Consider the following 56,180-nt stretch of genomic DNA (forward strand, 5'->3'; position numbering starts at 1 on the left):
GCGGTTGCCATTCCTTGCCGCTGAGCAGCGACGCGCCGGCCGGTTCGGACACCGTCACGCGCACTTCCGGCCGCGCCAGTTTCAGCATCTCGCCGACGCCGGTCAGGGTGCCGCCGGTGCCCCAGCCGGTGACGAAGTGATCGAGCCGGCGGCCTGCGAAGTCCTGCAGGATTTCGGCCGCGGTGGTCTGGCGGTGATAGGCCGGATTGGCCGGGTTCTGGAATTGGCGGGCGAAGAACCAGCCGTGCTGCTTGGCCAGTTCTTCGGCGCGCCGGACCATGCCGCTGCCGCGCTCGGCGGCCGGGGTCAGGATCACCTTGGCCCCGTACGCGCGCATCAGCTTGCGACGCTCGATCGAGAAGGTTTCCGCCATCGTCGCCACGAACTTGTAGCCGCGCGCCGCGCACACCATCGCCAAGGCCACGCCGGTGTTGCCCGAGGTCGCTTCGACCACGGTGTCGCCGGGCTTGAGCAGGCCGCGCGCTTCGGCGTCGAGGATGATCGCGATCGCCAGGCGGTCCTTGACCGAGCCGCCGGGATTGAAGGATTCGACCTTGGCGTACAAGGTCACGTGCGAGGGCGCGATGCGGTGCAGGCGCACGATCGGCGTGCGGCCTATCGTGTCGAGAATGCTGTCGTGGATCATGGCGTACGGCTCCTGAGCGGGGGCGGGAGTAGGAGTGCAGGCGGGCGGGGCGGGCTAGCGCCGGCCCGAGGCGCGGTTGCGGGCGATCCGCCACATTCGGCAAACCTTACACGCGCCGAGCGGCTTCATCCGGCCACACGGGCATGTCGGGGCCCGCCAGGCGTCAACCAATGGCCCACGCGAACGTTAACGCAGGGCCGCTAGAATCGCCCGGCTGGGCCTACACGCGCCTGTTGCGGCCCTGCGTCCAGCCTCCCTCCCGTGTTCCCCGTTCAGAGAACCGCATGCGCCTTGCCCCCGGATTCCGTGCAGCTTGCTCCCGCGTCGGCTGCACGCTCGTTGTCGTACTGGCCTTGGCGGCCTGCAGCAAGGGCGAGGAACGCCAACCCGGTGGCGGCGGCGACCGGCCGGTGCCGGTGACCATCCAGGCCGCCGCGATGCGGCCCTGGAACGACACCGTGCAAGCGCTGGGCAACGTCAAGGCGCGCGAATCGGTGACCGTGACCGCCAAGGTCAGCGAGACCGTGCAGCGCGTGCATTTCGATAGCGGCGACGTGGTCGCCGCGGGCGCGCCGCTGATCACCCTGACCGGCCAGGCGCAGCAGGCCGCGTTGGAACAGGCCCAGGCCACCGCCAAGGAAGCCGACAGCCTGTACCAGCGTCAGACCGAACTGGCGGGGCAGCAGTTGATCGCGCGCTCGGCCCTGGATACCCAGCGCGCCACCCGCGACGCGGCGCGCGCGCGCGTGGCGCAGATGGCCGCCGATCTCGACAACCGGGTGATCCGCGCGCCGTTCGGCGGGGTGCTCGGCATCCGCCAGGTCAGTCCTGGTTCGCTGGTCACGCCGGGCACGCCGATCGCGACCCTGGACGACACCGCGCGCGTCTACGTCGATTTCCCGGTGCCGGAAACCCTGTTGGCCGACATCGCGCCGGGCCAGCACGTCAGCGGCACCAGCGCGGCCTATCCGGGCCGCGCCTTCGAAGGCCAGGTCAGCACCGTCGACGCGCGCGTCGATCCGACCACGCGCGCGATCACCGTGCGCGGCGACTTCGCCAACGACGACCGCGTGCTGCGTCCGGGCATGCTGGTCCAGATCACCCTGGAGCGTCCGCAGCGCCAGGCCCTGCTGATTCCGGAAATCGCGGTGGTCCAGGTCGGCAACGATTCCTTCGTGTATCGGGTCAAGCCCGACGGCGCGGTCGAGCGCGCCGACGTCAAGATCGGCACGCGCCGCGAAGGTCTGGCCGAGATCGTCGAAGGCCTCAAGGCCGGCGAGCGCGTGGTGGTGGACGGCACCGGCAAGCTGCGCGTGGGCAGCAAGGTGGTCGAGGGCGGCGCCAAGCCGGCCGCGGCCGCGAAGGGCGCCGGCAATGGTTGAGCGCCCGCGCATGGCTTGCCGCTTCAGCGCGTCGCGGGGCTGAGCGACGATGAACATCTCCGATCTCTCGATCCGCCGTCCGGTGTTCGCCACCGTGATGAGCCTGCTGCTGATCACCCTGGGCGTGATGGCGTTCTCGCGCCTGACCCTGCGCGAACTGCCGGCGATCGATCCGCCCATCGTCTCGGTCGACGTGACCTATCCGGGCGCCTCGGCGGCGGTGGTCGAAACCCGCATCACCCAGGTGCTGGAGGATGCGCTGGCCGGCATCGAAGGCATCGAAACCATCGAGTCGCGCAGCGTCAACGGACGCGCCTCGATCAGCATCGAGTTCACTCTGCAGCGCGAGATCGAAGCCGCCGCCAACGACGTGCGCGATGCGGTCAGCCGGGTCACCAACCGCCTGCCCGAGGAGGCCGACCCGCCGCAGATCGAGAAGGTCGAAAGCGACGCCGACCCCATCATCTGGCTCAACATGAGCTCCAAGCAGATGGACACGCTGCAGCTGTCCGACTACGCGGAGCGCTACGTGGTCGATCGCCTGTCGTCGGTGGACGGCGTGGCCCAGGTCCGCATCGGCGGCCAGCAGCGCTACGCGATGCGGATCTGGCTGGACCGCGACGCCCTGGCCGCGCGCGACATCACCGTCAACGAGGTCGAGGCCGCGCTGCGCGCCGAGAACGTCGAGCTGCCGGCCGGACGCATCGAATCGCAAACCCGCGACTTCACCCTGCGCGTGGCGCGCAGCTACCAGAAGCCCGAGGACTTCGCCCAGATTCCGCTGCGCAAGGGCGCCGACGGCTATGTGGTACGTCTGGGCGACGTCGCCAAGATCCAGCTGGATTCGGCCGAGCGCCGCGCCTACTACCGCAGCAACGGCGAGCCCAACATCGGCCTGGGCATCGTCAAGACCTCCACCGCCAACAGCCTCGACGTGGCCCTGGCGGTGCGCAAGGCCGCCGACACCATCCGGCCCTCGCTGCCGCAGGGCACCGACATCTTCGTCGCCTTCGACACCACGGTGTTCATCGAATCGGCGGTGGAGCGCGTGTACCACACCCTGGCCGAGGCGATCGTGCTGGTGCTGATCGTGATCTGGCTGTTCCTGGGCAGTTTCCGCGCCGCCCTGATTCCGGCGGTGACGGTGCCGGTGTGCCTGATCGCCGCCTTCATTCCGCTGTACCTGTTCGGCTTCTCGATCAACCTGTTGACCCTGCTCGCCCTGGTCTTGTGTATCGGCCTGGTGGTCGACGACGCCATCGTGGTGCTGGAGAACATCCAGCGCCGCGCCGACCTGGGCGAACCCAAACTGGTCGCCGCCGCGCGCGGCACCAAGCAGGTCGCGTTCGCGGTGATCGCGACCACCGCGGTGCTGGTGGCGGTGTTCCTGCCGGTGGGCTTCATGGAGGGCAATACCGGTCGCCTGTTCCGCGAGTTGTCGGTGGCCCTGGCCGGCGCGGTCGCGATCTCGGCGTTCGTGGCGCTAACCCTGACGCCGATGATGTCGTCCAAGCTGGTGCGTCCGCACAGCGAGGAAAAATCCAACCCGATCAATCGCTGGGTCAACGCGCGCCTGGACGGGGTGAGCCGCCGCTACCGGCGCTGGCTCGACCGCAGCGTCGAGCGGCCCTGGCTGTTCGGCATCCTGATGCTGGTCGCGATCGGGCTCAGCTACGGCCTGTTCCGCTACGTGCCCTCCGAGCTCGCGCCGCCGGAAGACCGCGGATCGTTCCAGATCTCCATCATCGGCCCGGAAGGCGCTGGCTTCGACTACACCGTCAAGCAGGTCCAGCAGGTCGAGAAGATCGTCGCCGCGCACGTCGGCCCGGACAAGACCATCCAGCGCTACAACCCGCGCGTGCCCGGCGGTTTCGGCGCCAGCGAGGAAATGCACACCGGCCGCATCGCGGTGTTCCTGCAGGACTGGGACAAGCGCGACGTCAGCACCGCCGACGTCGCCGACGGCCTGCGCGCCGAACTCGGCCAGCTCACCGGCGTGCGCGCGCTGCCGCAGGTCAGCGGCGGCCTGGTGCGCACGCGCGGCCAGCCGATCCAGATCGTGCTGGGCGGCCCCGAGTACGCCGAGCTCGCGCAGTGGCGCGACAAGCTGCTCGCGCGCATCGAGAAGAACCCCGGTTTCTTCTCCGCCGACTCCGACTACAAGGAAACCCGGCCGCAGATGCGGGTCGAGATCGACCGCCAGCGCGCCGCCGACCTGGGCGTGAGCGTGACCGACATCGGCCACGCCCTGGAAACCATGATGGGCTCGCGCCGCGTCACCACCTTCGTCCAGAACGGCGAGGAATACGACGTGGTGGTGCAGTCGGACAAGGCCCTGCGCGCCTCGCCGGCCGATCTGGCCGCGATCCAGGTGCGCGCGCGCGACGGCGCGCTGGTGCCGCTGTCCAACCTGGTGACCCTGCAGGAGTTGGCCGAGCCCGGCAGCCTCAACCGCTTCAACCGCCTGCGCTCGATCACCATCAGCGCCGGCCTGTCGCCGGGTTACCGCATGGGCGACGCGATTACCTGGCTCAATCAGGCCGTGCAAGAGGAACTGCCGGATCAGGCGCAGATCGACTGGAAGGGCGAGTCGCGCGAGTACCAGGCCGCCGGCGGCGCCGTGCTGCTGACCTTCGCGCTCGCCTTGCTGGTGGTGTACCTGGTGCTGGCGGCGCAGTTCGAAAGCTTCATCCACCCGTTCGTGATCATGCTGACGGTGCCGCTGGGCGTGCTCGGCGCGCTGATCGGCCTGGCCCTGACCGGCGGCACGCTCAACCTGTTCAGTCAGATCGGCATCGTCATGCTGGTCGGCCTGGCGGCCAAGAACGGCATCCTGATCGTCGAGTTCGCCAATCAGCTGCGCGACGAAGGCCGCGCCATCCACGAGGCCATCGTCGAGTCCTCGGCGGTGCGCCTGCGCCCGATCCTGATGACCTCGATCGCCACCGTGGTCGGCGCGATTCCGCTGGTGCTGGCCGGCGGCCCGGGCTCGGCCAGCCGCGCGACCATCGGCATAGTGGTGATCTTCGGCGTGTCGTTCTCGACCCTGCTGTCGCTGTTCATCGTGCCGGCGTTCTACGTGCTGCTCGCCAAGTACACCAAGTCGCCGGAAGCGGTGGCGCACGAGCTGGAGAAGCTGGAGCGCGAGACGCCGCAGGCCGGCGGCCACGCCTGAGCCGGCGCGCGGGGAGCGGTAGGCGCCGCTCCCGCGCTCAGGCCAGTTCGATCGCGCGACCGCTTTCGCACTCGCGCATGCGCCCCAGGATCCGCAGCGCTTCGGCCTTGCCCGCCAATTCGGCGGGCCAGAGCAGACACAGACTGTCCTCGAATTCGAGCAACGCGCGCCCGGCCTCGTTCAGTCGGACCTCGACCGCGCGTTCGTCGACGAGGATGCGCTGGGCGCCGCCGTAGCCGCCGCGGCTCTGGTCGTCGCGCTCCAGGTAGATCGCGTCCATGCCGTGTTCGCGGTCCTGCGGCTCCACCTCGTAGGCGCAGACGATATGGAGCACGTCCAAGGGATCGCTCTCGGAGACGAAGCCCAGGCTGACCCACAGGCAGCCGTCTTCGCCGGAATGGACTTCCTCGATCGGATAGGTCTTCATCGCCGCCTTTTCTTCCGCGCCCGCGCGCGCCGTTTGCAGCGCGACGGTCGCACATTTAGGCTACTTGCATGAACCCACCCGCCACCGTTGCCAGCCTGCCACCGGCGGGCGAGGGCTACGTCCTGCGCCCGTGGCGCGGCGACGACCTCGCCAGCCTGATCGCGCATGCCGACGACGCCCTGGTCGCGCGCGGCGTCAGCGACCGTTTCCCGCATCCGTATACGCGCGCCGACGGCGAGCGTTTCCTGGCCGGCGAGGTGGTGAACTTCGCCGATCCGGTCTACGCGATCGAAGTCGACGGCCAGGCCTGCGGCGGCATCGGCGCGCGTCCGGGCCAGGGCGAGCGCCGCCACGGCGCCGAGTTCGGTTACTGGCTGGGCCGCGCGCACTGGAACCGCGGCCTGATGACGCGCGTGGTCGGCGCGTTCGCGCCCTGGGTCATGCGCGAACTGGAATTGCACCGTTTGTACGCGACCGTGCTCGACAGCAATCCGGCCTCGGCGCAGGTGCTGTTGAAGAACGGTTTCATCGAAGAGGGCGCGCAACGCGGCGCCGTGGTCAAGTACGGCGAACTGCACGATCTGCGCGTGTTCGCCAAGGTAAGAAGGAGTCTGCAAGATGCGCCGTGATCCTCCCCGTGGTCCGCGCCCGCCTGGCGGCGGCGATCCCTGGCGCCGCGAGGGCGGCCGCGACGAGCGCGCGCCCGGCCGCGAACGGTCGGGACAAGAGCGTTCCGGCGCCGGACGCGGAAGCGCCGGCGGCCCCGAGCGTGCGAGTACCGAGCGTCCGCCACGTCCGGGCGGCCCTTGGGCCGGTCGTGGCGAGGACAAGCCGCGTGGTGGCGAGCGCGAACGCAGCGGCGATGCGCCGCGCGGCCGCGACACGCCCTGGCGCGAACGCGCGCCGCAGCCTGCGCGCGCTGGCGAGCGTCCCGCGCCGGCCTATGGCGAGCGCGCGCGCCCGCCGCGCGAACCCGCGCAGGGTTTCCAGGTCGGCGAGCGTCTGGACGAAGCGCAACTGCAGGGCGAGGCCGCGCCACGCCGCGCGCGCGATCTCGAGCTGCGTCTGTATGGCCTCAACGCGGTGCGCGCGGCCTTCGCGCGCCGGCCGCAGGCGATCCGCAAGCTGTATCTGAGCGAGGCGCGCATTCCGGCCCTGCAGCCCTTGCTGGCCTGGTGCGTGGCCCATCGCGTCGGCTATCGCGTGGTCGAGGACGCCGATCTGGACAAGCTGGCGGCCAGCAGCCACCACGAAGGCGTGGTCGCCGACGTGCTGCGCGAGGAAAGCGCGTCGCTGTCGACCTGGCTGCGCGATCTGCCGGCCGGCCCGCAGGCCGCGCTGTGGCTGGACGGCGTGGGCAATCCGCACAACCTGGGCGCGATCCTGCGCGCGGCCGCCCACTTCGGCGTATCCGCGGTGCTGCTGCCCAAGCATTCGACCCTGGCCTTGTCCGGCGCGGCCGCGCGCGTGGCCGAAGGCGGCGCCGAAGCGGTGCCGATGGTGCGCCTGGGCCGCGGCGACAACGCCATCGCGCAGTTGCACGGCGCCGGCTTCGCGTTGGCCGCGACCCTGGTGCGTGGCGGTTCCGACCTGTTCGCCACTGCCTTGCCCGAGCGCGTGGTCTATGTGATCGGCGCCGAAGGCGAGGGCATGGACCGCGAGCTCGCGGCCAGCTGCGATCTGCGCCTGTCCATTCCTGGCAGCGGCGCGGTCGAAAGCCTCAACGTGGCTTCGGCGACGGCGGTGTTTCTGGCGGCCTGGGCGTCGCGACAGCGCGCTTGAGCGGGCGCCGCTGCGCGTTAGAAGCAAATCCCCCCTAGCCCCCCTTTTTCAAAGGGGGGAATGCTTGCCGGCGAGTTGGCCGACGTGGGCACGCGGACACGAGGGCACGAGGGCTTCCAAGGGGCTTGCGGGCATTCTCGAAGCCGTGAGCCTCTGCCGGCGAATTCGATCCCACCGATCGCCCACTAGCCCCCTTTGAGGAGGGGGCGAACGCTCGCGCAGCGGGCGTTGGGGGATTTGCTGTTGTTCTGCTGTTACTGCTGCCGCGCTAAAACAGCCGCCGCCGCTCAGCACAGACGCCGGATCGTATCCAGCACGCCCGCGTAGGCGTCGGCCTTGTCCGGGGCGGCGATCATCGCGCGCAGGCAGGACGCGGTCGCGGCCAGCTGCAGCGTGCGCATGCCTTCGTGATGCGCGGTTTCGCCGATGTCGTCCAGCGCCGCCTGCATCGCCTCGGCCGTGCTGCGCACCGCGTAGGAAAAATCGCCGGCGCTGTCGAGCACGCTGTGCAGGCTCAGCTTCACCGCGTCGACGATCTGCGAACTCACGCCGGTGCTGGCGACTGCGTTCTTGAGCTTGGCCGCGCTTTCCTGGGTCGCCGACTGCAACTGCTCGGCTCCCGCCGCCGCCATCGTGTCCACCGAGTAGATTTGCATCACGCCCTGGGTGACCGCGGCCTGCATCAGGACGTTCTGCTGCTGCTGCGCGCTTACCGCGTTTTGAAACAACAGCCCGGTCGAATGGGCCATGCTCTGGTAGATCGAGCCCATCGCCAAGGCCGGCGCTTCGCCGATGACTTTGACGTTGCTCTGGGTGACGGCATCGGTGATCTGATCGTTGACGGCGGTCGGGAAGGACATGGCGGCGTTCCTGGTCGGTGGATGGGCATTCCTTGCGCGGCCAGTCTAAGGCCGCGCAACGACGCGCGGGGCCGGTTGTGAAGCCTTGCGACGATCGGCATCGGCGGAGGGCGCCGACGGTGCCGGCGCCCACGCGAGGCAGCCCACGCGTGGGGGCTGCGCTGCCTGCCTACTCTTCCGGGACCGGCGCCGCCTTGGGCTGGCTGCCGAAGTCGCCGTCGGCGGAGGCGGCCAGATAGGCGAACACCGCATAGGCGGCGACGTTCTGCGCCAGCGCCTTGGGATCGATCTTGTCGAAGGTGTCGTCGGGGGTGTGGTGCAGGTCGAAGTAATCGCTGCCGTCCTGGGCCAGGCGCGCCCAGGCCATGCCGCGCTCGGCGATCGGCCCGATGTCCGGGCCGGGGCCGCCCTTGCCCGGCGTGTACTCGATGCCCAGCGGCGCCAGCGCTTCGGCGATCTGCTTGTCGGCGGCCTGCGCGTGCGCGGGCGCCGAACTGGAGTAGGCGTAGATGCGGCCCGCGCCGAAGTCGCTCTCGGCGCCGATCTGGTGCTTGGCGACGGCGTTGGCGTGCGCGGCCGCGTAGGCCTTGCCGCCGTACAGACCCTGCTCTTCGTTGGCGTAGGCGATCACGCGCACGCTGCGCGCCGGGCGCTGCTTCATCTCGCCGATCAGCTTGGCGGCGGCCATGGTCAGGCCGACGCCGGCGCCGTCGTCGATCGCGCCGGTGCCCAGGTCCCAGGAATCCAGGTGGCCGCCGATGATCACGACCTCATCGGGCTTCTTGCTGCCGCGGATCTCGCCGATCACGTTGTGCGAGGTGGCGGTGCCGTCCCAGCCGCAATCCAGGGCCACGCGGACCTTGACCGGGCCCTTGGCGACCAGGCGCGCGAGCTGGTCGGCATCGGGGGCGGCCAGCGCGGCGGAGGGGATCGGGGTCAGGCCTTCGTCGAAGCGGGTGATGCCGGTGTGCGGGGCGCGGTGCGAGTCGGTGCCGGCCGAGCGCATCAGCATGGCCGCCGCGCCGGCGCGGATCGCCGCCGACGGCGCCCGGCTGCGCACGCGCGAGCCCGGGCCGTAGCCGGCGCCGTCGCGCGCGCGCTGCATGCGGTAGTCGACGAAGGCGATCTTGCCGGCCAGCGAGCCGGCCGGCGCGGCTTCCAGCGCGGCCAGGTCGGCGAAGCGCACGACCTCGGCCTCGACCGTGCCGCCCGGGCTGCCGCCCAGCGCGGTCAGGGTCAGCGGCTGACGGTGCGCGCCCAGCACTTCGGCGCGTTCGCTGCGGCGCTGCCACTTGGGGAAGGTCACCGGTTCCAGCCAGACCTTGTCGAAGCCCAGCTCGCGGAACTTGGCTTCGGCCCAGGCGACCGCGCGCGCGTCGGCTTCGCTGCCGGCCAGGCGCGGGCCGACCTCGGTGGTCAGCGATTCGGTGATGCGATAGCCCAGGTCGCTGGCCAGCGCGCGTTCGCGCAGCTGGGCGACGTTGGCCAGGGCGGACTCGGGGATGCGGGTTTCGCGTTCGGCCGCGAACGCGGTGCCGCCCAGCGAGGCGACGGACAAGACGACGGCCATGGCCGCCCACAACGGTGCACGCATTCCCCAACTCCCCGGCTGCAAAGACGAAGCGTCGAGCTTAGCAACCCGCGGCGCGCAGCTTGCATGCCTCAAGTCACGCCGGACTTGAGCGTTTTTTGTCGCTGACTATCGCGGCGCTTGAGGCTGGCTCCTGCGTTTGCCGAAGTTGTCGTTTCGGGGCTGGAGTGCTCCTTGCCGTCCTATGGCGCCACAACCCCATAAGCCAGCTTCGGGGTAGGAGCGGCGTAAGCCGCGATCGCGGCAATCGGCGTAGACGAAAGCCGCGGCTCGTCTCGGCTTTCGATTGCGACAGGCCTGCTTTGTCCACCTTGCGTCGTCAATGGGATGGGTGGTCGCGGCTCACGCCGCTCCTACCCCACAGCAGAGCGAGCCCAGACAGCGCAACGGCCGCACTAGGCGGCCGTTGCGGGTGGTTCGCGATGGAGCGCGCTTACTTCTTCAGCGAATCGCGGATCTCGCGCAGCAGCAGCACGTCCTCCGGCGTGGCCGGAGCGGCGGCTTCGGCCGGCTTGCGGACCTTGTTGTAGGCCTTCAGTACCAGGAAGATCACGAACGCGATCAGCAGGAAATCGATCGCGGTCTGCAGGAACAGGCCGTATTTGATCGCGACCTCGGCCGCGACTTCCTTGCCCGCCGCGTCCAGCTGCGAAGGCTTGAGCACGTACTTCCAGTCGCTGACGCTGACGCCGCCGCTGAGGAAGCCGATCACCGGCATCACGATGCCGTCGACCAGCGCGGTGACGATCTTGCCGAACGCGGCGCCGATCACCACGCCGACCGCGAGGTCGACGACGTTGCCGCGCGAAATGAATTCCTTGAACTCGCTGATCATGCCCATGGCGGTCTCCCTGGATTGAACGGCACGGGGGTGCCTAAGGCCCGACTATACCGTCGCGGGGACGATATGGCCGTGCAGTTCGGCCACGCCTTCGAGCACGGCGTGGTAGCGGTCGCCGGGTTGCAGCGCGGCCACGCCGGCCGGTGTGCCCATGAACACCAGGTCGCCCGCGCGCAGCGCGTACAGGCGCGACAGCTCGTGCAGGATCTCGGGCACGTTCCAGACCAGATCGTCCAGCGAACCGCGCTGGCGCAACTGGCCGTTGACCTCCAGGCTGAGCGTGCGCGCGCCGAGCTCGCCGACCTCGGCCACCGGCACGATCGGGCTGATCGGGGCGGAACGATCGAAGGCCTTGCCGGTGTCCCAGGGCAGGCCCTTGGCCTTGGCCGCGGTCTGCAGGTCGCGACGGGTCAGGTCCAGGCCGACCGCGTAGCCGAACACCAACGCGTCGGCGTCGGCCGGGTCGAGCTCGCCCGCAGGCGCGTCGCGGCCCAGCGCCACCACCAGTTCGACCTCGTGGTGCAGGTCCTGGGTGCCACGCGGGTAGGGCACCGCCTCGTCGAGCGCGATCGCGTCGGCGGGCTTGAGGAAGAACACCGGACGGCCGCGGTCGGCGGCCGAGGTGGGCACGGCAGCGCCCATTTCGCGCGCATGCTCGGCGAAATTGCGACCGACGCAGTAGATGCGACGGACCGGGAACTGTCCGCCGCCGCGGACCGGAATACGGGGCTGCGGCGGTGCCGCGATCACATCGGTCATTGCGGGCCTTACAGGGGTCGGGTGGTATCGCCGCGTTCGATGCGCGCGGCATCGACGACGCGGTATTCGCCTTCGACGATGCGCGGATCGCGCGCCGCCATCGGCTGGCCGCGGCGCTTCCACAGTTTGTAGACGATGCCGGCGACGATCATGGCCGTGCCGATGACGACGCTGAACATCACCAGCAATGCCAGCAATCCCAGGCCGATCACGCCCACGGCGAAGCGCAGCAGCCGGTGGCGCGGCTTGCGCGGCTCGAAGGCGTTGCGCATGCGCTGCTGGAATTGGTGATGGTCGAAGCGGAAGCTGTGGGCGAACATTTCTTGTGTCGTGACACAATGCGGCAACAAGGCCGGACGGATGAGTATCGGACCAGCGATGGACGAGGGTGTGAGAACTTCGTTAAACCATGCCGAAGCCGGCGGTTCGGCGGCGCAGCCCTTGATTTCATTGGAGCGCATCGCCGTTGGCGGCTTCGCCGAGGCCGAGGCCAGCATCGCCGGCGACGCCGAATCGCTGCTGCTGTACCGCGACGAAACCGGGGTGCGCGCCTGGCTCAACATCTGCCCGCACGCCGGCCGCCGCCTGGACTGGGCACCGGGTCAGTTCCTCAAGAGCAAAGAGGGCCTGCTGGTATGCGCCGCGCACGGCGCCAGCTTCGAACTGGGCGGCGGTACCTGCGTGGCCGGCCCCTGCCGCGGCGAAGCGCTGCGCGCGATCGCGGTGGTAGTGCGCGATGGGGCGGTTTGGTTGGGCTGAAGCGCTGGCGCTAGAAACAAAAGCAAATCCCCCCTAACCCCCCTTTTGCAAAGGGGGGAATACCTCGGCGCGTTCCGATGCAGAGGGGGCTTCAGCGAGTTCTGAGGACGTGCGCAGCGACGTAGGTGCTAGCGCGGACTGAGCACTCGTCTGGTTGCTCCGATGCCGCTCCCTTCGCAAATGGAGCTCAGGGTGCGGCTCAAACTCGTCGCCTGCGACGCCGCGAGTTCCCCCCTTTGCAAAAGGGGGGCTAGGGGGGATTTGCTTTTGCTTTGCTCCTGCTTGCACCCAAGCAGCGCAGCCGCTCACTTACCCCAGAACAGCAGATTCACCATCAGCACCGCGATCAGCGTATAGATCAGCGACAGCGGCGCGCCGATCTTCCACAGCTCCTTGCCGGTGTAGCCGGCCGGGCCGGTGATCATCGAGATCACCGGATTGGACGCGGTCATGAAATTGTTCGAGGCCGACAGCGCCACGATTAGGGCGAACGCGGTCGGGTTGCCGCCCGCGGCCAGGGCCAGGTTGACCGCCAGCGGCACGACCACGATGGTCGCGCCGACGTGGCTGATCACCAATGAGAACAAAGTAGTAAGCAGACCGATCAACAACTCCAGCAGCCACACCGGCGTGCCCGTGGGCAGGCGCTCGATGGTGTGGCCGGCGATCCAGGCCGCCGCGCCGCTGGAGTCCATGGCCCAGCCCAGCGGTATCAGGCAGGCCATCAGGAACACGGTCTTCCAGTTGATCGCCGCGTAGGCCTCGTCGATGTTGATCACGCCCGCGATCAGCATGCCGGCCACGCCGGTCATCAGCGCGATCGACACCGGCAGGCGCGAGGACAGCGCCAGCAGCATGGCCACGGCGAAGATCGTCAGCGCCAGCTTGAGCTTGTGCGGTCGCTGCTCGCCCTTGGGGTAGTCGGTGACCACCACCAGGTCCTTGCTGGCGGCGACGTCGGCCAGGTCGGTCCAGATGCTGTGCAGCACCAGCATGTCGCCGGCGCGCAGCGGGACGTTGCGCACGTTCTCGCGCAGCACCTGCTTGTCGCGATTGACCGCCAGCAAGCTCAGGCCGGCCTGCTTGCGCAGGTGCAGGTCGCCGGCGGTCTTGCCGATGTAAGCCGAGGTGGCCGGGATCACCGCCTCGGAGATGCCGGCGCGGCTGGGATTGAACAGGTCGCCGAAGGTGCGCAGGCGCGAGGACAGGCGCAGGAAATGGTTCTGGGCGAAGTCGCTGACGTGCTGCTTGGAGCCCATCGCGCCGAGCACGCTGCCGACCCAGATGCGGGCGTCGGCCGGCGGCGACAGCCGCGACTCGTTGTCGCTCTTGAGCGCCAGCAGCAGCGGCGCGCCGCGCAGCGCTTCGGCTTCGCCCAGCGACATGCCCACCAGCGGGCTGTCGGCGGTGACGGTGAGCTCGTAGACGTCGCCTTCGATGCCGTAGGCCTTGGCGAAGTAACTCTGGGTGCGCGCCGGGGTCGCGCCCTTGTCGCTGTCGTCCTTGAGCAGTTTGTCGCCGAAGAAGTGGAAGTAGGCCAGCGACGCGGCCAGCAGGGCCAGGCCGATCGGCAGCGGCGCGAACATCTTCAGCGGTTCGATCGTGGCCGCGCCCGAGGGCAGGTTGCTGTTGGCGTTGAGCAGCAAGTCGTTGAGCAGGATCAGCGGCGAGTTGCCGACCATGGTCAGGGCGCCGCCCATCACGATCGCGGCGGCGATCGGCAGCAGCAGGCGCGGCAGCGACAGGCCGGTGCGCGAGGACAGGCGCGCGGCGACCGGCATGTACAGCGCCATCACCGACGGGTTCTGCATGAACGAGGAGTTGAGGCCGGCGACCGCGGTGGTCAGCAACAGCAGGCGCTGCTCGACGCCGTGCGCGCGCCGCAGCAGCCAGCCGGCCAGCCGGTTCAGGGCGCCGGTGCGGTCCAGGCCGGCGCCCAGGATCATGGTCGCGATGATGCTGATCACCGCGTTGCCGGAGAAACCGTTGAACAGTTCGTCGGGTTCGACCAGGCCGGACAGTCCCAGCAGCACCAGCACCACCAGGGCGACCACGTCGGCGCGGATGCGCTCGAACAGGAACATCGCCATCGTGAAGCCCACCAGCCCGAGAACGAGCTTCATGTCGGTGGTGAGCGTCAGCGCGGTGTCCATCAGGGCCGGGATTCGGGATTCGGGATTGGGGATTGGCGATAGCGGATGCGGCGATGCTCCGGGAGCATGCCTTCAGCGAAGCGTTGCGGATGCGCGATGACGTCCACTCCGAATCCCTAATCCCGAATCTCTAATCCCGGCTCTTGTCGTAGAGCAGATCCCAGACCCCGTGGCCGAGCTTCTGGCCGCGGGTCTCGAAATGCGTTTGCGGGCGCCAATCCGGCCGGGGCACGGCGCCGCGCGCGCCGGCGCGGTTGCTCAGGCCCCGGGTCGCATCCAGCACGTCCCACATCTGTTCGGCATAGTCCTGCCAATCGGTGGCGAGGTGCAAGCGACCGTCGCTGGCCAGCTTGCGCACCAGCAACTGCGCGAACTCGGGCTGGACCAGGCGGCGCTTGTTGTGGCGCTTCTTGTGCCAGGGGTCCGGGAAGTAGATCCGGACCTCGTCCAGCGAGCCGTCGGCGATCTCGTTGTTCAGCACTTCGACCGCGTCGTGGTGATACAGGCGCACGTGATCGCTACCGTCGGCGGCCAAGGCATTGAGCAGGCGGCCGACGCCGGGAGCGTGCACTTCGATCCCGATCAGATCGCGTTCGCGATCGTGCTGGGCGGCGTAGCGCAGCGCCTCGCCGTTGCCGAAGCCGATCTCGAGCACGCGTTTGGCGGAGCGCCCGAAGATCGCGTCGTAGTCGCGCGGCGCGCCTTGGTAGTCGATGCCGAAGCGCGGCCACAGCTCGTCGAAGGCGCGCTGCTGGGCCGGGGTGAAGCGGCCCTGGCGTAGCACGAAGCTGCGCACCTGGCGCCGGCCTTGCTCGACCGTGAACGGCTTGGGCGGGGTCTTGGCGCCGTCGCTGGAGAACGGGTCGGTCATCTCAGCCGATCAGCCCGTCTACCGGCGAGGACGCGCTGGCGTAGCGCTTGCGCGGGATGCGGCCGGCCTTGAACGCGGCGCGGCCGGCCTCGACCGCCAGCTTCATCGCATGCGCCATCAGGATCGGATCGCGTGCGCCGGCGATGGCGGTGTTCATCAACACGCCGTCGCAGCCCAGCTCCATCGCGATCGCCGCGTCGGAGGCGGTGCCCACGCCGGCATCGACGATGATCGGCACCTTGGCGTTCTCGACGATCTCGAGCAGGTTGTACTTGTTCTGCACGCCCAGGCCGGAGCCGATCGGCGCGGCCAGCGGCATCACCGCGACGCAGCCGATCTCTTCCAGGCGCTTGGCCAGGATCGGATCGTCGGAGGTGTAGACCATCACATCGAAGCCGTCCCTGACCAGGATCTCGGCCGCGGCCAGGGTCTGGACGACGTCGGGGAACAGGGTGCGCTGGTCGCCCAGCACCTCCAGCTTGACCAGTTTGTGGCCGTCCAACAGCTCGCGCGCCAGCCGGCAGGTGCGCACCGCGTCGTCGACGTTGTAGCAGCCGGCGGTGTTGGGCAGCAGGGTGTAGCGGTCCGGCGGCAGCACGTCGAGCAGGTTGGGCTCGCCCGGGTTCTGGCCGATGTTGGTGCGGCGGATCGCGACGGTGACGATCTCGGCAGCGGCGGCCTCGGTGGCCAGGCGAGTCTGGTCCAGATCCAGGAACTTGCCGGTGCCGGTGAGCAGGCGCGAACGGTAGGACTTGCCGGCGATGACCAGCGTGTCTGCAGCGGTGGGGGTCGTCATAGGCGGAATTATGAACGATCGACCGGGGCGCAGGGTGATCGCGAAGCGGCTTTGTCTGGGCTTTTTCAGCCCTGAGTGGGGTTCGAGCGGGGTCGCGCGTGGCGCCGGGGCTTTGGGGCAGGAGCGGCGCAAGCTGAGACGGCCTCCAAGGCAAGGCGAGGCTCGAGCCTAGAGGTAGGAGCGGCGCAAGCCGCGACCATCAACTACGGCTGCGGTGCGAACGCGATTCAGACTTCACTGAAGGCGCCGCGGCCTTCTGAAGGAGCGGCGTAAGCCGCGATGGACTGCAAGGACGAGGCGAAACTCGCGTCTCGGGGTAGGAGCGGCGCAAGCCGCGGCCGCCAACTACAGCAGCGGTGCGAACGCGATTCAGACGTCAGCAGAGGCGCGGCGGCCTTCTGTGGGAGCGGCGTAAGCCGCGAAGGGCTCCGAGGCAAGGCGAGATTCGAGCCCAGGGGTAGGAGCGGCGCAAGCCGCGACCGGCAACTACGGCTGCGGTATGGATCAGGTTAGGGCGTCGTTGGAGCTGCCGCGGCCTTCTGTGGGAGCGGCGTAAGCCGCGATGGGCTGCGGGTGCGACGTGAGACTGATAGGAGGTGGTGTTGCGTCGTTGCCGGCGTCGCTTCGGGGTGATGCGCGTTGCCATCCATGGCGCGACTATTCGGCTTCGGATCGTCCGGCCCGGCCATCCTTGGCCGGGCGTTCGCCCAAACTGCGCGGCAGTGCCGTGCAAAGCTCGTTTGGGCTCACCCACCCCCCAACGCATGCACGATTTCCACTTTGTCCCCCGCGCCCAGCGCATGCGCGGCGTGCGCGCCGCGCGGGACGATTTCGCCGTTGACCTCGACCGCGACCCGGCGTTCGCCCAGGCCCTCGTCCAGCAGCAGTTGCGCGACCGTGGTCGCGGCCGCGATAGCGCGCGGCTCGCCATTGAGAGTGATGTCCATGCCGGCTATTGTCCCGCGCCGCCCGGCGCGCGGCCAGGGGCGGCCGGTCGCTGTGCCCAGGCTGGCTGCCCGCTGAGCGTTTTTGACGCACTGCGCCTTGTATGTCGCAGCGCCGCATGCTTCGATGCCGAGCCATCCGCGTGCGTACTGTCGCAGCGCGGCAAACGCCCAGTTCCGACACCAACACCACCTCACGATCTCGCAGGGAACCCCATGATCAAACCCGTTCGCACCGTGCTCGCCGCCGCCCTGGCGCTGGCGACCGCGCCGGCCTTCGCCCAGACCTATTCGCAGACGGTCTTCTTCGGCGACAGCCTGACCGACTCCGGCCACTTCCGCCCCGCGCTGATCCAGGCGGTGGGCCCGAACGGCGCCCAGATCGGTCGCTTCACCACCAATCCGGGCCTGGTCTGGGCGGAGTACCTGGCCGACTACTACGGCACCAACGCCGTCAGCGACAACCAGGGCGGCACCAACTACGCCGTCGGCGGCGCCCGCACCGGCACCAACACCGCCGGCGCGCTGGGCCCGATCCCGTCGCTGACCACCCAGGTCACCGGCTACCTCGCCGCCAACGGCGGCCGCGCCGATTCGCGCGCGCTGTACACCGTCTGGGGCGGCGCCAACGACCTGTTCGCGGTCGCCGGCGGCGGTTCGCCGACCCTGATCGGCGCCGCGGTCACCTCGCAGATCGGCCTGGTCGGCACGCTGACCAACGCCGGCGCCAAGTACATCCTGGTGCCGACCATCCCCGACCTCGGCCTGACCCCGCAGTTCCGCGCTGGCGGCGCCGCCCAGCAGGCCGCGGGCACGCAGCTGTCGACCACCTACAACAACGCCCTGTTCGGCGGACTGGCCACGGCCGGCTACCGCGTGATCCCGCTCGACACCTTCAACCTGCTGCGCGAGATCGTCGCCAACCCGGCGCCGTACGGCATCACCAACGTCACCGGCACCGCCTGCAATCCGCAGATCACCGCCTCGTCGGTCACCTGCAGCCCGCTCAACTACGTCAACCCGACCGCGCCGGACACCTACGCCTTCGCCGACGGCGTGCACCCGTCCTCGCGCGCGCACAAGATCCTCGGCGACTACGCCGTGTCGATCCTGGAAGCGCCGCGTCAGATCGCGCTGCTGCCGAACTCCGAAGCCATGGTCGGCCGCTCGCGCGCCGATCGCGTCGCCAATCATCTGGCCGGCAAGCCGGAAGGCGACGGCATGCGCTGGTGGGCCGACGCGCGCGGCGACTTCCAGCGTTACGGCAAGGGCGACGTCTACGACGGCAGCGGCCCCAGCATCGCCGGCGGCGTCGACTGGACCCGCGGCGACTGGGTATTCGGCGGCTTCGCCGGCTTCGGCAAGCAGAGCCTGGACTTCGGCCGCAACGCCGGCGAGTTCGACCAGAGCGACGCCACCCTCGGCGGCTTCGCGGCCTGGTACGGCGCCAACGCCTGGGTCAACGGCCAGCTGAGCTGGACCAAGGTCGATTACGACATCGACCGCCGCGTCGTGCTGGGCCCGACCAGCCGCGTCCACCGCGGCTCCACCGACGGCAAGAACCTGACCGCCGCTATCAGCGCCGGTTGGGAATTCGGCGACGGCGCGCTGCGTCACGGCCCGGTGATCGGCTTTGTCGCCCAGCGCATCGATGTCGACGGCTTCAAGGAAAGCGACCCGGCCCTGGCCACTTCGCTGGCCTATAACGATCAGAGCTTCGACTCGCTGATCGGCAGCGCCGGCTGGCAGGTGAGCTACGCGATCAACGACCACCTCAAGCCCTACGCGCGTCTGACCTACGACCGCGAGTTCGAAGACGCCGACAAGGAAGTGTTCGCGCGTCTGCAGTCGATGCCCGGCACCGCGCCCTACGCCGTGCCCGGCCACGACTTCGATCAGAGCTACGGCACCCTGCTGATCGGCGCGCGCACCCAGCTGTTCGGGCTCGACGCCAACCTCGGCAGCAGCGTCACCGTGGGCCAGGCCGGCGGCAACCACGCCACCGTCTTCGCCACCATCGGCGCGGGCTTCTAAGCCGCATCGCAACCGCGCGGGCCCGCACGGGTCCGCGCGGTTTGCCAACCCGCGTAGGCGCGCATAGACTTCGCCGCATGCGGGTGTAGTTCAATGGTAGAACTGCAGCTTCCCAAGCTGCTAGCGTGGGTTCGATTCCCATCACCCGCTCGATCTTTCACCCGACGTTGTTCGACGGGTATTCGAAGCGCGTTCCGCGCGAGCCTCTATTTCTTTCAAGTCTCCGCGGCCGATCCGCATCGGGCCGCTGTAGCCGTTCGCTTACGCCGATCGTCCGCGGCTGCGGTCGATTGCGCGACGTCGCCAGCGTGCCGATGGGGATTCGTGCGGCTTGGAGGCACTGCGCCGATGCCGGGTGGAGCAGGGGGCACCTGTCTTTCGAAAACGATAATCCATTATTTATCAATGGCATGAGTTCGTTATAACAATTAGTATTGACTAATTAATAAGCATTGGCTAATGTTTTTCCATGACCCAAGCCGCCCCCATCGACGCCGTCATGCGCTCGCTCGCCGACCCCACCCGTCGCGCGGTGTTCGAGCGCATCGTCGGTAGCGACGAGATCTCCGTGGCCGAGCTCACACGCGGCAGCGGGGTGACGCAAGGCGCGATTTCCCAGCACCTCAAATCCTTGAAGCAGGCCGGCCTGGTGATCGAGCGGCCCGAGGGTCGCAAGGTCTACTACCGCGCTCAGCCCGAGGGCCTCGCGCCGCTGGTCGATTGGATGAGCCACTACGGCGTGTTCTGGCGCGAACGTTTCGCCAGCCTGCGCACTCTCTTGAAGGAAATCGACCCATGAACGACGCGGCATCGCAGAGCGCCACGCAGGCGATCGTGCTGGACGAGGTATTTCCGCACGCGCCGGAGATCCTCTGGGCCACGCTGACCAGCGGCGCGCTGATGGCGCGCTGGCTGATGCCGCCGAGCGGATTCGAAGCGGTGGTCGGCCAGCGCTTCAGCTTCCAGACCACGCCCGGCGGCGCCTGGGACGGCATGATCCACTGCGAGGTGTTGGAGGTAAGCCCGAACCGGCGCCTCGCGTTCGCCTGGCGCAGCGGCCACGCCAGCAACGTCGGCTACGGCGCCTTGTTGGACACCGTGGTGAGTTTCGACCTGTCGCCGGCCGAAGGCGGCACGCGCCTGCGCCTGGTCCACGCCGGTTTCGTCGCGCCCAGCAACGACGCCACCTACCGCAACCTCAGCGAAGGTTGGCCGAAGGTGTTCAAGCAGCTCGACAGCGTCGCGGCCGAACAAGCGCCGCCGACTTCCCTGCACTGAAGCACAACCTGGATACGAACATGAGCGAGCCTTACACCGGCGGTTGCGCCTGCGGTGCGATCCGTTACGAAATCTCCGGCGAACCTTTGGCGATGAACGATTGCCAGTGCCGCGATTGCCAGCGCAAGAGCGGTACCGGGCACGGATCGTATCTGTCGTTCCCGAATCGAGCGCAGGTGAAGCTCAGCGGCGCGGCGACGCATTGGGATCTGCTGGGCGACAGCGGCAACGTCAAGACGCGCGCGTTCTGTCCCACCTGCGGCTCGCCGGTGTACCTGACCTTCTCGGCCATGCCCGACGTATTTACCGTGCATGCGGCCAGCCTCGACGACCCTGGCCGTTACCGGCCGCAGATGGTCACTTATCGCGCGCGCGGCCACGTCTGGGATCGCGTGGATCCGGCCTTGCCGCAATTCGACGGCATGCCCGAGTAAGCGAACCGCACGGGGATAGGCCGCGGCATCGTTTCGCGCGGGGGCGATGCTTCGGTTCGTGTCCGCGAACCGGCCGCCCGCGCCCATCGCTGGAGGTCCCCCGCGCTGTTGAGGTAGGCTATGGACGTGGTTTCAGGTGCGGTTTCCCGAGCGGTCGATCGTTAAGTTTTCGATCGTCCGCGGCGGGGCTGGGCAAGGTCCGGTTGCTATCCACGGCCCGACCCTCCGCTCCACACTTCCACGGTTCGATGCGCGCCGCGATGGCGCGCTCGATCCGACAGCGACGGCGGCGCGTCCCTTGATCCGGACGGCCGCTGTTTTTTCTTGAGGGCGACCTCGACGCAGCGGAGACGCGATGGCAGCCCGTATCGTGCTCGGTTGGCGGGAATGGGTGGCGATGCCCGGCTTGGGCGTGGCCGCCCTGCGCGCGAAGATCGACAGCGGCGCGCGCAGCTCGGCGCTGCACGTCGACGCGCAGTGGCGCTTCAGCGAAGGCGGCGCACCCTGGGTCGGCTTCCGCCTCAGCCCCGGCGCGGTCGGGGCTGAGGTGGTGGAATGCCTGGCGCCGGTCCACGACGAACGCGTCGTCACCGACTCCGGCGGCCACCGCGGCGAGCGCGTGTTCGTGCGCACCGGTCTGCGTCTGGCCGGGGTCGAACGCGAAATTGAAATAAACCTCGCGGATCGTCGCGGCATGCGCTTCCCCATGCTGCTCGGCCGCACCGCGATGGCGCGGGTGTTCACGGTAGATCCGGCTCGCTCGTTCCTGCACGGCAAGGCGGCGCCCAATCCTGCCGCACCCCATTCGGACAACCCCCAGTCATGAAGCTCGCGATCCTGTCGCGCAACACCAAGCTCTACTCGACCCGGCGCCTGGTCGAAGCCGCGCGCCAGCACGGCCACAGCGTGCGCGTGCTGGACCCGCTGCGCTGCTACATGCGCATCGACTCGGACGGCTTCGAGATGCACTACAAGGGCCGCGAGATCGCCGGCTACCACGCGGTGATTCCGCGCGTGGGCGCCTCGATCACGCGCTACGGCTCGGCGGTGCTGCGCCAGTTCGAGCTGATGGGCACCTACACCCCGAACTCCTCCGACGCGATCCTGCGCGCGCGCGACAAGTTGCGCAGCCATCAGCTGCTGGCCGCCGAGCACATCGGCCTGCCGGCGACGGTGTTCGGCGACAACCCCGACGACACCGCCGACCTGCTGTCGATGCTCGGCCCGCCGCCGCACGTGATCAAACTCAACGAGGGCACCCAGGGCGCCGGCGTGATGCTGACCGAGAAGCTGTCGGCCTCGCGCGGCGTGATCGAGGCGCTGCGCGGCCTGTACGCCAATTTCCTGGTGCAGGAATTCATCGCCGAGGCCAAGGGCGCGGACCTGCGTTGCTTCGTGGTCGGCGGCAAGGTGGTCGCGGCGATGAAGCGGCAGGCGCCCAAGGGCGACTTCCGCTCCAACCTGCATCGCGGCGGCACCGCCAAGGGCGTCAAGGCCAGCGCGGCCGAGCAGGACGTGGCGATCCGCGCCGCGCGCGTGCTCGGTCTGGGCGTGGCCGGCGTCGATCTGATCCGCTCCGATCGCGGCCCGCTGGTGCTGGAGGTCAACGCCTCGCCCGGCCTGGAGGGCATCGAGGAGGCCAGCGGGGTGGACGTGGCCGGCGAAGTCATCGCCTACGTCGCCGGCCGCACCAAGCGGCATTCGGCCCGACGGGCGGCAGCCAAGAAATCGTGACGGACCGCTCATTTTAGCGTTTTGCCGCGATCTGCCGCGAACGCCGGGTAACCGTCTGATTCGTCGGCCATCGCGCCCTGCCGGACGTCCCGGGCTTTGCCAGCGGCGCCAGCACGGACCTGAACGAAGCGCGATTTCAGGTTGTGTTTAACAAATAATTAATATTCGTTTTAACAGCCGTTTAATCGATTTCCGCGTAGCGTGTCCGGACCGCAGCATGCCGCTCTTCCAAGTCAGCGATCTGGTCGAAGCAGGTTACGGTAATCGGGGCAATACCCTTTTGGCCCAGGCGCGGTGGCCCCGCGCTTGGGCCTTTGTTTGCCGGTGCGGCCCGTCATGAGCGAGTGAGAAGCGCACAGCGCGGGCTCTGGCAGAATCGTGAGCCTCGCCGCCTCGACTTCATGATCGGCTGGCGCGCGTCGCCGCCGCTGAGTTCAGGAACCTTGCCGCGGCCCTCGGGTCGAAGGCTCAAACAGGAAGGTCCAATGCGCATACTCGTAATCGAAGACAACCAGGACATCGCCGCCAATCTGGGCGATTTTCTCGAAGACCGCGGCCATACCGTGGATTTCGCCGCCGACGGCATCACCGGACTGCACCTGGCGGTGGTGCACGACTTCGACGCGATCGTGCTCGATCTGAATCTGCCCGGGCTGGACGGTCTGGAAGTCTGCCGCAAGCTGCGCAACGAAGCGCGCAAGCAGACTCCGGTGCTGATGCTGACCGCGCGCGACAGCCTGGACAACAAGCTGGCCGGTTTCGACTCCGGCGCCGACGACTATCTGATCAAGCCCTTCGCCCTGCAGGAAGTCGAGGTGCGTTTGAACGCGCTCTCGCGCCGCGGCCGCGGCGTGCAGACGCGGGTGCTCAACGCCGCCGATCTGGAATACAACCTGGACACGCTGGAAGTGCGTCGCCAGGGCAAGCTGCTGCAGCTCAATCCGACCGCGCTGAAGATCCTGCAGGCGCTGATGGAAGCCTCGCCGGCGGTGGTCACGCGCCAGGAACTGGAAACCCGCGTGTGGGGCGAGGAACTGCCGGACTCCGACAGCCTGCGCGTGCACATCCACGGCCTGCGCGCGGTGGTCGACAAGCCCTTCGACACGCCCCTGATCCAGACCCGCCACGGCATCGGCTACCGCATCGCGGCGCCCGAGAACGGTTGATCGCGTGGCGACAGGGGAATCGCCCGCGCCCGAGCGGCGCAAGAAACGGGTGCGCTATCGGCGGCGCTTGCGCAGCCGCATCATTCTGTCCTTCGTCCTGCTCGGCTTCGGGCTGACGACCATGTTCGCGTTCGCGACCAACTGGACCCGCACCCGGGTCGAGAACGCGCTGGTCGAAGACGTGATGAACCGCAACATCACCCAGTTCGCGTTGCAGTTCGAGAAGGACCCGAAGAACCCGGAGTTCGCGGTCGACCAGATCCGCGCCTTCGTCTACACCCCGGACAAATTCGATTCGGTGCGGGTGAACCGGCCGGAGTGGTTCGAACTCAAGGACGGCATCCACGGCCTGCGCGGCCAGGACGAGAACGGCGAGTCATTCGCCTACAAACTCGCGGTACGCAAGACGCCCAACGCCTGGTTCTTCCTCGCTTACGACATGAGCTCGACCACGCGCGGCGAGCAGCAATTCAACCGCGCCATCTACGGCTCGGTGCTGGTGTTCACCCTGCTGTCGTTGCTGGTCGGCTGGTGGGCGGCCTCGCGCGTGATGAGCCCGGTGTCGGAACTGGCGCGCCGCCTGCGCCTGTCCGGCCGCGCCTCGCAACCCGAAGGCCTGGCCACGCACTTCCCCGACGACGAGGTCGGCGAGCTCGCCAAGGCCCTGGACGATTACGCCGAGCGCCTCACCGACGTGGTCCAGCGCGATCGCGAGTTCAACGCCGACGTCAGCCACGAACTGCGCACGCCGCTGGCGGTGATCAAGGGCGCGGTCGAGCTGCTGCTTACGCGCTCGGACCTGGACGAGAAGACCCGCATCCGCCTGGCCCGCATCCAGCGCGCCGAGCAGCAATGCACCGATTTGATCAGCGCGCTGCTGTTGCTGTCGCGCAACGAGCGCGGCCACGGCGCTACCGACATCGCGCGCCTGTCCGAGCAGTTGCTGGACGCGCACCGCGCCCAGCTCGCCGGCAAGCCGCTGGACCTGCGCGTGGAAGGCGAGCGTGGCCTGGTCGTGGACGCGCCGGAAGCGGCGGTCGCGGTGGCGCTGGGCAATCTGATCGGCAACGCGGTCAAGTACACCACCCAGGGCGAGGTGATCGTGCGCCTGCATCCGCGCTGGGTGGAGGTGATCGATTCCGGGCCCGGTCTCAGCGCCGAGGACGCGGCCAAGCTGTTCGAGCGCGGCTACCGCGGCACCCACGCCGGCCATTCGCAGGGCGGCGGCATCGGCCTGTCGATCGTGCGTCGCTTGTGCGAGCTCTACGGCTGGGACGTGCGGGTCAAGCCGGGCGAGGAGAAGGGCGTGGTCGCGACGCTTAGCTTCGGCGGTTCGACCGCCCTGGTAGGCTGAAACGCCGAGCGTCGTCGTCGCTCAGAACGGCAGCAGCCCTTCGGTGAGCGCGCTCAGCGGCACGCCGCCGGCGGCGTGGGCGTCCAGCGCGCCGAAACCGCCGCGATGCAGGATGACGTCGCGCAGGTAGTCGAGGAAATAGGCCTCGCGCGATTCGTACAGCAGCACGAAGTCGAAGCCGTCCTGCGGCAGGGCCACCGAGTAGGGCGCGCCGCCGCTGACGTTATCCTTGTGGTAATCGTCCGGCGACAGCGCCAGGTGGAACAGGCCGTCGTCCTCGCGTTCGGCCTGCTCCGATTCTTCCAGCAGCGCCTCGGCCGGGTAGACCACCAGAGGGTCGAGCATGTCGGGGAAATCGGGGTGCGTGCCGGTGAGCGCGACCCCGCCCATCGCCTGCCAGAAGCATTCCAGCGTGACCGGCAACGCGCCGATCCGAGTTTTCAACATGGTCGGCGCTACGGCATCGGCATCGAGCAAGGGTGCCGAGACGCCGCCGCCGTCGTCCGGGTCGCAATACACCGAGTAGGCATAGCCGTGCGCCGTCAGGCGCTGGACGAGCAGCCGGCAGTTGTGCGCCACCCGCTCCATCGCCAGTTCGGCGACCGCGCGCATCTGCATGCGCGCGTCGCCCTCGCGCGGGTCCAGCCGCATCAGCTCCGCGGTCACCTGACGATGCTCGCCGTTGCGGTAGCGCTCGCGGTAACTCATCGCCGCCGTGAGCCGAGGATGCGGCTCAGTCGACGCGTTCGAGCCAGCCGTACTTGTCCGGCGTCTTGCCGCTGAACAGACCGAAGAACAGTTCCTGCATGCGCTGGGTCACCGGGCCGGGCTTGCCGGCGCCGACCTGACGGCCGTCGACCGAACGGATCGGGGTGATCTCGGCGGCGGTGCCGCACATGAACAGCTCGTCGCACAGGTACAAATATTCGCGCGGCAGATCGCGTTCCACCACCGTGTAGCCCGCGTCGCGGGCGAGAGTGATGATGGTGTTGCGGGTGATGCCGTTGAGCAGCGCGGCGCTGACCGGGGTGGTGTGCAGCGCGCCGTCGAAGACCAGGAACAGGTTCTCGCCCGCGCCTTCGGACAACAGACCGGTCGAGGCCAGGGCGATGCCCTCGCCGAAGCCCAGGCGCCGCGCTTCGCGCGCGACCAACTGGCCCGACAGATAGTTGCCGCCGGCCTTGGCGCCGGCCGGAATGGTGTTCGGCGCGAAACGCTGCCAGCTGGACACGCAGGCGTCGATGCCCTGTTCGAGCACGCTGGCGCCCAGGTACTGGCCCATCTTCCAGGTCGCCACCGCCATGTCGGTCGGGGTGTCGGCGGACAGGCCGAAGCCGCCCAGGCCGCGGTAGGCGACCGGACGCAGGTAATCGGTGGTGTAGTCGTTGGCCTTGAGCACGTCGCGGCAGGCCTGATTGACCTGTTCGACCGTGTACGGCATCGGCATGTCGTAGATCTTGGCCGAGGCGAACAAGCGCGTGTTGTGCTCGGTCAGGCGGAAGATCTTCGGCCCGTCCGGCGTTTCGTAGCTGCGGATGCCTTCGAACACCGACGAGCCGTAATGCAGCGCGTGCGACATCACGTGGGTGGTGGCTTCGGCCCAGCGCTTGATCGCGCCGTTGTGCCAGATCCATTCGGGGTATTGCATCGCCGGCTTCCGTGGGGGGAGAAACCGCTATTGTGCCCTGTCGGCGCGGCCGGGCCCATCCGCACGCGCCGGCACGCTCAGGGCGTGTCCGCGCTCAGCCCTTGATCCACCAGCAGCCGAAGTGCCGGATCAGTCCGAACACGGTGTGCGAGGGCGTGCTGCCGTTGGCCAGGGTCTGTTCGACCCGCAGCGCCACCGGCAGGCGGCGGGCCTGCGGCACGTACTCGGGTTCGGGCGCGGCGGGTGCGAGCTCGGAGCCGGGTTCGATGTCGGCCGTGGGATCAACCTCGACCCAGCCCTGGTTCTGCGCCGGCGGCGCTACTACCGGCGGTGCGGCCGCGGCCGGCATGATCGGCACGATATCGACCAAGGGCCGCCGGGCGATGATTTCCAGGCGTTCCAGCACCGAATAAGCGGTGCTGCCGGACATACCGGTCCAGTGATAGACCCCGGCCAGCCGATTACCGTCGTGGGCGTCGATCGCGCTGGTCATCTGGTACACCAGGTCCTGCACGTTGCGCGCGCAGCCGCCGCGATAGCCGCCCTTGGATGCGGCCGCGCCGGCGGGCGCGCGCGGGAGGCTGTCGCTGCTGCCGATGTCCTCGCAACGGCGGTCGGTGAACACCGCCGCGCCGTCCGGGCCGACACAGCGCCGGATCTGGGCCTGGCTTTCGCGCGGCCACAACAGGGCCGCGAGCGACAGCAGGGCTAGGGCGCAGACACGGACGTACCAAGGCATCGCCGCAGCGTAGCGCCGGCGCGTAGCCGGCGACAGTGCGGCGGTCGCAGTCCGTTCACGCTGCGGCAGCCTACGCGGCCCCGGCGCAAGCCGGAGCGCGCTGACCGGCTCAGCTCAGGCGCGAGAGCACGCTCAGGGTCGGCTTGGAGAGATTGAGCGTGTAGAAGTGCAGGCCGGGCGCGCCGCCGTCGATCAGGCGCTGGCATAGCTGCGCGACCACGTCGGCGCCGAACTCGCGCAGGCTGTCGACGTCGTCGCCGTAGGCCATCATGCGCTGCTGGATCCAGCGCGGGATCTCGGCGCCGCACAGGTCGGAGAAGCGGCGCAGCTGGCTGAAGTTGGCGATCGGCATGATGCCCGGCACGATCGGCACCTCGATGCCGGCCGCGCGCACGTCGTCGACGAAACGGAAATAGGCGTCGGCGTTGTAGAAGTACTGGGTGATCGCGCCGTTGGCGCCGGCGCGGACCTTGCGCTTGAAGTTCTCCAGATCGCTGTGCGCGTCGCGCGCCTGCGGATGCATTTCCGGATAAGCGGCGACTTCGATATGGAAGTGGTCGCCGGTTTCGGCGCGGATGAACTCGACCAGCTCGTTGGCGTAGCGCAGGTCGCCGGCGCTGGCCATGCCCGAGGGCAGGTCGCCGCGCAGGGTGACCAGGCGACGGCAGCCGATCTCGCGGTACTGGTCCAGCAGTTGGCGGATCTCGGCGCGGGTGCCGCCCACGCAGGACAGATGCGGCGCGGCGTCCAGGCTGTGCGCATCGCGCAGATGGCGCACGGTGTCCGGGGTGTAGCTCAGGGTCGAACCGCCGGCGCCGAAGGTGCAGGACACGTAATGCGGCTTGCGCGCCTTGAGCTTGGCCGCGGTCTTGTCCAGCTGCGCGCGCTGCTCGTCGGTCTTGGGCGGATAGAACTCGAAACTGATCGGCAGCATGGGCGCGGGGCAGGCGACGGGAGTGGCGTCCATGGTATCTCTTCATCGCGATGAAATAAAATCAAGTTGGACCAGCCCTTGATCGCAGGTCCTGCCGGCCCAAACCTGACCTTAGACCCCGCTGCGCGCATACGGTGAACACGCATGTCCGAACAGGTGCTCGACAACCCGATCTGGGAATCCCTGGCCAGCCGGCATCGCGCGCTGGCGCTGAGCGCCGGCGCGGCCGCACGCTATCCGGCCCAGGTGGCGCCGTTCCTGGGCGTGCCCGAGGCGGGCGCCGCGGTCGAGGCCGCGCTGGAAACCCTGGTGCCGGCCGGCGACACCGCGCTGGTGCTGGGGCGCGCGCCAGCGGTGTCCGCGCGCTGGCAGCTCACGCATCTGGCCGAGCTGGCGCAGATGATCTGCGAGCGACCGGTCGCCGCGGTCGAGGGTCCGCAGATCGTGCCCCTGGACGAGAGCCGGCGCGAGGACGTGCTGGCGCTGACCGCGTTGGTGTATCCGCATTATTTCCGGCCACGCACGCCCGAACTGGGGCGCTACTTCGGCATCTATCAGGACGGCCGGCTGGCGGCGATGATCGGCGAGCGCATGGGCACGCAGGCGTACACCGAGATCAGCGCGGTCTGCACGCATCCGGATTTCAACGGCCGCGGCTATGCGCGCCGGTTGCTGGTGTTTCTGTCCAACGATAACCACGCGCGCGGGCTGATCCCGTTCCTGCACGTGAGCCAGGAGAATCCGCGCGCGATCGGGCTGTACGAGCAGAACGGTTATCGGCTGCGGCGCGAGATTCCGTTCTGGTCGTTGCGGCGGGTGCAGGCGTAGCTTCGGTTTGCTGGCGCGATCGCGGCTTACGCCACTCCCACAGAGAGCCAGGCGTCCGCAGGCGATCGGAGCGTTGCGTCATTCTCGAAGCCGCGGCTTTGGGGTAGGAGCGGCGTAAGCCGCGACCGCGTCGCTTCGGCCGTCTGCGCGATCGCGGCTTGCGCCGCTCCTACAGGGGCCAGCGCGTAGCTTGCGACGGGGTAGGTTGGCGCATCGAAAGTGGATGCTCGCCATTGCCGTTCCTACAAGGGCGAGCGCGTAGCGTGCGGTGGCAACCGCACGGCCTCGCGATGCCATGACACGCGCGCGTCCTCGCGATCGCGCGACAAGGTGGCAAAAAAAACGGGCGCCGAGGCGCCCGTTTTCGTCTTGCTTCGCAACAGCCTCGCGGCCGGCGTCGATCAGTAGCGGTAGTGATCCGGCTTGTACGGACCGTCGGCCGACACGCCCAGGTAGGCGGCCTGGTCGTCGGTCAGACGGGTCAGCTTCACGCCGATCTTTTCCAGGTGCAGACGCGCGACTTCCTCGTCCAGCTTCTTCGGCAGGATGTAGACCTTGGCCTCGTAGCTGTCCTTGTTCGCCCACAGGTCGATCTGCGCCAGGGTCTGGTTGGAGAACGAGTTCGACATCACGAAGCTCGGGTGGCCGGTGGCGCAGCCCAGGTTGACCAGGCGGCCTTCGGCCAGCAGGAAGATCGAGTTGCCGTTCTTGAAGGTGTACTTGTCGACCTGCGGCTTGATGTTGAGCTTGGTCGCGCCCGAAGCGTTCAGCGCATCGACCTGGATCTCGTTGTCGAAGTGGCCGATGTTGCAGACGATGGCCTGATCCTTCATCTGCGACATGTGCTCGAGCGTCAGCACGTCCTTGTTGCCGGTGGTGGTGACGTAGATGTCGCCACGGCCCAGGGTGCTCTCGACGGTGTTGACTTCGAAACCTTCCATCGCGGCCTGCAGGGCGTTGATCGGGTCGATCTCGGTGACCACGACGCGGGCGCCGTAGGCGCGCAGCGAGTGGGCCGAGCCCTTGCCGACGTCGCCGTAGCCGCACACCACCGCGACCTTACCGGCCAGCATCACGTCCATCGCGCGCTTGAGGCCATCGGCCAGCGACTCGCGGCAGCCGTACAGGTTGTCGAACTTGGACTTGGTGACCGAGTCGTTGACGTTGATCGCCGGGACCAGCAGGGTGCCGGCTTCGGCCAGCTGGTACAGGCGGTGCACGCCGGTGGTGGTCTCTTCGGAGACGCCCTTCCAGTCCTTGACCACGGTGTGCCAGAAGCCCGGACGCTCCTTGGCGACGCGCTTGAGCAGGTTCTTGATGATCTGCTCTTCGTGCGAGGAGGCCGGCTCGTCGACCCACTTGGAGCCGTTCTCGAGCTCATAGCCCTTGTGGATCAGCAGGGTCACGTCGCCGCCGTCGTCGACGACCAGCTCCGGGCCCTTGCCGCCCGGGAAGGTCAGCGCGTCGAGGGTGCAATCCCAGTATTCCTCGAGGGTTTCGCCCTTCCAGGCGAACACCGGGGTGCCGGTGGCCGCGATCGCGGCGGCGGCGTGGTCCTGGGTCGAGAAGATGTTGCACGACGCCCAGCGCACGTCGGCGCCGAGGTCCTTCAGGGTCTCGATCAGGACCGCGGTCTGGATGGTCATGTGCAGCGAACCGGTCACGCGCACGCCCTTGAGCGACTGCGCGGCGGCGTACTTCTTGCGGATCGACATCAGGCCCGGCATCTCGTGCTCGGCGATATCGAGTTCCTTGCGGCCCCAATCGGCCAGCGAGATGTCGGCGACCTTGTAATCGCCGTCGGTGGAGAAGGTCTTGGCTACTGCGTTCATTTTTAGCTCCGATTTTTGGGGTCTGCCGCGTCGAGACCGGCATGGGGCCGGAATGCGCGGGGACCGCGGACATCGGGCGCCGTTACGTTTGGAATCCGCCAAGCCTGGCCGCGCTCTTGCGTCGCGGTCGCAGCGCCCCTCGGCGAACCGGCAGAATTGTACCGGTAGTCGCCGCCGGAAGCCGCTATTCTCGACTCAGGGGAGGGCTCTGGCGCCCGGCCCCGTTCATCGACGGACCGCCCGCCGGCAGGGGATCCACCACCGCGGTGCGGCCGTTCCGCCATCACTACGCAAGCGGATCGCCCATGAAGAAGCCCTTACGGCCTGGTTGTGTCTCCCTGGCCCTGATCGCCACCCTGTTGCTGGCGCCGGTTGCCGTGTTCGCGGCCGCGCCGGCCAAGCCCGCCGCCACCGACAACGGCTACCGCCTGCCGCCGGCCGCGCTGCAGGCCCTGGTCGACGCCCCGCGTCCGCCGCAGCTGATGCTGAGCCCGCGCCGCGATCTGGCGGCGATGACGCAGGTGCCCAATCTGCCCGGCATCGACGTGGTCGCGCAGCCCGAGCTCAAGCTCGCCGGCGTGCGCATCAATCCGCGCACTTACGCCCAGAGCCGATTCAGCTTCGGCACCGATTTGTGGCTGCTGGATATCGCGACCCGCAAGGACCTGCGCCTGCAGGGCCTGCCGCAGCCGCTGGCCCTGGCCAGCGTCAGCTGGTCGCCGGATCAGAGCCAGATCGCCTTCAACCACGTCGACGCCAAGACCGGCGCCAACGAGCTGTGGGTGGTCGATGTGGCCACGCGCAGCGCGCGTCGTCTGACCGCGCAGCCGCTGAACACCGTCAGCGGACGCGGCTACACCTGGATGCCCGACAGCCGCCGCCTGCTGGTGCAACTGCAGCCCGAAAACCAGGGCGCGCCGCCCGCGTCCGACGGCATCCCGACCGGTCCCGCCACCCAGCAGACCCAGGCCGGCGGCTCGGTGCGGCAGCTGCGCACCTACCAGGACCTGCTCAAGAACGAGGCCGACGCGCGCTTGTTCGCGCACTACCTGCGCTCGCAGCCGGCCCTGATCGATCTGAGCGGCAAGCTCGCCAAGGTCGGCCTGCCCGATCTCTACCAGTCGCTGACGCCGTCGCCGGACGGCAAGTTGCTGCTCGCGCAGCGGATCGAGCGGCCGTTCTCCTACGTGGTGCCCTCGTTCTACTTCCCGCGCCGGATCGAAGTGCTGGCGCTGGACGGCAAGCTGGTCAACGAAATCGCCAAGCTGCCGCTGTTCGAGGGACTGCCCAACGGCAACGACGCGGTGCCCACCGGCGTGCGCGATATCGGCTGGCGCGCCGATGCGCCGGCGACCCTGGTCTGGGCCGAGGCCCTGGACGGCGGCGATCCGGCCAAGCAGGTCGCGATCCGCGATGCGGTGCTGATGCAGGCCGCGCCGTTCGAGCAGCCGCCGGTGACCCTGGCGCGGTTGGGCACGCGCGTGTCCGACATCGAATGGGGCCGTGGCGACCTGGCCCTGATCAGCGAGTCGTGGTGGAAGACCCGCCAGACCAAGCAGTGGCGCGTGGCGCCGGACGACGTCGGTCGCGAGCCGCAGCTGGTGTTCGAAGGCTCCTACGAGGACCGCTACAACGACCCCGGCACGCCGGCCACGCAGAGCGACGCAGCCGGCAATCCGCGCCTGATCCTGGAGGGCGACAACGTGTTCCTGATCGGCGACGGCGCCTCGGCCGAAGGCGACCGCCCGTTCGTGGACAAGTTGAGTCTCGCCGACGGCAAGAAGACCCGTCTGTTCCACTCGCAGGCGCCTTACTACGAGTACCCGCGCGCGCTGCTCGACAACGCCGGCACGCGCGTCATCAGCACGCGCGAATCGCCGAGCGAGCCGACCAACTACTACATTCGCGACCTGAGCCAGGCCGAGGCCGCGCCGACCGCGCTGACCCGCTTCGCGCATCCCACGCCGCAGCTCAAGGACGTCAAGAAGGAGCAGATCCGCTACAAGCGCGCCGACGGCGTCGAGCTCACCGGCACGCTCTACCTGCCACCGAAGTACGAGCCCAAGCGCGACGGCCCGCTGCCGCTGCTGATGTGGGCCTATCCGCAGGAGTTCAAATCCGCCAGCGCCGCCAGCCAGGTCACCGACTCGCCTTACCGCTTCAACGCGATCAGCTACTGGGGCCCGCAGGCTTTCCTGGCGATGGGCTACGCGGTGCTCGACGACCCTTCGATGCCGATCGTGGGCGAGGGCGACAAGGAGCCCAACGACACCTATCTGGAACAGCTCACTTCCAGCGCCCAGGCGGCGGTGGACGAGGTGGTGCGGCGCGGCGTCGCCGATCGCGAACGCATCGCCATCGGCGGCCATTCCTACGGCGCCTTCATGACCGCCAACCTGCTCGCGCACACGCGCCTGTTCAAGGCCGGCATCGCCCGTAGCGGCGCCTACAACCGCACCCTGACGCCGTTCGGTTTCCAGGCCGAGGAGCGCAATTACTGGCAGGCGCAGAGCACCTACGAAACCATGTCGCCGTTCAACTTCGCCGACAAGATCAAGGATCCGATCCTGCTGATCCACGGCGAGCAGGACAACAACTCCGGCACCTTCCCGATCCAGAGCGAACGCATGTACGCCGCGATCAAGGGCCTGGGCGGCAACGCCCGCCTGGTGATGCTGCCCAACGAGGCGCACGGCTACCGCGCGCGCGAGTCGATCCTGCACATGCTGGCCGAGTCGAACGACTGGCTGGAACGCTACGTCAAGAACGGCAAGGCCGAGGCCAAGTCGGCGCAGGCCGAGGGCAAGGGCGGCAAGAGCAAGGCCGGCAAGTAAGCGCCGGCAGCCGCGCGAGAAGGGGCGCCTAGGCGCCCCTTTTTTTTGGACGAGGGCGTGAGGATTGGAATCCGCCGTTATCCGATTGAAATGGGCTGATCGCTGGCGCGGGCTGGGCAAAGATGTCGTGGCCGAAGCTCCTTCCACGTAGTGTGTGTGACCCAGCGGCGATGATTGAGGTCATCCATCGCAGCGGCTCAGTTGTGCTCGTAGAGCGCCTCGGATTCACCGGCGAATATCCAGTACCAGTTGTTGCGCGGAGCGTCGCTCTCATAGCCGATGACGAACTGATCCACTGTCCTTGGCCGGCCGAACAAGTGGGCGATATCCGGCAGCGCATCTCGGGCATCTTCAGTGGATTCATGCAACGGATAGAGCACAGTTCCCGCCTCATCGCTAGGCGCCATGGCCGCAGGAAACTGCCGCAGCTGCGCCGGTGAGCCAGCCAGCATCCAGTAATGACTGATATGGAACAGGTTGTCGTTGATCTCCCACGTGTACGCCGTAATGTGGACGCCGGTCGGCAAAGGGCGGCCTGTCATGAACGCGAACGCCTCGTTGGGATGCAGGCGCCAGTACTGGTGCCAGGCAACGACACTGATCGCAATTGTCGCGGCGATTGCGCCGAGCTGGAGTAAAGGTGGAAAGGCGCGCTTCATGTGATCTGCGATGCTCCGTTGCTTCGCACAAGGCCCATCTGTCTCTGTGCTGCTTGCTCAGCACAGGACGATTCGAGTCACGCCTGCTGGGTCGAACTTGCAGCAGGCTGCGGAAATCGTTGGGGTCAAGCCGGCCGTTCCTGGCTGCTATCAGCGGCGGCGACGGGCGAGGGCGCCCAAGGCGGCGCGGACCAGGTCGACCGTGCCGACCACCGCGCCGCTGGCGATCAGCGCGTAGCCGATCGGTATCAGCGCGAACGGCTCGTGCAGGACACCGTCGCCGTCGATGCTGGAACCGATCAGGCGGAATGAGATCAGGCACAGGCTGCCCAGAATCAGCAGCGAGACGGCGATTTGCGAGGTGAGAGACGGGCTGGACACGACGGCGGGCTCCTGAGTGGCGATGACGTCAGGCTGGGCCGTGCGGGTGCGCGCAGGATGAGGCGTCTGTGAAGCGAAGGTGGCGCGCACCGGCGAGACGGGCGACCCCAAAAGCGGTGCTTTGCCTCCCCCTTTGTTGAGGGGGATTGAGGGGGATTTGCTTTTCCGCCCCCCGCAAACGAAAACGGAGCGCCGAAGCGCTCCGTTTCGCGACGCGACGCCCGTAGGCGTGGCGCGGATTACTTCTTGATGCCGGCGTCCTTGCGCAGATCGTCGGCCTTGTCGGTCTTTTCCCACGAGAACGCGGTCGCGGTGTGCTTCTTGCCGGCGGCGTCGGTGTAGGTGACGTCGCGCGGCTTGCGGCCGAAGTGGCCGTAAGCGGCGGTCAGCTGGTAGACCGGGTGGATCAGGTCCAGCATCTTGACGATGCCGTACGGGCGCAGGTCGAAGTGCTTGCGGATCAGCTTCTCGATCTTGTCGTCGCTGATCTTGCCGGTGCCGAAGGTGGTGACCGAGATCGAGGTCGGCTCGGCCACGCCGATCGCGTAGGAGACCTGCACTTCGCACTTGTCGGCCAAGCCGGCGGCGACGATGTTCTTGGCGACGTAGCGCGCGGCGTACGCGGCCGAACGATCGACCTTGGACGGATCCTTACCCGAGAACGCGCCGCCGCCGTGACGGGCCATGCCGCCGTAGCTGTCGACGATGATCTTGCGGCCGGTCAGGCCGCAGTCGCCCACCGGGCCGCCGATCACGAAGATGCCGGTCGGGTTGATGTGGACCTTGCTCTTGGGCAGCTTTTCCAGCCACGCCTTCGGCAGCACCGGCTTGAGGATGTGCTCGTACACGCCCTCGACCAGGTCCTTCTGCTTGATGCCCGGATCGTGCTGGGTCGACAGCACGACCGCGTCGAGGCCGGCGACCTGGTGCTTGTCGTCGTAGCGCAGGGTGACCTGCGACTTGGCGTCCGGACGCAGCCACGGCAGCTTGGAGTTCTTCTGCTTGCGGACCTTGGCCTGCTGCTCGACCAGACGGTGCGAGTAGTAGATCGGCGCCGGCATGAACTCCGGGGCTTCGTTGCAAGCGTAGCCGAACATCAGGCCCTGGTCGCCCGCGCCCTGTTCTTCCGGCTTCTTGCGGTCCACGCCCGCGGCGATGTCCGGCGACTGCTTGCCGAGCATGTTGATGATCGCGCAGGTGTGGCCGTCGAAGCCGACATTGGAATTGTTGTAGCCGATGTCGTTGATGACCTTGCGCGCCAGCGACTCGATATCGACCCAGGCCGAAGTGGTGACTTCGCCGGCGACGATCGCAGCGCCGGTCTTGACCATGGTTTCGCAGGCCACGCGCGCGCGCTTGTCCTGGGCCAGGATCGCGTCCAGCACCGCATCGGAAATCTGGTCGGCGATCTTGTCCGGATGGCCTTCGGACACGGACTCGGAGGTGAACAGGTAGCTGGACATCGGGCGAATATCCTTCGATTCGGATAAAAAGATGGCCGCCTATGATACAGGCTGTGCCGGTTCGGCGCATTGTGCCCATTTCCGGCGTTGCCGGGTCGTTAAGCGGCTGTCACACGCCTGAAGCCCCAGCGCCATCGGACTGTCTCCGGCGCGGCCCAGGCTGCGCGGCATACCGCCGCCACCGCGACGCCAGCACATGCTGCAACTCGAACGCCGCCTGCAAGAACGCTTCCCGCAGTGGTTTCGGGGCCGCCGCGAGCGGCTGGCCCGGCCGCTGCTGCGCACCATCGGGCGCTGGTCGAAGTTCGACGCGGTCGACGGTTTCCTGGCCGAGAACGGCCATCTGCGCGGTTTCGCCTTCGTCGGCGCGGCCCTGGAGTTCCTGCAGGCGCGTTACAGCGCCGATCCGACCGAAAAGCAGCGCATTCCGGCCAGCGGACGCCTGCTGGTGGTCGCCAACCACCCCTCCGGCGCGATCGACGCCCTGGCCCTGCTGGACTTGGTCGGCAGCGTGCGCCGCGACGTGCGCATCGTCGCCAACGACCTGCTGCAGGCCCTGGACGGGCTGGAAGGGCTGATCCTGCCGGTCAAGATCCTCGGCGGCCGGCCCAGCGCCGAGAGCCTGCAGGCGATCGAGGCGGCGCTGGAGGCCGAGCAGTGCGTGATCGTGTTCCCGGCCGGCGAAGTCGCGCGGCTGGGTCTGCGCGGGGTCACCGACGGGCGCTGGCGGCGCGGTTTCCTGCGTTTCGCGCGCAAGACCGGCGCGCCGGTGCTGCCGGTGCGCATCGAGGCGCGCAATTCGGCGCTGTTCTACGGCGCCTCGGCCCTGTTCAAGCCGGCCGGCACCGCGCTGCTGGCGCGCGAGATGTTCGCGCGCGGCTCGCGCCGGATCGCCCTGCGCATCGGCCGCCCGCTGAGCCTGCCCGCCGACGCCGACCCCGACCGCCTGCTGCGCGAGGTGCGGCGCGAGCTGCACGCGATCGGCACCGTGCGCGAGCGCCCGGCGCCGGAAGGCCCCGAGCCGCTGATCGACGCGGTCGACCCGATCGCCCTGCAGATCGAGATCGCGGCCCTGAGCTCGCTGGGCCAGACCTTCGACGGCAAGCAGATCCGGGTCGGCCGGCTCCAGGCCGGTTCCAAGCTGCTGCGCGAGATCGGCCGCCTGCGCGAGCTCACTTTCCGCGCGGTCGGCGAGGGCACCGGGCGGCGCCTGGACGTGGACCTCTACGACAGCTGGTACGAACACATCGTGCTGTGGGACGCGGCCGCGGCCAAGATCGCCGGCGCCTATCGCATCGCGCGCGGCGCCCAGGTGCTGGCCGAGCGCGGCCTGGCCGGGCTCTACACCGCCTCGTTGTTCCGCTACGCCGACGACACCGTGCCGCGCCTGGCCCAGGGCATGGAGTTGGGGCGCAGCTTCGTCGCGCCCGACTACTGGGGCAGCCGCAGCATCGATTATCTGTGGCAGGGCATCGGCGCCTACCTGGCCCGGCATCGCAAGGTGCGCTACCTGTACGGCCCGGTCTCGATCAGCGCCGCGCTGCCGCCGGCCGCGCGCGAACAGATCGTCGCCTACTACGCGCACTACTACGGCGCCGAGGAGGGCGAGGCGGTGTCGAAGCAGCCCTTCGTCTACCGCGCGGCGCCGCCGCAGTTCGACGAACTCGACGCCGGCACCGCGTTCCGGGTGCTGCGCGGCAATCTGGACGCGCTGGGCGCGACCTTGCCCATGCTCTACAAGCAGTACACCGAATTGTGCGAGCCGGGCGGGGCGCGGTTCCTCGCCTTCGGCGTGGACCCGGCCTTCAGCGACGCGGTCGACGGCCTGATCGAGGTCGATCTGGAGCGCGTGCGGCCGAAGAAGCGCGAACGCTATCTGAGCGTGGTCGACCCGGCGGCCGAAGCGGCCGCGGCGCGCCACGACGATGCTTCCGTCGCCAGCGAGAGCCGCGTATGAGCCCGTCGATCGCCCAATTGCCGCCCCGTCGTCGCGCCGTATTCCTGTCGGACGTGCATCTGGGCGCCAAGCATTGCCACGCCGCCGAACTGGCGGAATTCCTGGGCAACCTGCGCTGCGACCGTCTGTATCTCGTCGGCGATATCGTCGATCTGTGGTGGATGGCGCAGCGGCGCATGACCTGGGGCGCGGCCCAGTACCGCGTGATCGAGGCCCTGCACGCGCTGCGGCGCGCGGGCACCGAACTGATCTACGTGCCCGGCAATCACGACCGGCCGATCCGGCGCTTCTGCGGCCTGGCGTTGCCGCGCATGTCGATTCGGCGCCGCAGCATCCACGTCACCGCCGACGGCCGCCGCCTGCTGGTCACCCACGGCGACGACTACGACGGCGTGACCCACTTCGGCGGGCTGCAGGAGCAGTTCGGCGACTGGCTGTACTACCGCATCCTCACCGGCAACCAGATGCTCAACCGCGTGCGCCGCCGCTTCGGCCTGCGCTACTGGTCGCTGTCGGAATTCCTCAAGCGCCGAAGCGGCGCCGCCGAGCGCTACATCGCGCGCTTCGTGCAGGCCGGCCTGGACGACGCGCGTCGGCGCGGACTGGACGGGGTGATCTGCGGGCATATCCACCGCCCGGGTCTGTTCGAACGCGACGGCTGCGTCTACGCCAACGACGGCGACTGGGTCGAGAGCCTGACCGCGTTGGCCGAAGATCCGGACGGCAGCCTGCGGCTGCTCTCGCACAACGGCGACACCCTGGCGATGCTGCCGGCGCGCGCGCCGCGCCTGCCGGACGCGCAGCTCCCGCACGCGGCTTGAAAGTTAGTCGAAACGTTCGATTCCTGGCGTGCGATTCAGGTAGACGCCAACCAGTCGGCGTCATCTCGATTCGTCATCCCCGCGAAGGCGGGGATCCAGTGACTTCAGCGTCATGTCGAGGCGTGCCGTCGAACGCCGAACTTCGTGAGCTCGCCTCAGAACGCAGCGGCCACACTAGACCAAACCCCGCGCAGCGCGCGAAGCTGTAGCCAACGAGCTCAGCCGCAAAAACCCACCCCCGCATCCGCCAACCGCCCGCCCAAGCGTAGGGGAGGGCGGCAAGCGGCGGCGGATGCGTCGCGACTACTTGGCGGCTACGTCGCGGTCCTGCATGCCGCCCAGCGCGACCCGGTGCTCGCCGACCTGGATGGTCTGGCCGGCCATCAGGCGCTGGTAGCGTTCGTTGCCGAGCGCGCGCTTGAACTGCGCGAGCGAACGATCGTAGCTGCGGGTGTACTCGGCGAACGCGGTGCGGTTGCCGACGATCATCTGGACCTTGCGTTCGCTGAGGCCGGTTTCCTGCGACAGCGTGCCGACGACTTCATTCGCATAGACCGGTGCGGTAGCGGCCATCGCGACGACGAACAGTGCGGTTCTTGCGTTCATGACGTTCTCCGGTCGGGCCTCCTGGCCCTGTGGCTGCGACGTCGCCGCAGGCCGGTGTGGGGTGACTCCGGCACTCGTATGATTCGCGTTCGCGCGCAAGCGAACGAGTGCCGGAACGGCCCGTGACTGACGTCATGTAAGCGACGAAACCGACGAACGGCAGCAACGCGCGCGCGCTTGGCAGCATCGCATCGCGATGTCTCGTCGCCGCGCGCGCGCTGTGCCGGCATCCATGCGCGGTTGCGCGCGATTTGCGAATACCGAAAATCGCGGCCCGGCGCCGCCGCTGCAGGCGCGCGCGAGCCAGGACCGCGGCGCCCGCCATGTCGCGATGCGACGCCTGCGCCATCGCCTGCTTGCACCGCGCGAGGGCATTGGCGTGGCGCGGGATTCTGTGCCAACCTCAGCCCCGCGGGAGGGTCCCCCAGGCGAACGGCGGGACACGGGCATCGGGGAGCGATGGCCGCGGACCGCGGACAGGGGATGCCGGCAGCGACGCGTAACGCGGCACGATCGCGCCGCCGGCCACAAAACGGCTTAGCGACCAGGGACGGTGCGCGATGGTTCGGAAGGATCCGGATGTCTTGATGCCCGTGGCGCGTTGCGCGCCCCCTCTTCTGGCTATCGCGCTATTGCTGGTCGCGCCGCCGCTGCGCGCGGCGCAGGCCGCCGACGACATCCACACTCTGGACCGCGAGCGGGTCAGCGCCAGCGCCCTGCCGATCACCGTCGCGGCCGCGAGCCAGCACGTGACGGTGCTGGAGCGCGCCGATCTGGATGCGCTGCAGGGACTGAGCGCGGCCGACATCCTGTCGCGCCAGGCCGGCATCGTGATCGATCGCGGCTCGGGCAGCGGCGGCTTCGGCGCGCTGTATCTGCGCGGCGCCGATCCCAGCCACGTGGTGGTCCTGATCGATCACGTGCGCCAGAACGATCCCTTGTCTTCGCGCGGCAGCGCGGTCGATCTCAATACCTTGTCCAGCGACGACATCGAACGCATCGAGATCGTCCGCGGCAACGCCAGCGTGGTCAACGCCGAAGCGATCGCGGGATTGATCCATATCTTCACCCGCCGCGCCGCGCCCGGCGCCACCCTGGGCGCCAGTGTCGGCGGCGACGGCTTGCGCGCGGCGCAGGCGTCGTGGGCAGGCACGGCCTTGCGCGCTAGCGCGACCCAGCGCGAGGAAAACGGCGAAGGCGGCGCGCGCAACCGCGTGCGCGCCGCCAACCTCGGCTGGGACCGGGCCGTGGGCGAGCGCACCCGCCTGCACGCGGCCGCGCGCTACAGCGACAGCCGCAATCTGGCCTTCCCCGACGACAGCGGCGGCGACGCGTATGCCGCGATCCGCAGCCTGGACAGCCGCCGCAGCCGCAGCCGCCAGCTGTCCTTGCGTGGCGAATACCGGCTGCGCCACGGCGGCGCGATCGAAGCGCAACTGGCGACGCTCGCGCGCGATGGCGACGAGGATACGCCGGGCGTCGCACCGGGCCTGCGCGATCCCTTCGGCCTGCCGGCGATGCGCAGCCTCGGCGACTATCGCCGCGACGAAGCCCAATTGCACTGGCTGTTGCGGGCCGGCGACGGGCTGATGTTCACCCTGGGCACGCAGTACCAGCGCGAGCGCGGCGACCTCGACAGCCTGATCGATTTCGGCGGCTTCGAGCTGCCAGCCGGCTTCTCGTTGCGCCGCAGTACCGCCAGCGCCTTCGCCGAGGCGCGTTGGCAAGCGGGGCCTTGGACCGCGCAGGGCGGCCTGCGTTACGAGCATCCCGATCGCGGCGACGACGCCACCCATCCCATGCTGTCGTTGCAGCGCGCGCTGGGCGGCGAGCACGGCGAATGGGGCCTGTCGGTCGCGCGCTCGTCCAAGCGGCCCAGCTTCTATGCGCTCGCGCATCCGCTGGTCGGAAACCCCGCGCTCAAGCCCGAGCGCGCGCTGCATCGCGAGCTCTACTACGCGACCGCGGCCGACGCACCCTGGAGCCTGCGTCTGACGCTGTTCGACGCGCGCTATCGCGACCTGATCGATTTCGACGCCGGCCCGCCGCCGCAACTGGTGAACCGGGCGCGCATCGAAACGCGCGGCCTGGAGTGGCGCGCGGGACGGCGCTACGCCAACGACTGGCGCCTGCAATTCGAAGGCAGCTGGATGCGCGTAAAGGCCTACGACGGCGACGGCGACGAAACGCGGCTGCGCTATCGGCCGCGCGCGCAGTGGAGCGCATCCGTGGGCATGCCGCTGGGCGAGCGTCGCGAACTGTCCCTGGCGTTGCGACACCTGGGCCGACGCTACGATTCTTCGATTCCCACCGGCGAGCGCCGGCTGGACGCGACCACCACGCTGGACCTGAGCCTGCGCCAGCAATGGGGGCCGGCGCAGCTGCTGCTGGCGATCGACAACCTCGCCGACGCGCGTAGCGAGGAAACCATCGGCACCGACTCGCCCGGACGCAGACTGCGCCTGGCCCTTCGTTGGCCGCTGCAATGAACGGTAACGCGCCCGCCGTATCGGCAGGCCGTGCGGCGTGGTGGCGCCTGGGGGTGTTCGCGGTCGTGTTGCTGGCCTGCGTGCTGGTGCCGTTCGCGCTGTGGGGCGATGCCCTCGACCGCGCCGCGCCGGCCTGGCTGTCCGCGCAGGACGCGCGTCTGTGGCTGGCCGCGTTGGGCATCGCGCTGTTGGTGGCCGATGTGGTGCTGCCGGTGCCGAGCAGCGTGATCGGCATGCTGCTGTGCTGGGGACTGGGGCCGTTGTGCGGCGGGCTTGCGGTCGCGACCGGTGGCCTGCTCGCCTTCGCGCTCGGCTACGCGCTGGGCCGGGTCCTGCCCGAGGCGCGCCTGCGGCGCTGGATCGGCGCGGCCTTGTGGGATCGCGCGCGCGCGTCGGCGCGGCGCCAGGCGCTGTGGTGGATCGTCGCCGCGCGGCCGCTGCCGGTGCTGGCCGAACTCAGCGCCTTGCTGGCCGGGGTGTGGCGGGTGCCGCCGCTGGCCGCGTTCGCGCATGCGGCGCTGTCGTCCTGCGCGGTCGGTGCGCTGTACGGCGCCAGCGCCTGGCTGGGCCTGAGCGAACCGCATCCGGCCGCGATGCTGCCGACCCTACTCGCCCTCCCGGCCCTGGTGTGGCTGATCCATCGCATCCTCCTGCGCCGGCTGCTGGCCGGCGCGGGCTCCGCTGTATCCCGTGAACACGATCGAGGAGTAACGCCATGAGCAGGATCTCCGCAAGCGCAGCGTCGAGGAACAGAACAGGGGCGTCGGCACGAGGCATCGCGGTCCGGTGCGCGCTGGCGCTGATGCTGGCGGCCGGCACGGCGGCGGCGTCCGGCCCCAGGATCGAGGCCGCGAAGCCGAAGCAGACGCCGGCCGAGCGCCACATCTACTACACCGGCGGCGTCCACAACGACAAAGGCTGCGTGCCCGCCTCGCGCTGCATCCATGCGCGCAAGCCCGGCGAGCCCAGCGACCCGCTGTATCCGAAGTGGTGGACCAGCGGTTGGACCATGTACCGGGTGTTCGCCAACTACGAGCAATACCCGCCGCCCTACACCTCGCCGCCGGCGGGCCTGACGCCGGCCGACTACCAGGTGTCCTACGGCGCGACCTACTACGACTCGACCTACGTGCCCGCCGACAAGGACGGCGAGGGCGCGATGATGGAGTACTACGAAAAGCAGTGCCTGCCGATCTTCCCCTCGGCCAACAACTTCACCTGCGCCTTCGTCTCGCTGGGCAACAAGGCCTATTTCCTGCGCTACGCCGACCGTCCGCCGGGCACGCCGCAGTGCTGCAAGTTCTCGCCCAAGAACCATCCGCCGCGCCTGGACTTCATCAAGCACCTGCCTTACGACGCCCAGCGCAGCACCCATCTGGGCGGCAGCGTGCAGGCCTATGCGCGCGAAGTCGGCCCGCAGAAGATCCTGTTCGGTTACGCGTTCTGGCGCGAGCCCACCTCCGACCATCCGATGGACGCGAACGCGCCGTCCTATCGTCATCCGCAGTCGTTCTTTTTCTCGGGCTATCCCGCCGATCCGCCCAACGCGCCGATCGTGAGCCAGAACTACAGCAGCTTCCGCGCCGAGCGCCCCGATCCGGCCGCGACCTGGGACCAGGTCGCGCAGATGTGTCCGGTCGAGCCGGAGTGGTGCTGTCTGTTCGACGGCGACTGCCCGGACAAGGAGCAGGCGGGCAAGCAGAAGAAATAGCAGCCGTAGGACCGGCCGGGTTCTCGCGAACCCGAATCCCAGCAAGGACGCGGCCCGGACGCTCGGTGCCGCGATAGCCAGGAGCACACCCGATGAGTTACCTAGACGCGCCGCGCTTGCACTTCAGCGGCTGGTTCCAGGCCGACGTCTCGACCATCAACAACGACGTCCGCACGTTCCAGAACGACTCCTTCGTCCCCGAGTATCAGCAGTACAACCAGAACGGCAGTTGGAACCCCGAAGGCACCGGCATCTTCCGCTTCCTGGATTGCGCGGTGACCGGCGGCGCGCTCGCCGGCAAGGCCCTGCGCGGCGCCGGCGACGATCCCGCGATCGGCATGCTGCTGGAGAACGCCGACCAGCGCGCGCCCAGCAAGCTGGTCGATCTGGACCCGCAGCAGCAGATGGTGTCGCAGATCTGGGGCATGCAGCTGCGCCTGCTGGACGCGGCGCGCAAGGCGGTGCTGCAGGGCGAGTTCAAGCCGGTCGGGTTCTGCAACCTGTGGCAACGCCAGAAGAGCGGCGTGCCCATGGATCAGAAGCTGGCGGCGAACTACCAGTCGGTGCTGGAGGACATCGCCTGGGACGCGGCCCTGGATTCGCCGCTGCTGCGCGCATTGCGCGAGGCCACCGAGGACGGTCTGCTGTCGATCGCGTTCAACGTCTACGGCTACGGTCGCGACGCCACCATCCCGCGCTACACCATGGGCCACGTGGTCGGCAGCATCGGCCCCTATCTGCGCGGCGAGCCCAAGCATTTCGTGCGCGGCCGCCAGATGATCGCGATGCCGTCGGGGCAGTCGCCGCTGGCGCCCAAGAACGGCGTCTACGATGCCCAGGGCCAGGTCGCGGCCGACTCGAGCGCGTTGACCCTGGACCTGGGCAACACCCTGCCGATCAAGAGCGCCGACAGCGGCTTCGAAGATCTCGGCCCGCTGGTGATCGGCGTATTGAGCTTCAATCCGCCGGCTGAGCTGGTCGCGGACATTCCGGCCAACTCGGTCGCGCTGATCGGCGAAGTGCCGTACCAAACGCCGGACTGGTACGCGCAGACCGCGGGCGTGATCGATTTCGACCTCAGCGCGAACCCGCGCGCGCAGAGCTTCCTGCCGGCCTGCCCCTTGCTGTTGCTGTCGCCGCAGCCCTCGGGCTTCTACAAGGTGCTAATGCAGGAGTCGCTCGACGGCCAGTACCTGCGTGCCGACGACTTCGTGTTCCGCCTCGATCCGGGCGAGCGCGACCGTCTGGAGTTCTACGCCACCCGCTACGGCCAGCCGCTGGCCGGGGCCGGGATCGCGCTCAGCGCCACCGAGGGTTTCATGGGCGGTTCCGGCGGCGGCGACACGATGACGCCGCCGACGCGGCCGCATGCGGCGATTCCCGACATCGGCACGCCCACAGACGCCATCGCCTACGCCGCGACCGCGACCACCGATGCGGCCGGTCGCGCCCAGGTCGAATTGCGCGTGTCCGACGCCGGGCCGGGCCGGCCGCGCGGCTACATCGCCGGCCAGCTCTACGGCATCGGCTACCTGCTCGCCGCCCAGCCCTCGGGCTATGTCGCCAATCCGCTCAACTATATAAGCGTGCTGGTCTACAGCAAGACCGAGCCGCCGGCGGCGCCAACCTGGTACGACGACATCCAGCCCTTGTTTACCCAGTACGGCAACCTCTATCCGATCATGAGCCGCTACGTGGTCGATCTGCGCAGCTACGACTCGGTGATCACGCGCTTGAAGGCGCTGCGTCTGGCATTCTCGCTCCCGCGCCGCGATCCCAACCACATGCCGGTCACGCGCGACCTCAGCGCCGGCGATCGCGCCACCATCCTGCGCTGGCTGGACACGCCCGCGCCCGACGGCTTGCCCTTGCTCGGCAAACCGCCGCTGGCGCCCACCGTCGCCGAGACGCCCGTCGCCGCCGCCGCCGTCGCGCAGGAACCCGCGCCGGTCGATCTGGCGCCGCTGCAAAGCGCGGGCAAGTCCGCGTTCGTCCTGCAGTACCTGGCGCGCCGCAAGGCGGGGCAGGGCCAAGAACCGGGAGACACGCCATGATCCGCCTGCGTCCGGAAATCCTCAGCGGCATCCGCGCCGCCGAGACCGCGGTCGATCTGCATAAATACCTGCAGAACGCGGTCGAGCTGGAACACAGCACCATCCCGCCCTACCTGACCGCGATGCTGTCGCTGCGGCCAGGCAGCAACCGCCGCATCGCCGCGATGATCCGCAGCATCATCGTGCAGGAGATGCTGCACATGAGCATCGCCGCCAACATCCTGATCGCGATCGGCGGCAGCCCGCGGATCAACACCCGCGACTTCGTGCCCAAGTACCCGGGCCCGCTGCCGATGGACATCGGCGACGGATTGCGGGTCGGCATCGAGGCGTTCTCGATGGGCCTGGTCAAGCACGTGTTCATGGCCATCGAGCAGCCCGAGGAGGAGATCCCGATCCGCCAGCGCATGCTGCAGGCCGGCACCGAACCCGAATACGCGACCATCGGCGAGTTCTACGACGCCATCCAGCAGCGCATCCGCGAGCTGGGCCAGGACATCTTCGTGCACACCAGCGCGCCCCCGCAGGTGGTGAACAGCGCCTGGTTCCCGCCCGACAAGCTGTTTCCGATCGAAGGCCCGGAGTCGGCCTGCCACGCCATCGAGATCATCAAGCTGGAAGGCGAGGGCAGCTCGGTCACGCCGTTCCAGTCGCCGGGCGATCCCGCGCATTTCTATATGTTCGGATCGATCGTGGCCGGACGCGAACTGATCACCACGCCCGAGGGCTACGCCTACGCCGGCGTGCCGATCGAGTTCGACCCGTCGGCGATCTGGCCGCTGAAGCCGAACTGCAAGATCGCCGACTTCGCGCCCGGCACCCAGGCGCGCAGCCGCATCGAGCAATTCGCCTATAACTACAGCGCCTTGCTCAACGCCCTGCATCAGGCCTTCAACGGCACGCCGCAGGCCTTGGATCGCGCGATCGGCCTGATGTACGACCTGCGCGTGCTGGCGGTGGCGATGATGCAGACCGATATCGGCGACGGCACGGGCCGCACCGTAGGCCCCAGCTACGAGTACATCGAAACCCAGGGGGGTATGGGATGAGCGACAGCGACGCGTCCGTGAACCGGCATCCGGTGGCGATGTTCGAGATCATCGCCCGGGACCAGGCGGCGATGCAGCGCTTCTACAGCCAAGTGTTCGGCTGGCGCTATGAGAACGGCGATGCTGGCTTCGCTTACGTGCATTTCCCGGTGCGCATGCAACCGCTGCTGGGCGGTATCGGCCAGGCCGACCCGAACACGCCCGGCTTCGAACCGGGGCACAACTTCTATCTGTTGGTCGACGATCTGCAGGCCACCATCGACGCGGCGATCGCGGCCGGCGGGCGTCAGTACATGGCACCCGCCGACGCCGACGGCTACAGCTTCGCGATGATCCAGGACCCCGAGGGCAATCCGGTCGGTTTGATCCGGCCGTTCCAGCGCTAGCGCGATGCGGGTCGGCCGCAGCGCGCGCCGGCCCGCCGCTGAACCGACGCGTACGACGCGGCGCTGCCGCCCGCGTGGCGGCAACGCCGTGCGCGCTAGCATGCGGGCATGGATTCCCTGACTCAGATCGTGCTCGGCGCCGCGCTCAGCGCCGCCATCGCCCCGGCCGGCCATCGTCGCGCCGCCCTGTTGGCCGGCGCCGCCCTCGGTACCTTGCCGGACCTGGACGTGATACCGGTGAACCTGCTCACCGACGATCCGGTCGCGCGCATGACCTGGCACCGCAGCCTCAGCCATTCGCTGTTGGTGCTGCCGTTCGTGGCCTGGGCGGTGTGGGCCTGGTTCCGCCGCCGCGGCGGCCGCGTGGCGCAATCGCCGCGGCGTTGGTTCTGGGCGATGCAGGCGGCCTTGCTCACGCATCCCATCCTGGACGCGTTCACCGTTTACGGCACGCAGTTGCTGTGGCCGCTGACGGTGCGACCGGTCATGTGGTCCAGCATCTTCATCATCGATCCGCTCTACACCGTGTGGCTGCTGGCCGCCTGCATCTGGGCCTGGTTCGCGCGCGCGAAGGCCAGCGCGCAGCGGGCGTTGCTGTTGGGCCTGGCCTTGAGCACGCTGTACCTGGGCGGTTCGCTATGGGCCAAGCAGCGCGCCGAGCGCGCCGCGCAACCGGCGTTGCTGGCGATGGGCCTGGCCGATGCGCCACGCTTCTCGGTGCCGATGCCGTTCAACATCCTGCTATGGCGGGTGGTGGCGATGACGCCGCAAGGCTATGTCGAGGGCGAACGTTCGCTCTACGCGGATCGCGGTCCCATGCGTTTTCAGGCCTACCGCTCCGACGTGGACGCCTATCGTCAGGTCGCGGCATACCCGGCCGTCGCGCGTCTGGCCTGGTTCAACCACGGCTTCATGAAGGCCGAGCAACGCGACGGCCAGTTGGTGCTCAGCGATCTGCGCATGGGGCTGGAGCCGGACTACAACTTCCGCTTCGTGGTCGCCCGGCGCGGCGCCGACGGTTGGAGCGAGGTACCTGCGCAGCAGCTGCAATGGCCGTGGCAGGCCGCCGATCGCTTGCCGGCGATGTGGACGCGCATCTGGAACGAGCCGGCGGCGGCCGTCGGCACAGCCGACGCAGGCGCGCCCTCCGCGCAATGAAGGCACACGTTGTGTGCCATTGATGTTGAGAGCGAATGCGCTTTGCGTGCGGGCGTTTTCGTGCGCGTACGTCGCAGTTGCTAGCGCCGATTCGCTGTGCTGATATGCGACCGCGACTGGGGGTCGCAGGACGCATGCGTCCTTCATGCACAGGGGAACAATATGCCGATTTTCCTACGCCGACTCGGCTTGGCGACTGGCGTCTTCATGACGCTGGCCAGCGTCGGTTGCGCCACGATCACGCGCGGCACGACGCAAGCGCTCACCATCGACAGCACGCCGATCGGCGCGACGGTCTCGCTATCCAATGGCGAGCGCTGCGAAACGCCGTGTACCTTGACCTTGAAGCGCAAGTATCCGCTCGCCGTGGAACTGTGCAAAAGCGGATTCCGTCCGGTGCTGACTCAAGTGCACAGCCAGATCGCGGGTTCGGGCGCGGCCGGCATGGCCGGTAACGTGCTTGTCGGAGGGCTGATCGGCGTGGGCGTGGACGCCGCCAGCGGCGCCACCAAGGACCTGCGTCCGAACCCGCTCGCGGTGACGCTGGTCGAGGAAACGCCCGGTTGCGCCGCGCCGAGTTTTCCAGCGGTGCCGGAGGGCGGTCAGACCCCGGAGGAATACGCCCAGAGCAAGAGCAAGAGCAAGGCGAAGAAGAAGAAGCGCTGACGCCCTGGCGACAGGGTTCATGGCGGCTCGAGCGACATGCGCCGAGCCGCCGCGAAGCCCGCGATCAGGCCGCCGCGGACAGTTGCGGCGCCACGCCGGCGATCAGCGCGTCGAAGTAGTCGCGGGTCAGGCGCAGCTGCGCGTCCGCGCTCTCGGCGCGATTGACCACGGCGCGGAACGCGGCGTTCTCGGGCCGGTCCTTGGCGTACCAGCCCAGGTGCTTGCGCGCGATGCGCACGCCCGAGACTTCGCCGTAGAACGCGTGCAAGTGTTCGAGGTGGCCGAGCAGCCAGTCGCGGATCTCGCGCAGCGACGGCTCCGCCAGCAGTTCGCCGTGGGCCAGGTAATGCGCGATCTCGCGGAAGATCCACGGCCGCCCCTGCGCCGCGCGGCCGACCATCACCGCGTCGCAACCGGTGCGTGCCAGCACCATCGCGGCCTTGTGCGGCGTATCGATATCGCCGTTGGCCAGCACCGGGATGCGCAGTTCCGCCTTGACCGCGGCGATGGTGTCGTACTCGGCGCTGCCGGTGTACTGCTGATCGCGGGTACGGCCGTGCACCGCCAGGGCCTGGATGCCCGCGGCCTGCGCGATGCGCGCGATGTTCAAGGCGTTGCGCTGATCGTGATCCCAGCCGGTGCGGATCTTGAGCGTGACCGGCACATCCACCGCCCGCACCACCGCATCCAGGATTCGGCCGACCAAGGCCTCGTCGCGCATCAGCGCCGAACCGGCCCAGGCGTTGCAGACCTTCTTGGCCGGGCAGCCCATGTTGATGTCGACGATCTGGGCGCCGTGGTCGACGTTGTGGCGCGCCGCCTCGGCCATGATCTCGGGCACGGTGCCGGCGATCTGCACGCTGATCGGCGCCGGTTCGCCGCTGTGGTCCATGCGGTGACGCGACTTGGCCGTGTTCCAGAAGCGCGCGTCGCTGGTGGTCATCTCCGACACGCACAGACCGGCCCCCAGACGCTTGCACAGCACCCGGAACGGCTTGTCGGTGACGCCGGCCATCGGTGCCAGCACCACGCGGGGATCGATGTCGTGGGGACCGATGCGCATGCGCCCATTGTAGCGGGCGCCGGGCGGCCCGCTTCGCGTGCGCTCAGGGGCCCGGCCGGCCTGAGCCGACCGGGCAGGGAACTCAGTCGGTCTGATCGTCGACCGTGGCACCCGGCGCGTTCAGCGTCACAGAGGCGATGCCGTTCTCGCGGCCGCTTTCGTCGGCGTACATCTGGCTGGTGCCGATCACCTGGCCGTTGGTGGCGGTCAGGTTGAAATAGAGCTTGGCGTTGCTGGCGGTCTTGCGGTCGTAGCGCTTGGGATCCTGGCTGTTCTTGCGCACCGACTCGATGCCGGCGGTGCAGGACGCCTTGGCCGCATAGCCTTCGCTGGTCAGGATCACCTGGCCGTTGCCGGCCTTGAGCACGAACTGGAACTCGCCGTTGGAGCGTTTGCTGATCTCGAACTTGCCGGCCATCGTGTTTCCTCCTTGGAAGGGTTAGGACCCTAGTCAAGCACACTAGACCAGGCTTTGTTACCGGTCCATCGGGAGCCGGCCGCCAGGGCCACTCAGCGCCGGGCGGTGCGACGGCGCCAGAACAGGAAGCCGGTGACCAGCAGGAAGCTCGGCACCAGGCCGGTGAAGGCGACCAGCGCCTGCCAGACCCGGCCGCCGACGAAGCCGCCGTGCAAGGGATACAGGGCTTCGCTGACGCGCGCGCCGCGGTCCTGGGCGGTGGCGTCGTGCACGCCGAGCACGGCCACGCGGTAGGGGTCCAGCCAGACCACGCTGCGGCCGACGGGGTGCCATTCGCCGGCCGCGCGCATGCGGATCGAGACCAGGCCGCTGTCGGCTTTGGGCAGGCCGATGCGGCGCAGTTCGGCGCCGGCCAGGCGGCCGTCGGCCGCACGCAGCACCGCCGGCCAATCGATCGCGCGTGCGCTGGCGGCCAGCTTGGGCGGCTTGCGCGCGTCTTCGTCGTCGCCGAACGCGAAGCGCAGGCCGCTGCGGGTGGCGCCGTCGTAGACCATGCCGACCCCGGTCAGCACCGCCAACAAGGTCAGCGGCAGCCACAGCACGCCGGCGCCGCGGTGCCAGCTGAACCAGCGTCGGGTCGGCGGGCCGCGGTACCAGCGCAAGCTCGCGCCGAGCGCGGACCAGCGCGGCCACCACAGGTACAGACCGCTCAACAGCAGAAACAGCGCGATCAGGCCGACCACGCCCAGCACTTGTTCGCCGGCTTTGCCGCTCAGCAGATGGGTATGCCAGTCGCGCAGCCACAGCACCCAGTCGTTGCCCTTGTTGCGCACCAACAGCAGCTCGCCGTTGGCGCCGTCGAAGTAGCGGCGCTCGCCGTCGGGGAAATAGCCCTGCCATACCGGCAACTGCGCGCTCGGCAGGTCCAGCGAGCTCAGGCCCTGCGCCCGCCAGTCGGCGACGATGCGCGCGAGCGCGGCTTCGCGCTGCGCGGGCGACGGCGGCGCGTGTTCGATCAGTTGCGGATGCGACCACGCCAGCAGCTCGCGCTGGAACGCCAGCACGGTGCCCGACAGCGCGACCAGCGCGAACACCAGGCCTGCGCCGAGGCCCAGCCACAGATGCAGCCACTTCAGCGTCGCCCGCAGGCGGCGCTTGATCGGATGGGATGCCTGGCGCGACGTCATGCTGGGCTCGAATGGTGTGGGCTTGCGCTTAGAAACGGTGCGACCAGCTCGCGCTGAACACGCGCCCGCGACCGGCGACATAGGTGTCGGCGCGCGGCGTGCTCTGCGAGTAGTAGGTGATGTACTGATCGTCGAACAGATTCTCGATGCCCAGGCTCAGGCTGCCCAGCGGCAGGGCGAAACGCGCCTGCAGATCGACGGTGGTGGTGCCGTCGGCGCTGGCGACTTGCGTACCGCGCAGGTCGAAGTCGCGGTCCAGCGAGCGGCTGCCCTGCAGGCGGGTGGACATCGTCGGCGTCCAGCGCTGGTCCCAGAACGCGGTCACGCGGTCGGGGCTGATGTTGATGCCGGGCAGGTCGCTGTCGACGCGGTCGTCGCCGTTGCTGTCGTAGCGGCCCTTGGCGCCGGCGTAGCCCAGGCCGACGCGGCCGGCCTCGGAGAACTGAAACGCGACGTTGCCTTCGATGCCGCGGATTTCGGTGCGCTCGCGCACCACGTTGTAGCTCTGGGTGGCGGTGTCGAAGGCCAGGCGCGAGCCCAGATCGGAATCCGACCAGTACGCGGCCAAATGCGCCAGCCAGCGGCCGTTGTCGAAATCGACGCCGATCTCGCGGTTGTCCGACACCACCGGCGACAGATCCACCAGCTTGTCGACGCGCTGGTTCGGCGCGGTGATGCCGCGCAGCACGCGGCCGATGTCGGCGACGGTGTAGCCCTCGGCGTAGGAGGCGTAGAACTTCAGCGAATCGGTGGCCTCGAACACCACGCCGAAGTTCGGCAGGGTTTCGCTGGTCTTGGGCGTGCCGCCCGCGACGAAGCGGCTGCCGCCGGCGTTGGCGGGAATGGTGGTGAAGTCGTCGACCTTGAGCTTGCCGCGCTCGTAGCGCAGGCCGCCGGTCAGCATGATCTTGTCGGTGAGCCACCACTCGGCCTGCACGAACGGCGACCAGGATTCGTACTGGGTTTCCGGCACCCAGTTCATGCGCGCCACCACCAGCTCCTGATAGGTGGTGTCGCGTCCCCAGTCCAGGCCCAGGGTCACGCGCAGGCGCTGGTCGAACAGGTTGTCGCGCGACCAGCTGAACTTGCCGCCGAGCTTCTCGGACACGTTCTGCGACTGGTCCCACCAGTTGAGGTCGCGGCCGTCGCGCCAGAAGTCGCCCCAGTCGGACGCGCCGTACAGGCCGTTGAAGTCCACCCAGTACACCTGCGCCTGGAAATAGCCGCCGGCCAGCGACTTGTCGCTGTAGTCCAGCGCCACCGAGGTCGAGCGGTTGCGCGCGCCTTCGCCCTCGCGGCTGCCGCGCGCCGAGGTCGCGAGCTGGCCGGTGGCGAGGTTGCCGTTGACGGTGATGTAGTCGTTGTTGCCCTGCAGCTCGTAACGGCTGGCGGTGAGCTGCAGGCGGCGCTCGTCGTCGAGTTCCCAGCCCAGCTTGGCGAACAGGTTGTGGCTGCGCGCGTCCATCAGGTCGCCCTGGATGTCGTTGACCGCGATCGCGTCGCCGTTGCCGTCGTAGTACAGGCCCTCGCTGGCGTAGGACAGGCCGCCGACGAAATCGAAGGCGCCGCTGCGGGTGCCGAACAGATAGGAGGCGCGATAGCCGGTGCTGTCGCTGCGGTTCGGCAGCGCGGTGCTGGCGCCGATGCTCACGTCCTGGAAGGTCTCGCCGTCCTGACGCGGGGCGCGCTTGGTGATGATGTTGATGATGCCGCCCGAGGCGCCCAGGCCCTGCAGCGCGTTGGCGCCATGGATGACCTCGATGCGTTCGATCATGGCCGGATCGACGGTGTGGCCGTCGCGTCCGCCTTCGCGCAGCGGCGTGGACTGCGGCACGCCGTCCACCAGGTACAGCGGCTTGCGCCCGCGCAGGGTCTCGCCGCCGTTGGTGAGCTTCTGGCGCGAGGGCGAGAACGAGGGGATCAGGTTGGCCAGCACCTGCGAGATGTCCTGGGTGACCGCGAGTTGCTGACGCAACTGCTCCTGGTCGATCACGGTGATCGTGTTCGGCAGCGCGGCCTCGGAATTCGGCATGCGGCTGGTGCTGGCCGAGACGGTGACGCGGTCGAGGTCGGTGGCCGCGTCGGCGGCGTGGGCGACGGGCGCGGCGAGGGCGGCCAACAGGGCGCTGGCGAGCAGGTGACGAGGGGGCATTACTGGATCCGGGAACTGCAGGGGACCGCCATGATAATGCGAGTTATTCGCATTTGACAGCCGGAGGTGGGATCGGCTGGCAGCCCGGAGTTGGCGAAGGCAGGCTTCGCGCCACGCGATGACGCTGTCGAGGGCCGCGATGGCGGCCTCGATCGCCCCTGAGAAGGCGGAGGGTGGTTGCGAAGCCCAGGACGGGCCCAGGCCCGTCGTTTACGCGCCGAAGCGTGCGCGCAGCTCGCTGTCGCGGGGCATGGCCGAGGCCGCGCCCGCGCGCTCGGTGGACAGGCCGGCGTAGCGGGTGGCGTAGGCCACGTGGTCGGCGAAGGCGGCGTCGGTGTTACGCGCCAGCGCGGCGGCCAGGGCGCCGTTGAAGGCGTCGCCGGCGCCGGTGGTGTCGACCGCGCGCACCGGCGCGGCCGCGACCCGGTAGTAGGCCTGCGCGTCGCCGTGCAGGCGGCCGTCGGCATGCGAGACGAAGCAGCCGGCCGAGCCCAGGGTCACCACCACGCTGCCGTGCGGCAGCAGGCGCCGGCAGTCGGCGTGCAGTTCGTCGTCGGCCAGGGCGGCCAGGCGCTCGGGATCGACCACGGCGCCGGTGTGGCGCTTGAGCTGGGCGCAGAACTCGGTTTCGTTGGGCGTGATCACGTCGGCCAGCGCCCACAGCTCCGGCGTGGCCACCGCGTCGGCCGGGGCCGGATTGAGCAGGGCCAGCGCGCCGACGCCGCGCGCATGCGCGAACGCGGCCGCGACCGAGGCCGGCGGCGATTCCAGCTGCCCCAGCACCACGCGTGCCTGGGCGATGGCTTCGCGTTGCAGATCCACGAACACGGTCGACAGTTCGGCGTTGGCGCCGGGACCGATCACGATGGAATTGCGGCCGTCGCGATCGACGTAGATGCCGGCGGTGCCGGTCGGCGCGTCGCTGCGCAGGTCGCGCAGGTCGATGCCGTCGGCGGTAGCCAGCGCGCGTGCGAGCTGGCCGCCCGCGTCCTCGCCCAGCGCGCACACGAAGCTGGTGCTGGCGCCGGCGCGCGCCGAGGCGGTGGCCTGGTTGAAACCCTTGCCGCCTGGGCCGGTGTGGTACTGCCCGGCCAGGGTCTCGCCGGGTCGCGGCAGCGCCGCGACCGACCAGACGTGATCGACGTTGAAGGAACCGACGACGACGACCTTGCTCATGGTTCAGGACGAGAAGTGGGTGAGCACGCCGGCGATGGTCGCGGTCATGAAGGTCGCGATCGAACCGCCGAGCACCGCGCGCAGGCCGAAGCGGGCCAGGTCGGCGCGACGCTCGGGGGCCAGGCCGCCGATGCCGCCGATCTGGATCGCGATCGAGCTGAAGTTGGCGAAACCGCACAGGGCGTAGGTCGCGATCAGGCGGCCTTCATCGGTAAGCGACACGCCGGCGGTCTTGCCGTTGACGATGTCGGCCAGCTGCAGATAGGCGACGAACTCGTTGATGACGACCTTCTGGCCGATCAGCGAGCCGACCGTGGTCGCGTCCTGCCAGGGCACGCCGATCACCCAGGCCAGCGGCGCCAGCAGGTTGCCCAGCAGCGATTGCAGCGACAGTTCCGGGCGCGTGCCGAACAGCGAGAACCAACCGTCCTGCAGGCTGGGCGCGAGCCAGTAGGTGAACTGGCTATGGGCGGTGTCGTACCCACTGGGGATCATCAGATGCGAGGCCCAGACGCCGCCGATCAGGCCGTTGACCAGCGCGATCAGGGCGATGAAGGCCAGCAGCATCGCGCCGATGTTCAGCGCCAGGCGCAAACCGTCGCCGGCGCCGGCCGCGGCGGCGTCGATGATGTTGCTGGAGGTTTTCTCCACTTCCATCTTGACCGTGCCGCGCGTCAGCGGTTCGCCGACCTCGGGGATCAGGATCTTGGCGACCACCAGGGTTGCCGGCGCGGCCATGATCGAGGCCGCGAGCAGGTGCTTGGCGTAGAAGGCCTGCTGCTCCGGGTCGCCGCCGCCGAGCATGCCGACGTAGGCCGCGAGCACGCCGCCGGCGATGTGGGCCATGCCGCCGATCATCATCGTGATCAGCTCGGACTCGGTCATCTTCGGAATGTAGGGGCGCACGGTCAGCGGCGCCTCGGTCTGGCCGATGAACACGCTGGCGCAGACGCTGGTGGTCTCGGCGCCGGACACGCGCATGA

At 68.8% G+C, this 56,180-nt stretch carries 50 protein-coding genes, 1 tRNA gene, 1 pseudogene and 1 riboswitch (2 of these 53 running past the window's edge); of the genes and pseudogenes, 26 read left to right on the forward strand and 26 right to left on the reverse strand.

Annotated features, from left to right (window positions below; translation table 11 throughout):
• Positions 1–646, reverse strand: the 5' portion of a protein-coding gene (cysK, locus tag ASE35_RS11075; protein WP_056179432.1) for a cysteine synthase A. Its footprint begins 311 nt before the window's first position; only the first 646 of its 957 coding nucleotides appear in the window; its start codon is at positions 644–646; its stop codon lies off the left edge, out of view.
• A 284-nt stretch (positions 647–930) separates the two neighbouring features.
• On the opposite strand from cysK, the gene ASE35_RS11080 reads away from it, so the two are divergent.
• Positions 931–2,028 (forward strand): efflux RND transporter periplasmic adaptor subunit, encoded by a 1,098-nt coding sequence (locus ASE35_RS11080; RefSeq protein WP_057163854.1) that lies wholly within the window; start codon positions 931–933, stop codon positions 2,026–2,028.
• Positions 2,029–2,077: 49 nt separating this feature from the next.
• Positions 2,078–5,203, forward strand: coding sequence for an efflux RND transporter permease subunit (locus tag ASE35_RS11085; protein ID WP_057163855.1), 3,126 nt, complete (start codon positions 2,078–2,080; stop codon positions 5,201–5,203).
• Between the two features lie 37 nt (positions 5,204–5,240).
• Here the strand turns inward: ASE35_RS11085 and ASE35_RS11090 are convergent, their stop codons facing one another.
• Positions 5,241–5,630 (reverse strand): Imm10 family immunity protein, encoded by a 390-nt coding sequence (locus tag ASE35_RS11090; RefSeq protein WP_057163856.1) that lies wholly within the window; start codon positions 5,628–5,630, stop codon positions 5,241–5,243.
• 68 nt (positions 5,631–5,698) lie between these two features.
• On the opposite strand from ASE35_RS11090, the gene ASE35_RS11095 reads away from it, so the two are divergent.
• Together ASE35_RS11095 and ASE35_RS22265 are read left to right on the forward strand one after the other, a co-directional pair.
• A complete protein-coding gene (locus ASE35_RS11095; protein WP_056179444.1) occupies positions 5,699–6,259 on the forward strand; it encodes a GNAT family protein in 561 nt (186 codons plus the stop codon).
• Positions 6,249–7,412 (forward strand): TrmH family RNA methyltransferase, encoded by a 1,164-nt coding sequence (locus tag ASE35_RS22265; RefSeq protein ID WP_082611233.1) that lies wholly within the window; start codon positions 6,249–6,251, stop codon positions 7,410–7,412. Before ASE35_RS11095 ends, ASE35_RS22265 begins: the two co-directional genes overlap by 11 nt.
• Before the next feature lie 626 nt (positions 7,413–8,038).
• Here the strand turns inward: ASE35_RS22265 and ASE35_RS11105 are convergent.
• From ASE35_RS11105 to ASE35_RS11125, 5 genes and pseudogenes are all read right to left on the reverse strand, one after another.
• A pseudogene (locus tag ASE35_RS11105) lies at positions 8,039–8,272 on the reverse strand (RebB family R body protein); the annotation flags it as partial.
• Positions 8,273–8,441: 169 nt separating this feature from the next.
• Positions 8,442–9,842, reverse strand: coding sequence for a M28 family peptidase (locus ASE35_RS11110; RefSeq protein ID WP_157489444.1), 1,401 nt, complete (start codon positions 9,840–9,842; stop codon positions 8,442–8,444).
• A 454-nt stretch (positions 9,843–10,296) separates the two neighbouring features.
• On the reverse strand, positions 10,297–10,704 hold the full coding sequence (mscL, locus tag ASE35_RS11115) for a large-conductance mechanosensitive channel protein MscL (RefSeq protein ID WP_056179452.1): 408 nt from the start codon (positions 10,702–10,704) through the stop codon (positions 10,297–10,299).
• Between the two features lie 45 nt (positions 10,705–10,749).
• Entirely contained in the window at positions 10,750–11,463 is a 714-nt protein-coding gene (locus ASE35_RS11120) for a fumarylacetoacetate hydrolase family protein (RefSeq protein ID WP_057163858.1), read from the reverse strand.
• Positions 11,464–11,471: 8 nt separating this feature from the next.
• Positions 11,472–11,783 carry a hypothetical protein gene (locus ASE35_RS11125; RefSeq protein ID WP_057163859.1) on the reverse strand — a complete coding sequence of 104 codons (312 nt, stop codon included), beginning with the start codon at positions 11,781–11,783 and terminating at the stop codon, positions 11,472–11,474.
• Positions 11,784–11,904: 121 nt separating this feature from the next.
• On the opposite strand from ASE35_RS11125, the gene ASE35_RS11130 reads away from it, so the two are divergent.
• Positions 11,905–12,222, forward strand: a complete 318-nt coding sequence (locus ASE35_RS11130) for a Rieske (2Fe-2S) protein (protein ID WP_235570066.1) — start codon at positions 11,905–11,907, stop codon at positions 12,220–12,222.
• Between the two features lie 305 nt (positions 12,223–12,527).
• Here ASE35_RS11130 and ASE35_RS11135 read toward each other — a convergent pair whose 3' ends face one another.
• The 4 genes from ASE35_RS11135 to thiS form a co-directional block, all read right to left on the reverse strand.
• On the reverse strand, positions 12,528–14,375 hold the full coding sequence (locus ASE35_RS11135) for an SLC13 family permease (protein WP_056179464.1): 1,848 nt from the start codon (positions 14,373–14,375) through the stop codon (positions 12,528–12,530).
• Positions 14,376–14,505: 130 nt separating this feature from the next.
• Complete coding sequence (gene trmB, locus ASE35_RS11140; protein ID WP_057163861.1) at positions 14,506–15,246, reverse strand: tRNA (guanosine(46)-N7)-methyltransferase TrmB; 741 nt, start codon at positions 15,244–15,246, stop codon at positions 14,506–14,508.
• A 1-nt stretch (position 15,247) separates the two neighbouring features.
• On the reverse strand, positions 15,248–16,042 hold the full coding sequence (locus ASE35_RS11145; protein WP_056179471.1) for a thiazole synthase: 795 nt from the start codon (positions 16,040–16,042) through the stop codon (positions 15,248–15,250).
• Positions 16,043–16,788: 746 nt separating this feature from the next.
• Entirely contained in the window at positions 16,789–16,989 is a 201-nt protein-coding gene (thiS, locus tag ASE35_RS11150) for a sulfur carrier protein ThiS (RefSeq protein WP_055903698.1), read from the reverse strand.
• A 213-nt stretch (positions 16,990–17,202) separates the two neighbouring features.
• On the opposite strand from thiS, the gene ASE35_RS11155 reads away from it, so the two are divergent.
• From ASE35_RS11155 to ASE35_RS11195, 9 genes are all read left to right on the forward strand, one after another.
• Entirely contained in the window at positions 17,203–19,020 is a 1,818-nt protein-coding gene (locus tag ASE35_RS11155) for an autotransporter domain-containing esterase (RefSeq protein ID WP_056179475.1), read from the forward strand.
• Between the two features lie 79 nt (positions 19,021–19,099).
• Positions 19,100–19,170: transfer RNA gene (locus tag ASE35_RS11160), tRNA-Gly, on the forward strand.
• A 319-nt stretch (positions 19,171–19,489) separates the two neighbouring features.
• A complete protein-coding gene (locus ASE35_RS11165; RefSeq protein ID WP_057160583.1) occupies positions 19,490–19,819 on the forward strand; it encodes a metalloregulator ArsR/SmtB family transcription factor in 330 nt (109 codons plus the stop codon).
• Positions 19,816–20,298 carry an SRPBCC domain-containing protein gene (locus tag ASE35_RS11170; protein ID WP_057163862.1) on the forward strand — a complete coding sequence of 161 codons (483 nt, stop codon included), beginning with the start codon at positions 19,816–19,818 and terminating at the stop codon, positions 20,296–20,298. The genes ASE35_RS11165 and ASE35_RS11170 overlap by 4 nt, the downstream gene beginning before the upstream one ends.
• Before the next feature lie 20 nt (positions 20,299–20,318).
• Positions 20,319–20,732: a GFA family protein gene (locus ASE35_RS11175; RefSeq protein WP_057163863.1), complete on the forward strand. Its 414-nt coding sequence runs from the start codon at positions 20,319–20,321 to the stop codon at positions 20,730–20,732.
• Positions 20,733–21,087: 355 nt separating this feature from the next.
• A complete protein-coding gene (locus ASE35_RS11180; protein WP_056179488.1) occupies positions 21,088–21,558 on the forward strand; it encodes a RimK/LysX family protein in 471 nt (156 codons plus the stop codon).
• Entirely contained in the window at positions 21,555–22,466 is a 912-nt protein-coding gene (rimK, locus tag ASE35_RS11185) for a 30S ribosomal protein S6--L-glutamate ligase (protein ID WP_056179491.1), read from the forward strand. The genes ASE35_RS11180 and rimK overlap by 4 nt, the downstream gene beginning before the upstream one ends.
• Positions 22,467–22,951: 485 nt before the next feature.
• Positions 22,952–23,632: a response regulator transcription factor gene (locus ASE35_RS11190; RefSeq protein ID WP_056179494.1), complete on the forward strand. Its 681-nt coding sequence runs from the start codon at positions 22,952–22,954 to the stop codon at positions 23,630–23,632.
• 4 nt (positions 23,633–23,636) lie between these two features.
• A complete protein-coding gene (locus tag ASE35_RS11195) occupies positions 23,637–24,986 on the forward strand; it encodes a HAMP domain-containing sensor histidine kinase (RefSeq protein WP_056179496.1) in 1,350 nt (449 codons plus the stop codon).
• Between the two features lie 21 nt (positions 24,987–25,007).
• Here ASE35_RS11195 and ASE35_RS11200 read toward each other — a convergent pair whose 3' ends face one another.
• The 4 genes from ASE35_RS11200 to metF form a co-directional block, all read right to left on the reverse strand.
• Positions 25,008–25,694, reverse strand: a complete 687-nt coding sequence (locus tag ASE35_RS11200) for a hypothetical protein (RefSeq protein WP_057163864.1) — start codon at positions 25,692–25,694, stop codon at positions 25,008–25,010.
• A gap of 25 nt (positions 25,695–25,719) precedes the next feature.
• Positions 25,720–26,634 carry a branched-chain amino acid transaminase gene (locus tag ASE35_RS11205; RefSeq protein ID WP_056179502.1) on the reverse strand — a complete coding sequence of 305 codons (915 nt, stop codon included), beginning with the start codon at positions 26,632–26,634 and terminating at the stop codon, positions 25,720–25,722.
• A 94-nt stretch (positions 26,635–26,728) separates the two neighbouring features.
• Entirely contained in the window at positions 26,729–27,373 is a 645-nt protein-coding gene (locus tag ASE35_RS11210; RefSeq protein WP_057163865.1) for a hypothetical protein, read from the reverse strand.
• A 109-nt stretch (positions 27,374–27,482) separates the two neighbouring features.
• On the reverse strand, positions 27,483–28,307 hold the full coding sequence (metF, locus tag ASE35_RS11215) for a methylenetetrahydrofolate reductase [NAD(P)H] (RefSeq protein ID WP_057164031.1): 825 nt from the start codon (positions 28,305–28,307) through the stop codon (positions 27,483–27,485).
• Positions 28,308–28,451: 144 nt separating this feature from the next.
• On the opposite strand from metF, the gene ASE35_RS11220 reads away from it, so the two are divergent.
• A complete protein-coding gene (locus ASE35_RS11220; RefSeq protein WP_057163866.1) occupies positions 28,452–29,135 on the forward strand; it encodes a GNAT family N-acetyltransferase in 684 nt (227 codons plus the stop codon).
• A 401-nt stretch (positions 29,136–29,536) separates the two neighbouring features.
• On the opposite strand, the gene ahcY is transcribed toward ASE35_RS11220, so the two are convergent.
• On the reverse strand, positions 29,537–30,967 hold the full coding sequence (ahcY, locus tag ASE35_RS11225; protein ID WP_056179513.1) for an adenosylhomocysteinase: 1,431 nt from the start codon (positions 30,965–30,967) through the stop codon (positions 29,537–29,539).
• Positions 30,968–31,034: 67 nt separating this feature from the next.
• Positions 31,035–31,114, reverse strand: a riboswitch (S-adenosyl-L-homocysteine riboswitch).
• Between the two features lie 158 nt (positions 31,115–31,272).
• Here ahcY and ASE35_RS11230 point away from each other — a divergent pair.
• Positions 31,273–33,801 (forward strand): prolyl oligopeptidase family serine peptidase, encoded by a 2,529-nt coding sequence (locus tag ASE35_RS11230; protein WP_057163867.1) that lies wholly within the window; start codon positions 31,273–31,275, stop codon positions 33,799–33,801.
• A 197-nt stretch (positions 33,802–33,998) separates the two neighbouring features.
• Here the strand turns inward: ASE35_RS11230 and ASE35_RS11235 are convergent, their stop codons facing one another.
• The 3 genes from ASE35_RS11235 to metK all read right to left on the reverse strand — a co-directional run bounded on the left by ASE35_RS11235 (position 33,999) and on the right by metK (position 36,304).
• On the reverse strand, positions 33,999–34,460 hold the full coding sequence (locus tag ASE35_RS11235; RefSeq protein WP_057163868.1) for a hypothetical protein: 462 nt from the start codon (positions 34,458–34,460) through the stop codon (positions 33,999–34,001).
• A gap of 150 nt (positions 34,461–34,610) precedes the next feature.
• Positions 34,611–34,841: a DUF3955 domain-containing protein gene (locus ASE35_RS11240; protein WP_057163869.1), complete on the reverse strand. Its 231-nt coding sequence runs from the start codon at positions 34,839–34,841 to the stop codon at positions 34,611–34,613.
• A 239-nt stretch (positions 34,842–35,080) separates the two neighbouring features.
• A complete protein-coding gene (gene metK, locus ASE35_RS11245) occupies positions 35,081–36,304 on the reverse strand; it encodes a methionine adenosyltransferase (RefSeq protein WP_057163870.1) in 1,224 nt (407 codons plus the stop codon).
• Between the two features lie 196 nt (positions 36,305–36,500).
• Between metK and ASE35_RS11250 the strand changes: the two genes are divergently transcribed.
• Both ASE35_RS11250 and ASE35_RS11255 read left to right on the forward strand, forming a co-directional pair.
• Positions 36,501–38,261 carry a lysophospholipid acyltransferase family protein gene (locus tag ASE35_RS11250; RefSeq protein WP_057163871.1) on the forward strand — a complete coding sequence of 587 codons (1,761 nt, stop codon included), beginning with the start codon at positions 36,501–36,503 and terminating at the stop codon, positions 38,259–38,261.
• On the forward strand, positions 38,258–39,082 hold the full coding sequence (locus ASE35_RS11255) for a UDP-2,3-diacylglucosamine diphosphatase (RefSeq protein ID WP_057163872.1): 825 nt from the start codon (positions 38,258–38,260) through the stop codon (positions 39,080–39,082). The genes ASE35_RS11250 and ASE35_RS11255 overlap by 4 nt, the downstream gene beginning before the upstream one ends.
• A 303-nt stretch (positions 39,083–39,385) precedes the next feature.
• Here ASE35_RS11255 and ASE35_RS11260 read toward each other — a convergent pair whose 3' ends face one another.
• Entirely contained in the window at positions 39,386–39,688 is a 303-nt protein-coding gene (locus ASE35_RS11260; RefSeq protein WP_157489415.1) for a hypothetical protein, read from the reverse strand.
• A 587-nt stretch (positions 39,689–40,275) separates the two neighbouring features.
• Here ASE35_RS11260 and ASE35_RS11265 point away from each other — a divergent pair.
• From ASE35_RS11265 to ASE35_RS11300, 8 genes are all read left to right on the forward strand, one after another.
• A complete protein-coding gene (locus ASE35_RS11265; RefSeq protein ID WP_162259051.1) occupies positions 40,276–42,177 on the forward strand; it encodes a TonB-dependent receptor in 1,902 nt (633 codons plus the stop codon).
• Positions 42,174–42,896, forward strand: a complete 723-nt coding sequence (locus ASE35_RS11270) for a VTT domain-containing protein (protein WP_157489416.1) — start codon at positions 42,174–42,176, stop codon at positions 42,894–42,896. The genes ASE35_RS11265 and ASE35_RS11270 overlap by 4 nt, the downstream gene beginning before the upstream one ends.
• Positions 42,897–42,979: 83 nt before the next feature.
• Positions 42,980–43,888, forward strand: a complete 909-nt coding sequence (locus ASE35_RS11275) for a hypothetical protein (RefSeq protein ID WP_057163875.1) — start codon at positions 42,980–42,982, stop codon at positions 43,886–43,888.
• Between the two features lie 92 nt (positions 43,889–43,980).
• The gene (locus ASE35_RS11280; protein ID WP_057163876.1) at positions 43,981–45,942 is read left to right on the forward strand and encodes a hypothetical protein; all 1,962 of its coding nucleotides are present in this window, start codon (positions 43,981–43,983) and stop codon (positions 45,940–45,942) included.
• Complete coding sequence (locus tag ASE35_RS11285) at positions 45,939–46,991, forward strand: ferritin-like protein (protein WP_056179543.1); 1,053 nt, start codon at positions 45,939–45,941, stop codon at positions 46,989–46,991. The genes ASE35_RS11280 and ASE35_RS11285 overlap by 4 nt, the downstream gene beginning before the upstream one ends.
• Positions 46,988–47,377, forward strand: a complete 390-nt coding sequence (locus ASE35_RS11290) for a VOC family protein (RefSeq protein ID WP_056179546.1) — start codon at positions 46,988–46,990, stop codon at positions 47,375–47,377. Before ASE35_RS11285 ends, ASE35_RS11290 begins: the two co-directional genes overlap by 4 nt.
• 108 nt (positions 47,378–47,485) lie before the next feature.
• Positions 47,486–48,535, forward strand: coding sequence for a metal-dependent hydrolase (locus ASE35_RS11295; RefSeq protein ID WP_057163877.1), 1,050 nt, complete (start codon positions 47,486–47,488; stop codon positions 48,533–48,535).
• Positions 48,536–48,742: 207 nt separating this feature from the next.
• Complete coding sequence (locus ASE35_RS11300) at positions 48,743–49,201, forward strand: PEGA domain-containing protein (RefSeq protein ID WP_200957023.1); 459 nt, start codon at positions 48,743–48,745, stop codon at positions 49,199–49,201.
• Between the two features lie 64 nt (positions 49,202–49,265).
• Here the strand turns inward: ASE35_RS11300 and dusB are convergent, their stop codons facing one another.
• The 6 genes from dusB to ASE35_RS11330 all read right to left on the reverse strand — a co-directional run.
• On the reverse strand, positions 49,266–50,264 hold the full coding sequence (gene dusB / locus ASE35_RS11305) for a tRNA dihydrouridine synthase DusB (RefSeq protein WP_057163878.1): 999 nt from the start codon (positions 50,262–50,264) through the stop codon (positions 49,266–49,268).
• Between the two features lie 82 nt (positions 50,265–50,346).
• Positions 50,347–50,682 (reverse strand): YegP family protein, encoded by a 336-nt coding sequence (locus tag ASE35_RS11310; RefSeq protein ID WP_056179558.1) that lies wholly within the window; start codon positions 50,680–50,682, stop codon positions 50,347–50,349.
• 92 nt (positions 50,683–50,774) lie between these two features.
• On the reverse strand, positions 50,775–51,869 hold the full coding sequence (locus ASE35_RS11315) for a PepSY-associated TM helix domain-containing protein (protein WP_057163879.1): 1,095 nt from the start codon (positions 51,867–51,869) through the stop codon (positions 50,775–50,777).
• 28 nt (positions 51,870–51,897) lie between these two features.
• On the reverse strand, positions 51,898–54,021 hold the full coding sequence (locus tag ASE35_RS11320; RefSeq protein WP_057163880.1) for a TonB-dependent receptor: 2,124 nt from the start codon (positions 54,019–54,021) through the stop codon (positions 51,898–51,900).
• Positions 54,022–54,231: 210 nt separating this feature from the next.
• On the reverse strand, positions 54,232–55,197 hold the full coding sequence (locus ASE35_RS11325; RefSeq protein WP_057163881.1) for a ribokinase: 966 nt from the start codon (positions 55,195–55,197) through the stop codon (positions 54,232–54,234).
• Between the two features lie 3 nt (positions 55,198–55,200).
• Positions 55,201–56,180, reverse strand: partial view of a nucleoside transporter C-terminal domain-containing protein gene (locus tag ASE35_RS11330; protein ID WP_056179571.1) — the 3' portion only. Its footprint extends 397 nt past the window's final position; only the last 980 of its 1,377 coding nucleotides appear in the window; its start codon lies off the right edge, out of view — the gene reads right to left on this strand; the stop codon is at positions 55,201–55,203.

Source organism: Lysobacter sp. Root916 (genome assembly GCF_001429785.1).
In the GTDB taxonomy this organism is placed as follows: Bacteria; Pseudomonadota; Gammaproteobacteria; order Xanthomonadales; family Xanthomonadaceae; genus Lysobacter.

What these genes read in the sequence shown, in the direction of transcription:
- ASE35_RS11080 (WP_057163854.1), top strand. Translation starts at nt 931, where the DNA reads ATGCGCCTTGCCCCCGGATTCCGTGCAGCTTGCTCCCGCGTCGGCTGC.
- ASE35_RS11085 (WP_057163855.1), top strand. Translation starts at nt 2,078, where the DNA reads ATGAACATCTCCGATCTCTCGATCCGCCGTCCGGTGTTCGCCACCGTG.
- ASE35_RS11090 (WP_057163856.1), bottom strand. Translation starts at nt 5,630, where the DNA reads ATGAAGACCTATCCGATCGAGGAAGTCCATTCCGGCGAAGACGGCTGC.
- ASE35_RS11095 (WP_056179444.1), top strand. Translation starts at nt 5,699, where the DNA reads ATGAACCCACCCGCCACCGTTGCCAGCCTGCCACCGGCGGGCGAGGGC.
- ASE35_RS22265 (WP_082611233.1), top strand. Translation starts at nt 6,249, where the DNA reads ATGCGCCGTGATCCTCCCCGTGGTCCGCGCCCGCCTGGCGGCGGCGAT.
- ASE35_RS11110 (WP_157489444.1), bottom strand. Translation starts at nt 9,842, where the DNA reads ATGGCCGTCGTCTTGTCCGTCGCCTCGCTGGGCGGCACCGCGTTCGCG.
- mscL (WP_056179452.1), bottom strand. Translation starts at nt 10,704, where the DNA reads ATGGGCATGATCAGCGAGTTCAAGGAATTCATTTCGCGCGGCAACGTC.
- ASE35_RS11120 (WP_057163858.1), bottom strand. Translation starts at nt 11,463, where the DNA reads ATGACCGATGTGATCGCGGCACCGCCGCAGCCCCGTATTCCGGTCCGC.
- ASE35_RS11125 (WP_057163859.1), bottom strand. Translation starts at nt 11,783, where the DNA reads ATGTTCGCCCACAGCTTCCGCTTCGACCATCACCAATTCCAGCAGCGC.
- ASE35_RS11135 (WP_056179464.1), bottom strand. Translation starts at nt 14,375, where the DNA reads ATGGACACCGCGCTGACGCTCACCACCGACATGAAGCTCGTTCTCGGG.
- trmB (WP_057163861.1), bottom strand. Translation starts at nt 15,246, where the DNA reads ATGACCGACCCGTTCTCCAGCGACGGCGCCAAGACCCCGCCCAAGCCG.
- ASE35_RS11145 (WP_056179471.1), bottom strand. Translation starts at nt 16,042, where the DNA reads ATGACGACCCCCACCGCTGCAGACACGCTGGTCATCGCCGGCAAGTCC.
- thiS (WP_055903698.1), bottom strand. Translation starts at nt 16,989, where the DNA reads ATGGACATCACTCTCAATGGCGAGCCGCGCGCTATCGCGGCCGCGACC.
- ASE35_RS11155 (WP_056179475.1), top strand. Translation starts at nt 17,203, where the DNA reads ATGATCAAACCCGTTCGCACCGTGCTCGCCGCCGCCCTGGCGCTGGCG.
- ASE35_RS11165 (WP_057160583.1), top strand. Translation starts at nt 19,490, where the DNA reads ATGACCCAAGCCGCCCCCATCGACGCCGTCATGCGCTCGCTCGCCGAC.
- ASE35_RS11170 (WP_057163862.1), top strand. Translation starts at nt 19,816, where the DNA reads ATGAACGACGCGGCATCGCAGAGCGCCACGCAGGCGATCGTGCTGGAC.
- ASE35_RS11175 (WP_057163863.1), top strand. Translation starts at nt 20,319, where the DNA reads ATGAGCGAGCCTTACACCGGCGGTTGCGCCTGCGGTGCGATCCGTTAC.
- ASE35_RS11180 (WP_056179488.1), top strand. Translation starts at nt 21,088, where the DNA reads ATGGCAGCCCGTATCGTGCTCGGTTGGCGGGAATGGGTGGCGATGCCC.
- rimK (WP_056179491.1), top strand. Translation starts at nt 21,555, where the DNA reads ATGAAGCTCGCGATCCTGTCGCGCAACACCAAGCTCTACTCGACCCGG.
- ASE35_RS11190 (WP_056179494.1), top strand. Translation starts at nt 22,952, where the DNA reads ATGCGCATACTCGTAATCGAAGACAACCAGGACATCGCCGCCAATCTG.
- ASE35_RS11200 (WP_057163864.1), bottom strand. Translation starts at nt 25,694, where the DNA reads ATGAGTTACCGCGAGCGCTACCGCAACGGCGAGCATCGTCAGGTGACC.
- ASE35_RS11205 (WP_056179502.1), bottom strand. Translation starts at nt 26,634, where the DNA reads ATGCAATACCCCGAATGGATCTGGCACAACGGCGCGATCAAGCGCTGG.
- ASE35_RS11210 (WP_057163865.1), bottom strand. Translation starts at nt 27,373, where the DNA reads ATGCCTTGGTACGTCCGTGTCTGCGCCCTAGCCCTGCTGTCGCTCGCG.
- metF (WP_057164031.1), bottom strand. Translation starts at nt 28,307, where the DNA reads ATGCTGCCGATCAGTTTCGAGTTCTATCCGCCCAAGACCGACGAGCAG.
- ASE35_RS11220 (WP_057163866.1), top strand. Translation starts at nt 28,452, where the DNA reads ATGTCCGAACAGGTGCTCGACAACCCGATCTGGGAATCCCTGGCCAGC.
- ahcY (WP_056179513.1), bottom strand. Translation starts at nt 30,967, where the DNA reads ATGAACGCAGTAGCCAAGACCTTCTCCACCGACGGCGATTACAAGGTC.
- ASE35_RS11230 (WP_057163867.1), top strand. Translation starts at nt 31,273, where the DNA reads ATGAAGAAGCCCTTACGGCCTGGTTGTGTCTCCCTGGCCCTGATCGCC.
- ASE35_RS11235 (WP_057163868.1), bottom strand. Translation starts at nt 34,460, where the DNA reads ATGAAGCGCGCCTTTCCACCTTTACTCCAGCTCGGCGCAATCGCCGCG.
- metK (WP_057163870.1), bottom strand. Translation starts at nt 36,304, where the DNA reads ATGTCCAGCTACCTGTTCACCTCCGAGTCCGTGTCCGAAGGCCATCCG.
- ASE35_RS11250 (WP_057163871.1), top strand. Translation starts at nt 36,501, where the DNA reads ATGCTGCAACTCGAACGCCGCCTGCAAGAACGCTTCCCGCAGTGGTTT.
- ASE35_RS11255 (WP_057163872.1), top strand. Translation starts at nt 38,258, where the DNA reads ATGAGCCCGTCGATCGCCCAATTGCCGCCCCGTCGTCGCGCCGTATTC.
- ASE35_RS11260 (WP_157489415.1), bottom strand. Translation starts at nt 39,688, where the DNA reads ATGAACGCAAGAACCGCACTGTTCGTCGTCGCGATGGCCGCTACCGCA.
- ASE35_RS11265 (WP_162259051.1), top strand. Translation starts at nt 40,276, where the DNA reads ATGCCCGTGGCGCGTTGCGCGCCCCCTCTTCTGGCTATCGCGCTATTG.
- ASE35_RS11270 (WP_157489416.1), top strand. Translation starts at nt 42,174, where the DNA reads ATGAACGGTAACGCGCCCGCCGTATCGGCAGGCCGTGCGGCGTGGTGG.
- ASE35_RS11275 (WP_057163875.1), top strand. Translation starts at nt 42,980, where the DNA reads ATGCTGGCGGCCGGCACGGCGGCGGCGTCCGGCCCCAGGATCGAGGCC.
- ASE35_RS11280 (WP_057163876.1), top strand. Translation starts at nt 43,981, where the DNA reads ATGAGTTACCTAGACGCGCCGCGCTTGCACTTCAGCGGCTGGTTCCAG.
- ASE35_RS11285 (WP_056179543.1), top strand. Translation starts at nt 45,939, where the DNA reads ATGATCCGCCTGCGTCCGGAAATCCTCAGCGGCATCCGCGCCGCCGAG.
- ASE35_RS11290 (WP_056179546.1), top strand. Translation starts at nt 46,988, where the DNA reads ATGAGCGACAGCGACGCGTCCGTGAACCGGCATCCGGTGGCGATGTTC.
- ASE35_RS11295 (WP_057163877.1), top strand. Translation starts at nt 47,486, where the DNA reads ATGGATTCCCTGACTCAGATCGTGCTCGGCGCCGCGCTCAGCGCCGCC.
- ASE35_RS11300 (WP_200957023.1), top strand. Translation starts at nt 48,743, where the DNA reads ATGACGCTGGCCAGCGTCGGTTGCGCCACGATCACGCGCGGCACGACG.
- dusB (WP_057163878.1), bottom strand. Translation starts at nt 50,264, where the DNA reads ATGCGCATCGGTCCCCACGACATCGATCCCCGCGTGGTGCTGGCACCG.
- ASE35_RS11310 (WP_056179558.1), bottom strand. Translation starts at nt 50,682, where the DNA reads ATGGCCGGCAAGTTCGAGATCAGCAAACGCTCCAACGGCGAGTTCCAG.
- ASE35_RS11315 (WP_057163879.1), bottom strand. Translation starts at nt 51,869, where the DNA reads ATGACGTCGCGCCAGGCATCCCATCCGATCAAGCGCCGCCTGCGGGCG.
- ASE35_RS11320 (WP_057163880.1), bottom strand. Translation starts at nt 54,021, where the DNA reads ATGCCCCCTCGTCACCTGCTCGCCAGCGCCCTGTTGGCCGCCCTCGCC.
- ASE35_RS11325 (WP_057163881.1), bottom strand. Translation starts at nt 55,197, where the DNA reads ATGAGCAAGGTCGTCGTCGTCGGTTCCTTCAACGTCGATCACGTCTGG.